52 protein-coding genes and 1 pseudogene (1 of these 53 cut by a window edge) are annotated in these 57109 nt (G+C 61.4%); 34 read left to right on the top strand and 19 right to left on the bottom strand.

Annotation, left to right across the window (positions count from 1 at the left end):
- The 11 genes from AC4IHP_RS10305 to AC4IHP_RS10255 all read left to right on the top strand — a co-directional run.
- On the top strand, positions 1-1487 hold the 3' portion of the coding sequence (locus tag AC4IHP_RS10305; RefSeq protein ID WP_490831634.1) for an MMPL family transporter. It extends 844 nt beyond the left edge of the window; only the last 1487 of its 2331 coding nucleotides appear in the window; its start codon lies off the left edge, out of view; it ends in the stop codon at positions 1485-1487.
- Positions 1484-2647 carry a cation:proton antiporter gene (locus AC4IHP_RS10300; RefSeq protein WP_490831633.1) on the top strand — a complete coding sequence of 388 codons (1164 nt, stop codon included), beginning with the start codon at positions 1484-1486 and terminating at the stop codon, positions 2645-2647. Before AC4IHP_RS10305 ends, AC4IHP_RS10300 begins: the two co-directional genes overlap by 4 nt.
- Entirely contained in the window at positions 2634-3881 is a 1248-nt protein-coding gene (locus AC4IHP_RS10295; protein ID WP_490831632.1) for an NAD(P)/FAD-dependent oxidoreductase, read from the top strand. Before AC4IHP_RS10300 ends, AC4IHP_RS10295 begins: the two co-directional genes overlap by 14 nt.
- Complete coding sequence (locus AC4IHP_RS10290) at positions 3878-4603, top strand: class I SAM-dependent methyltransferase (protein ID WP_490831631.1); 726 nt, start codon at positions 3878-3880, stop codon at positions 4601-4603. The genes AC4IHP_RS10295 and AC4IHP_RS10290 overlap by 4 nt, the downstream gene beginning before the upstream one ends.
- Positions 4603-5214, top strand: a complete 612-nt coding sequence (locus AC4IHP_RS10285) for a hypothetical protein (protein ID WP_490831630.1) — start codon at positions 4603-4605, stop codon at positions 5212-5214. Before AC4IHP_RS10290 ends, AC4IHP_RS10285 begins: the two co-directional genes overlap by 1 nt.
- Complete coding sequence (locus tag AC4IHP_RS10280; protein ID WP_490831629.1) at positions 5211-6407, top strand: beta-ketoacyl-[acyl-carrier-protein] synthase family protein; 1197 nt, start codon at positions 5211-5213, stop codon at positions 6405-6407. The genes AC4IHP_RS10285 and AC4IHP_RS10280 overlap by 4 nt, the downstream gene beginning before the upstream one ends.
- A complete protein-coding gene (locus tag AC4IHP_RS10275) occupies positions 6404-6868 on the top strand; it encodes a hotdog family protein (protein WP_490831628.1) in 465 nt (154 codons plus the stop codon). The genes AC4IHP_RS10280 and AC4IHP_RS10275 overlap by 4 nt, the downstream gene beginning before the upstream one ends.
- The gene (gene fabG / locus AC4IHP_RS10270; RefSeq protein WP_490831627.1) at positions 6861-7589 is read left to right on the top strand and encodes a 3-oxoacyl-ACP reductase FabG; all 729 of its coding nucleotides are present in this window, start codon (positions 6861-6863) and stop codon (positions 7587-7589) included. The genes AC4IHP_RS10275 and fabG overlap by 8 nt, the downstream gene beginning before the upstream one ends.
- Entirely contained in the window at positions 7589-8815 is a 1227-nt protein-coding gene (locus AC4IHP_RS10265; protein WP_490831626.1) for a beta-ketoacyl-ACP synthase, read from the top strand. Before fabG ends, AC4IHP_RS10265 begins: the two co-directional genes overlap by 1 nt.
- Positions 8816-8844: 29 nt before the next feature.
- Entirely contained in the window at positions 8845-9288 is a 444-nt protein-coding gene (locus tag AC4IHP_RS10260) for an excinuclease (RefSeq protein ID WP_490831625.1), read from the top strand.
- A 135-nt stretch (positions 9289-9423) separates the two neighbouring features.
- Positions 9424-9861 (top strand): excinuclease, encoded by a 438-nt coding sequence (locus AC4IHP_RS10255; protein WP_490831624.1) that lies wholly within the window; start codon positions 9424-9426, stop codon positions 9859-9861.
- Positions 9862-9887: 26 nt separating this feature from the next.
- Here AC4IHP_RS10255 and AC4IHP_RS10250 read toward each other — a convergent pair whose 3' ends face one another.
- The gene (locus AC4IHP_RS10250; RefSeq protein ID WP_490831623.1) at positions 9888-10790 is read right to left on the bottom strand and encodes a LysR family transcriptional regulator; all 903 of its coding nucleotides are present in this window, start codon (positions 10788-10790) and stop codon (positions 9888-9890) included.
- A gap of 151 nt (positions 10791-10941) precedes the next feature.
- On the opposite strand from AC4IHP_RS10250, the gene AC4IHP_RS10245 reads away from it, so the two are divergent.
- Positions 10942-12183: an MFS transporter gene (locus tag AC4IHP_RS10245; protein ID WP_490831700.1), complete on the top strand. Its 1242-nt coding sequence runs from the start codon at positions 10942-10944 to the stop codon at positions 12181-12183.
- 176 nt (positions 12184-12359) lie between these two features.
- On the opposite strand, the gene hemE is transcribed toward AC4IHP_RS10245, so the two are convergent.
- The 11 genes from hemE to AC4IHP_RS10190 all read right to left on the bottom strand — a co-directional run bounded on the left by hemE (position 12360) and on the right by AC4IHP_RS10190 (position 28266).
- Positions 12360-13427, bottom strand: a complete 1068-nt coding sequence (gene hemE / locus AC4IHP_RS10240) for a uroporphyrinogen decarboxylase (RefSeq protein ID WP_490831622.1) — start codon at positions 13425-13427, stop codon at positions 12360-12362.
- A gap of 253 nt (positions 13428-13680) precedes the next feature.
- Complete coding sequence (locus AC4IHP_RS10235) at positions 13681-15099, bottom strand: FAD-dependent oxidoreductase (RefSeq protein ID WP_039757038.1); 1419 nt, start codon at positions 15097-15099, stop codon at positions 13681-13683.
- Positions 15100-15214: 115 nt separating this feature from the next.
- Positions 15215-19660: a glutamate synthase large subunit gene (gene gltB / locus AC4IHP_RS10230; protein ID WP_490831621.1), complete on the bottom strand. Its 4446-nt coding sequence runs from the start codon at positions 19658-19660 to the stop codon at positions 15215-15217.
- A 351-nt stretch (positions 19661-20011) separates the two neighbouring features.
- Positions 20012-21616: an AAA family ATPase gene (locus AC4IHP_RS10225; protein ID WP_490831620.1), complete on the bottom strand. Its 1605-nt coding sequence runs from the start codon at positions 21614-21616 to the stop codon at positions 20012-20014.
- A gap of 10 nt (positions 21617-21626) precedes the next feature.
- Positions 21627-22727 carry a 3-dehydroquinate synthase gene (gene aroB / locus AC4IHP_RS10220; RefSeq protein WP_490831619.1) on the bottom strand — a complete coding sequence of 367 codons (1101 nt, stop codon included), beginning with the start codon at positions 22725-22727 and terminating at the stop codon, positions 21627-21629.
- A gap of 152 nt (positions 22728-22879) precedes the next feature.
- A complete protein-coding gene (gene aroK, locus AC4IHP_RS10215) occupies positions 22880-23398 on the bottom strand; it encodes a shikimate kinase AroK (RefSeq protein ID WP_024011270.1) in 519 nt (172 codons plus the stop codon).
- A gap of 4 nt (positions 23399-23402) precedes the next feature.
- Positions 23403-25481: a type IV pilus secretin PilQ gene (locus AC4IHP_RS10210; RefSeq protein WP_490831618.1), complete on the bottom strand. Its 2079-nt coding sequence runs from the start codon at positions 25479-25481 to the stop codon at positions 23403-23405.
- A gap of 13 nt (positions 25482-25494) precedes the next feature.
- The gene (locus AC4IHP_RS10205; RefSeq protein ID WP_490831617.1) at positions 25495-26019 is read right to left on the bottom strand and encodes a pilus assembly protein PilP; all 525 of its coding nucleotides are present in this window, start codon (positions 26017-26019) and stop codon (positions 25495-25497) included.
- Entirely contained in the window at positions 26016-26639 is a 624-nt protein-coding gene (gene pilO, locus AC4IHP_RS10200) for a type 4a pilus biogenesis protein PilO (protein ID WP_490831616.1), read from the bottom strand. Before pilO ends, AC4IHP_RS10205 begins: the two co-directional genes overlap by 4 nt.
- Positions 26636-27202 (bottom strand): PilN domain-containing protein, encoded by a 567-nt coding sequence (locus tag AC4IHP_RS10195; protein ID WP_423521834.1) that lies wholly within the window; start codon positions 27200-27202, stop codon positions 26636-26638. The genes pilO and AC4IHP_RS10195 overlap by 4 nt, the downstream gene beginning before the upstream one ends.
- Positions 27202-28266 carry a pilus assembly protein PilM gene (locus tag AC4IHP_RS10190; protein WP_490831615.1) on the bottom strand — a complete coding sequence of 355 codons (1065 nt, stop codon included), beginning with the start codon at positions 28264-28266 and terminating at the stop codon, positions 27202-27204. The genes AC4IHP_RS10195 and AC4IHP_RS10190 overlap by 1 nt, the downstream gene beginning before the upstream one ends.
- A gap of 219 nt (positions 28267-28485) precedes the next feature.
- On the opposite strand from AC4IHP_RS10190, the gene AC4IHP_RS10185 reads away from it, so the two are divergent.
- Positions 28486-30930, top strand: coding sequence for a penicillin-binding protein 1A (locus AC4IHP_RS10185; RefSeq protein ID WP_490831699.1), 2445 nt, complete (start codon positions 28486-28488; stop codon positions 30928-30930).
- A gap of 128 nt (positions 30931-31058) precedes the next feature.
- Here AC4IHP_RS10185 and AC4IHP_RS10180 read toward each other — a convergent pair whose 3' ends face one another.
- From AC4IHP_RS10180 to rpmE, 3 genes are all read right to left on the bottom strand, one after another.
- The gene (locus AC4IHP_RS10180) at positions 31059-32327 is read right to left on the bottom strand and encodes a malic enzyme-like NAD(P)-binding protein (protein ID WP_016772053.1); all 1269 of its coding nucleotides are present in this window, start codon (positions 32325-32327) and stop codon (positions 31059-31061) included.
- Positions 32328-32511: 184 nt separating this feature from the next.
- The gene (locus tag AC4IHP_RS10175) at positions 32512-33294 is read right to left on the bottom strand and encodes a thermonuclease family protein (protein ID WP_490831698.1); all 783 of its coding nucleotides are present in this window, start codon (positions 33292-33294) and stop codon (positions 32512-32514) included.
- 41 nt (positions 33295-33335) lie between these two features.
- Positions 33336-33557 carry a 50S ribosomal protein L31 gene (rpmE, locus tag AC4IHP_RS10170; protein WP_016772055.1) on the bottom strand — a complete coding sequence of 74 codons (222 nt, stop codon included), beginning with the start codon at positions 33555-33557 and terminating at the stop codon, positions 33336-33338.
- A gap of 284 nt (positions 33558-33841) precedes the next feature.
- On the opposite strand from rpmE, the gene AC4IHP_RS10165 reads away from it, so the two are divergent.
- Positions 33842-36061 carry a primosomal protein N' gene (locus tag AC4IHP_RS10165; protein ID WP_490831614.1) on the top strand — a complete coding sequence of 740 codons (2220 nt, stop codon included), beginning with the start codon at positions 33842-33844 and terminating at the stop codon, positions 36059-36061.
- A 118-nt stretch (positions 36062-36179) separates the two neighbouring features.
- On the opposite strand, the gene AC4IHP_RS10160 is transcribed toward AC4IHP_RS10165, so the two are convergent.
- Complete coding sequence (locus AC4IHP_RS10160) at positions 36180-36302, bottom strand: hypothetical protein (RefSeq protein ID WP_016772057.1); 123 nt, start codon at positions 36300-36302, stop codon at positions 36180-36182.
- Between AC4IHP_RS10160 and argS the strand changes: the two genes are divergently transcribed.
- The 9 genes from argS (at position 36301) to AC4IHP_RS10115 (ending at position 46700) form a co-directional block, all read left to right on the top strand.
- Complete coding sequence (gene argS / locus AC4IHP_RS10155) at positions 36301-38037, top strand: arginine--tRNA ligase (protein ID WP_490831613.1); 1737 nt, start codon at positions 36301-36303, stop codon at positions 38035-38037. The genes AC4IHP_RS10160 and argS overlap by 2 nt on opposite strands.
- Position 38038: 1 nt before the next feature.
- A complete protein-coding gene (locus AC4IHP_RS10150) occupies positions 38039-38749 on the top strand; it encodes an SPOR domain-containing protein (RefSeq protein WP_016772059.1) in 711 nt (236 codons plus the stop codon).
- A gap of 220 nt (positions 38750-38969) precedes the next feature.
- Positions 38970-39500: an ATP-dependent protease subunit HslV gene (hslV, locus tag AC4IHP_RS10145; protein WP_007968352.1), complete on the top strand. Its 531-nt coding sequence runs from the start codon at positions 38970-38972 to the stop codon at positions 39498-39500.
- 55 nt (positions 39501-39555) lie between these two features.
- Positions 39556-40893: an ATP-dependent protease ATPase subunit HslU gene (hslU, locus tag AC4IHP_RS10140; RefSeq protein ID WP_016772060.1), complete on the top strand. Its 1338-nt coding sequence runs from the start codon at positions 39556-39558 to the stop codon at positions 40891-40893.
- Positions 40894-40970: 77 nt separating this feature from the next.
- Positions 40971-41342, top strand: coding sequence for a gamma-butyrobetaine hydroxylase family protein (locus AC4IHP_RS10135; protein WP_490831612.1), 372 nt, complete (start codon positions 40971-40973; stop codon positions 41340-41342).
- Positions 41343-41599: 257 nt separating this feature from the next.
- Positions 41600-43279, top strand: a complete 1680-nt coding sequence (phaC, locus tag AC4IHP_RS10130; protein WP_122611076.1) for a class II poly(R)-hydroxyalkanoic acid synthase — start codon at positions 41600-41602, stop codon at positions 43277-43279.
- Between the two features lie 94 nt (positions 43280-43373).
- Complete coding sequence (gene phaZ, locus AC4IHP_RS10125) at positions 43374-44228, top strand: poly(3-hydroxyalkanoate) depolymerase (RefSeq protein ID WP_016772063.1); 855 nt, start codon at positions 43374-43376, stop codon at positions 44226-44228.
- Between the two features lie 138 nt (positions 44229-44366).
- Complete coding sequence (gene phaC, locus AC4IHP_RS10120) at positions 44367-46049, top strand: class II poly(R)-hydroxyalkanoic acid synthase (protein ID WP_490831611.1); 1683 nt, start codon at positions 44367-44369, stop codon at positions 46047-46049.
- Positions 46050-46079: 30 nt separating this feature from the next.
- The gene (locus AC4IHP_RS10115) at positions 46080-46700 is read left to right on the top strand and encodes a TetR/AcrR family transcriptional regulator (protein ID WP_024011259.1); all 621 of its coding nucleotides are present in this window, start codon (positions 46080-46082) and stop codon (positions 46698-46700) included.
- A gap of 145 nt (positions 46701-46845) precedes the next feature.
- Here the strand turns inward: AC4IHP_RS10115 and AC4IHP_RS10110 are convergent, their stop codons facing one another.
- The 3 genes from AC4IHP_RS10110 to AC4IHP_RS10100 form a co-directional block, all read right to left on the bottom strand.
- The gene (locus AC4IHP_RS10110; protein ID WP_490831610.1) at positions 46846-47751 is read right to left on the bottom strand and encodes a phasin family protein; all 906 of its coding nucleotides are present in this window, start codon (positions 47749-47751) and stop codon (positions 46846-46848) included.
- 10 nt (positions 47752-47761) lie between these two features.
- On the bottom strand, positions 47762-48184 hold the full coding sequence (locus AC4IHP_RS10105) for a phasin family protein (protein ID WP_076565216.1): 423 nt from the start codon (positions 48182-48184) through the stop codon (positions 47762-47764).
- Between the two features lie 230 nt (positions 48185-48414).
- Positions 48415-48690, bottom strand: coding sequence for a polyhydroxyalkanoic acid system family protein (locus tag AC4IHP_RS10100; RefSeq protein WP_056787308.1), 276 nt, complete (start codon positions 48688-48690; stop codon positions 48415-48417).
- Between the two features lie 154 nt (positions 48691-48844).
- Here AC4IHP_RS10100 and ubiE point away from each other — a divergent pair, with 154 nt between their 5' ends.
- The 11 genes and pseudogenes from ubiE to AC4IHP_RS10045 all read left to right on the top strand — a co-directional run bounded on the left by ubiE (position 48845) and on the right by AC4IHP_RS10045 (position 57076).
- Positions 48845-49615 (top strand): bifunctional demethylmenaquinone methyltransferase/2-methoxy-6-polyprenyl-1,4-benzoquinol methylase UbiE, encoded by a 771-nt coding sequence (gene ubiE / locus AC4IHP_RS10095; protein WP_016772069.1) that lies wholly within the window; start codon positions 48845-48847, stop codon positions 49613-49615.
- Positions 49615-50238: a ubiquinone biosynthesis accessory factor UbiJ gene (locus AC4IHP_RS10090; protein WP_490831609.1), complete on the top strand. Its 624-nt coding sequence runs from the start codon at positions 49615-49617 to the stop codon at positions 50236-50238. Before ubiE ends, AC4IHP_RS10090 begins: the two co-directional genes overlap by 1 nt.
- The gene (gene ubiB / locus AC4IHP_RS10085) at positions 50235-51839 is read left to right on the top strand and encodes a ubiquinone biosynthesis regulatory protein kinase UbiB (RefSeq protein WP_460123147.1); all 1605 of its coding nucleotides are present in this window, start codon (positions 50235-50237) and stop codon (positions 51837-51839) included. The genes AC4IHP_RS10090 and ubiB overlap by 4 nt, the downstream gene beginning before the upstream one ends.
- 120 nt (positions 51840-51959) lie before the next feature.
- Positions 51960-52361: a phosphoribosyl-AMP cyclohydrolase gene (gene hisI / locus AC4IHP_RS10080; protein ID WP_007909357.1), complete on the top strand. Its 402-nt coding sequence runs from the start codon at positions 51960-51962 to the stop codon at positions 52359-52361.
- Positions 52354-52686, top strand: coding sequence for a phosphoribosyl-ATP diphosphatase (locus tag AC4IHP_RS10075; RefSeq protein WP_007909355.1), 333 nt, complete (start codon positions 52354-52356; stop codon positions 52684-52686). Before hisI ends, AC4IHP_RS10075 begins: the two co-directional genes overlap by 8 nt.
- Positions 52687-52711: 25 nt before the next feature.
- Entirely contained in the window at positions 52712-52993 is a 282-nt protein-coding gene (locus AC4IHP_RS10070) for a twin-arginine translocase TatA/TatE family subunit (RefSeq protein ID WP_016772073.1), read from the top strand.
- 10 nt (positions 52994-53003) lie between these two features.
- Positions 53004-53462, top strand: a complete 459-nt coding sequence (gene tatB, locus AC4IHP_RS10065; protein ID WP_490831608.1) for a Sec-independent protein translocase protein TatB — start codon at positions 53004-53006, stop codon at positions 53460-53462.
- Positions 53459-54250 carry a twin-arginine translocase subunit TatC gene (gene tatC / locus AC4IHP_RS10060; protein WP_016772075.1) on the top strand — a complete coding sequence of 264 codons (792 nt, stop codon included), beginning with the start codon at positions 53459-53461 and terminating at the stop codon, positions 54248-54250. The genes tatB and tatC overlap by 4 nt, the downstream gene beginning before the upstream one ends.
- Positions 54247-54954, top strand: a complete 708-nt coding sequence (locus AC4IHP_RS10055) for a 16S rRNA (uracil(1498)-N(3))-methyltransferase (RefSeq protein ID WP_490831607.1) — start codon at positions 54247-54249, stop codon at positions 54952-54954. Before tatC ends, AC4IHP_RS10055 begins: the two co-directional genes overlap by 4 nt.
- A gap of 205 nt (positions 54955-55159) precedes the next feature.
- Positions 55160-56221, top strand: a pseudogene (locus AC4IHP_RS10050) (methyl-accepting chemotaxis protein); the annotation flags it as partial.
- Positions 56204-57076 (top strand): methyl-accepting chemotaxis protein, encoded by an 873-nt coding sequence (locus AC4IHP_RS10045; RefSeq protein ID WP_372339873.1) that lies wholly within the window; start codon positions 56204-56206, stop codon positions 57074-57076. The pseudogene AC4IHP_RS10050 and the gene AC4IHP_RS10045, both read left to right, overlap by 18 nt.
- Positions 57077-57109 lie beyond the last annotated feature (33 nt).

Raw genomic sequence — 57109 nt, 5'->3', positions numbered from 1 at the left:
TTCCGGTGCTGGTGGGCATGCTGTTCGGCGCGGTGGCCTGTGTGGCACTGTTCGGCCACATGCATGTGATGACGCTGGTGCTCGGCTCAAGCCTGATCGGCGTCGCCGTGGATTACCCACTGCACTATCTGTCCAAAAGCTGGAGCCTCAAGCCCTGGCGCAGCTGGCCGGCCCTGCGCCTGACCTTGCCGGGGCTGACCCTGAGCCTGATCACCAGCGTTATCGGCTACCTGGCGCTGGCCTGGACACCGTTCCCGGCGCTGACGCAGATCGCCGTGTTCTCCGCTGCCGGCTTGCTCGGTGCGTATCTATCTGCGGTCTGCCTGCTGCCGGCACTGCTGAGCAATGTCGAACTGCGCCCGGCGCAATGGCCGCTGCGTCTGGCAGAACGCCTGATTCATCTGCGCGAGGCGCTGCTCGGTCGCATGCGCACGCCCATGCTGCTGGCCGTGCTGATCGCCTTCTGCGTCGGCGGCCTGATGCAGCTGCAGAGCAAAAATGACATCCGCCAATGGGTCGGCGCGCCGCAGCATCTGACCGACGAAGCGCAGACCATCGCGCGCATCACCGGGTATCAACCGACCAGCCAGTTCTTCCTCGTCCGTGCGGCCAATCAGGAGCAACTGCTCGAGCGCCAGGCGGCGCTGAGCGAGCGACTGCAACAACTGGTCAACCTCGACAAACTGCAAGGTTTTCTGGCCCTCGATCAACTGGTCAGCGCGCCGAGCCAGCAACAGCAAGTGCGCGAGTCACTGAACAAGCTGCCGTCGTTCTGGCAACCGCTGCTCGATCTCAGCGTGCCGGTGACGGCGTTGCAAAACGAATTGCAGCAATTGCAGACCCTGCCCGCCGAAGACATCGACGCCGCGCTGGCTGGCCCGCTCGGTGAGCCGTATCGCACGCTATGGCTTGGCTCGACTGAAGACGGCGTTGCAGCAATCACCAGCCTGCAGGGCTTGAACAATCCGTCATTGCTGCGCGTGCAGGCACTGGACTTGCCGGGAGTGGTGCTGGTTGATCGCCTCGGTGATCTGAACAGGGTGTTTGCCGCCACACAGGTCAGCGCCGCCGAACTGAAACTGGCCTCCTGCGCGCTGATCGTGCTGGTGTTGATCTTGCCTTTCGGCCTGACTGGCGCGTTGCGTATCGTCGCCCTGCCACTGCTGGCGGCGCTGTGCAGTCTGGCCAGCCTCGGCTGGCTCGGTCAGCCGCTGACCCTGTTCAGCCTGTTCGGCCTGCTGCTGGTGACGGCGATCAGCGTCGATTACGCAATTCTCATGCGTGAACAGGTCGGCGGCGCGGCGGTGAGCCTGCTCGGTACCTTGCTCGCCGCCGTGACGACGTGGCTGTCGTTCGGTCTGCTGGCGGTTTCGAGCACGCCGGCGGTGAGCAACTTCGGCCTGTCGGTCAGTCTCGGTCTGGCGTTCAGCTTCATGCTCGCGCCGTGGGCCGGGCGCCATGAACCGGCTGCGGAGACAAGCGCATGATGGTCTTCGGCTTCTGGTTGCTGGCCTTGGCGCTGTTTGCGCTGGCGACCCGGGTCGGCCGGCATTTCGGCCTGATTCCGATCGTCAGTCAGTTGCTGCTGGCGAGCTTCGGTTTGCCGTTGCTGATGTATTTCTGGATCGAACCGGGCTGGCAGCTCAGCGGCGCACAACTGATCGCTCCGCACTGGCTGAAAAACCTCTACAGCCTGAGCTTCGCCTTGCTGCTCGGGCACATCCTCAGCGATGTCATCGATCTGCGTCTGGATCGCCAGAGCGTAAAAATCGCTGTGCCGAGTTTCGCTGTGCCGTTCGCTTGCGGGCTGGCGGTCGCGTATTGGTTGCTGCCGTCGCAGCCGTGGCTCAACGCACTGGCCATCGGACTGGTCTTCGCGATTACGGCGATCCCGGTGTTGTACCTGTACCTGCGTCACATCGATTACCCACCCGCCGCCACACGGCGTCTGGTGCAGACCGCAATTATCATCGACCTGACCTGCTGGACGCTGTTCGGCCTCGCCCAGGGCAGCCTGCACCTGAGCAGCCTGTTGCTGCCCGTGGCCATGGCCGGCGTGCCGCTGCTTTTGCACCTGCTGCGCGTTCGTCGCCCACTGACTTACAGCCTCGGCTTCTTCGCCCTGCTGGTCATGGCCGAACATTACACACTCAACGCGCTGATTTTCGGCATCGGCTATCTGCTGTGCATGGCGCTGCTGAAGGTGCCGTTGGTGCTGCCGTTGCCGGCGCGCTGGATGAGCCGCTTGCAAACGTGGATCGCAATCCCGCTGTTCCTCACGTTCGGCATCGTCCAGATCGACGTGCACAGCGCCCTCGCCAGCCTCGACGCCGGGCAATGGGCGGCGCTGCTGCTGTTGCCGATTGCCAGTAAACTGCTCGGTAACTGGCTCGGCCTCGGTTGGGCTGGCGCCTCGTTCGCTGGCGCCAGTCGCTGGCGCGAAAGCGTGCTGTTGAACATTCGCGGCCTCAGCGAAATCGTCTTTCTCAATCTGTTGTTGCAACAACAGCTCATCACCCCGGCGCTGTATTTCGCGCTGATGCTGATGGGCCTGATCGCGACGCTGCTGCCGGCCCTGACCGGCCTGCATCGCGCGCCTCTGAATCTGAACAATCCCTTGCCCCGGAGCTCACGTGCCAATCGTTGAAATGGAATCCCGTCAGGTCGTGATCATCGGTGCCGGCCCGTCCGGCGCTATCGCCGCCGCCCTGCTCAAGCGCAAGGGTCACGATGTGCTGGTGCTCGAGCGCCAGCACTTCCCGCGCTTCTCCATTGGCGAAAGCCTGCTCAGCCACTGCCTGGATTTCGTCGAAGAAGCCGGCATGCTCGACGCCGTCAACGCCGCCGGGTTCCAGCGCAAGACCGGCGCGGCGTTTGCCTGGGGCGAGCGCTACAGCGCTTTCGATTTTGGCGACACCTTCACCGCCGGCAAGCCGACCACATTCCAGGTGCAGCGCGCCGATTTCGACAAGTTGCTGGCCGATCAAGCGGCATTGCAAGGTGCGGAAATCCGCTATGGCGATGCGATCGTCAGCGTCGATTTCGATCAGGCGAAACCACTCCTTGATGTGCGCCGCGAAGATGGCAGCGAGTACCGCGTCGAAGCCGATTTCGTCCTCGATGCCAGCGGCTATGGCCGCGTGTTGTCGCGCCTGCTCGACCTCGAAGCGCCTTCGAATTTCCCGGTGCGTCAGGCCGTGTTCACCCACGTTGAAGATCACATCGACAATCCGGCGTTCGACCGCGAAAAAATCCTCGTCACTACACATCCCGAGCATCGCGATGTGTGGTTCTGGACCATCCCGTTCAGCAACGGCCGCTGCTCGGTGGGCGTGGTGGCGGCTGAGGAACATTTCTCAGGACGCGACAGCGACCTCGATGCCTGCCTGCGCAGTTTTATCGCCGAGACGCCAAGCCTCGCCGGGGTTCTCGATAACGCGGTCTGGGACACCCCGGCGCGCACCCTCGGCGGCTACGCGGCCAATGTGAAAACCCTGCACGGCCCGGGCTTCGCGCTGCTGGGCAACGCCGCAGAATTCCTCGACCCGGTGTTCTCCTCCGGCGTGACCATTGCCATGCGTTCGGCGAGCATGGCTGCCGGCGTGCTGCATCGTCAGTTGCAGGGGGAAGCGGTCGACTGGCAACGTGAATTTGCCGAGCCGTTGAAACGCGGTGTCGACACCTTCCGCTGCTATGTCGAAGGCTGGTACGCCGGCACCTTCCAGGACGTGATTTTCTATGAGGACAGCCAGGCGGAAATTCGCCGGATGATCTGCTCGATCCTCGCCGGTTACGCTTGGGACGAGCGCAACCCGTTCGTCAGTGAAGCGCGGCGCCGGCTGAAGATGATTTCCCAACTCTGCGCGCAGAACGCCTCATGAATTACTTGAGCGACAGTTACGTCGAGGAAACCCGCTTCGGCCTCTGGTTCCTGCGCAGCCACACCTGGCAGCACCATGTGCTGCGGGTGGCGATCAACGATCTGCGTGGATTATTCAGTGAGCCGCTGCCGGAACACCCGGTGCTGCTGGACGCCGGTTGCGGTCAGGGCAAGTCGTTCGGCCACCTGCACCAGACCTTTGCCCCGCAGCGCCTGATCGGCGTCGACGCCGACCCGCACAGCTTGCAACTCAGTGCCGAAGAGGCCACGCGCCTGGACATGCCAGTCGAGTTGATCGGCAGCGATTGCGCCACGCTCAACGTCGCCGATGCCAGCGTCGATCTGCTGTTCTGTCACCAGACTTTCCATCATCTGGTCGAGCAGGAAAAGGCCTTGGCCGAGTTCTATCGCGTGCTCAAGCCGGGCGGCTATCTGCTGTTCGCCGAGTCCACCGAGGCTTACATTGATACCTGGGTGATTCGCTGGCTGTTCCGCCATCCGATGCAAGTGCAGAAGAGCGCCGCCGGCTATCTGCAGATGATCCGCGAGCAGGGTTTCGAGTTTGCCGAGCGCAATGTTTCCTACCCCTATCTGTGGTGGAGCCGGTCGAAGGATTTTGGTTTGCTGGAACGGTTGAGGTTGAGCAAACCCAAGCCATTCGGTGAGCGCGAAGAGACGCTGGTGAATGTCGTCGCGCGCAAGCCATTGCAGGAAACCGTCTGATGTACGGCTATCGATCTGAACACCTGAAACCCTGTGGGAGCGAGCCTGCTCGCGAAAGCGGTGTATCAGTCAGCAAAGGTGGCGAATGTCAGATTGCATTCGCGAACAGGCTCGCTCCCACAGGGATTGCTGCGTGGCTGGTGATCGTTTTGTCAGCCTTGCTGCTCAGCGCCTGCGCCAGCCAGCCGCCACTACCAGCGGCCAACCCGACGCTGCCCCTGCCGCTACAACTGCACATCGAGCGCGAGCAGGCCGGGCAGCGTCAGGACTGGCTGCTGGTGATCCAGCGCGAAGGCGCCGGCACGCGCTGGTCGATGATGGATCCGCTGGGCATTCCCCAGGCCCGCCAGCAACTGATCAACGGGCACTGGCAGGCCGACGGTCTGCTGCCGCCCAATCCCGAGGCACGGGAGCTGTTCGGCGCATTGCTGTTCGCTTTGACGCCTTCCGCCGAGCTGCTGCGCAACTATCCCGACGCCCGGCAAACAACCGATCAGCGCTCACTGCCGGCACGCTGGAACGTCCGCTATTCACAACCGTTGAGCTTCCAATTGAATCTGCCCCAAGGCCCGCACTATCGCGTTTCCCAGTTAGGTGAATCGACGCCATGACCGCTTACCTGAATGCCCTCGGCGTGATCTGCGCCCTGGGCCGCGACAAGTCTGAAGTCGCGCGCAATCTGTTTGCCGGCGACTGTTCGGGCATGCGCCGCGAGTCTGGCTGGGTCGCTGAACGTGAGCTGCCTGTCGCCGGCGTGCACGGTGAATTGGCGGCGATCCCGGCCGAATTGATCGAGCACAGCAGTCGCAACAACCAACTGCTGCTGGAAGCCGCGCTGCAGATTCGTGACGACATCAACCGCGCGATCCAGACCTATGGCCGTGAGCGCATTGGCGTGGTGCTAGGCACCAGCACCTCGGGCATCGACGAGGCCAGCCGGGGTCTGGCGCATTACATCCGCGAGCAGCAGTTTCCCCGCGAATACGACTATCGCCAGCAGGAACTCGGTGCCCCGGCGAATTTCCTCGCTGAGTGGCTGCAACTGAGCGGCCCGGCCTACGTGATTTCCACCGCCTGCACCTCCAGCGCCCGCGCGCTGATGAGCGCTCAGCGCCTGCTCGATCTGGGCCTGTGCGACGCGGTGCTGTGCGGCGGCGTCGACAGTCTGTGCAAGCTCACGTTGAACGGTTTTTCTTCGCTGGAAGCCGTTTCAGATGAACGCTGCAATCCGTTTTCCGCCAACCGCGACGGCATCAATATCGGCGAAGCAGCGGTGCTGTTCGTGATGAGCAAACAGCGCGACGAAGGCCCGGGAATCGCCTTGCTGGGTGCGGGCGCCAGCTCGGATGCGCACCATATTTCCGCGCCGGAGCCGAGCGGTCGCGGCGCCCTGCAAGCGATGCAAAAAGCCCTTGGCCGCGCTCATCTGCATGCCGGGCAAATCAACTACCTGAACCTGCACGGCACCGCCACTGCGCACAACGACGCCATGGAAAGCCTGGCGGTCGCGGCGCTGTTTCCCGAAGGCGTCGCCTGCTCGTCAACCAAGCCGCTGACCGGTCACACCCTCGGCGCGGCCGGCGCGCTGGAAGCGGCGTTCTGCTGGCTGAGCCTGAGTGCCGAAAACCCTGAACAGGCGTTGCCGCCGCACATCTGGGATGGCCAGGCCGATCCCGCGCTGCCGCCGCTCAACTGGGTGACCGCGAACGAACGCCTGACGTCCATTGCACCGCGCTACCTGATGAGCAACTCGTTTGCCTTCGGCGGCAACAACGTCAGCCTGATAATCGGAGACGCCCCATGAGCCACTGGCCGCTCGCCGAACTGCTGCCGCACGCCGGCGACATGATTCTGATCGACGCCATCGAGCGCTTCGATGACGAGCAGATCTTCACCCGCCTGACGGTCAAGCCGGACGGCCTGTTCAACCTGCCCGACGGCAGCCTGCCGGCGTGGGTCGGCGTCGAACTGATGGCGCAGAGTGTCGCCGCTTTCGCCGGTTGTCACGCGCGGCAAAAAGGCAATCCGGTGGAGCTGGGCTTTCTCCTCGGCACGCGCAAATTCGAGTGCAATGTCCAAGCCTTTGCGCCCGGCAGCGAGCTGAGCATCCATGGCCTGCGCTCACTGGAAGACGACAACGGCATGGGCGTATTCGAATGCCATATCCACGGCGACGGCGTACATGCCAGCGCGCGGCTGAACGTGTTCCGTCCGCCGCAAGCCAACCAATATCTGCAACAGACGAAGGAGTCGCACGATGACTGAATCCGTACTGGTCACCGGCTCCAGCCGTGGCATCGGCCGCGCCATTGCCTTGCGTCTGGCGCAGGCCGGGCATGACATCGTCCTGCATTGCCGCAGCGGCATGACTGAAGCCCAAGCGGTGCAGGCCGAAATCGAAGCACTGGGGCGCCGCGCACGCATCCTGCAATTCGATGTCGCCGACCGCGAAGTCTGCAAAAGCATTCTCGAAGCCGACGTCGAAAACCACGGCGCCTACTACGGCGTGGTACTCAACGCCGGGCTGACCCGCGACGGCGCGTTTCCGGCGCTGAGCGATGACGATTGGGACGTGGTCCTGCGCACCAACCTCGACGGTTTCTACAACGTTCTGCACCCGGTGATGATGCCGATGATCCGTCGTCGCGCCGCCGGACGCATCGTCTGCATCACCTCGGTCTCGGGCCTGATCGGCAACCGTGGCCAGGTCAATTACAGTGCCTCCAAGGCCGGCGTGATCGGCGCAGCGAAGGCATTGGCGATCGAGCTGGGCAAGCGCAAAATCACCGTTAACTGCGTCGCCCCTGGCCTGATCGACACGGCCATGCTCGACGAAAACGTGCCGGTGGAGGAACTGATGAAAATGATCCCCGCGCAGCGCATGGGCACCCCTGAAGAAGTGGCCGCTGCGGTGAATTTCCTGATGTCGGCGGAAGCCTCGTACATCACCCGCCAGGTCCTGGCGGTCAACGGAGGCCTGTGCTGATGAAGCGCGTTGTCGTCACCGGCATGGCCGGCATCACCTCGCTGGGCAGCGACTGGCCGACCATTGCCGGCAATTTCGCAGCCAATCGCAGCGGCATTCGCCGCATGGACGAGTGGGATCGATTCACTGAGCTGAACACGCGTCTGGCCGGGCCCATCGATGATTTTCTCGTCCCGTCGCACTGGACCCGCAAGCAGTTGCGCAGCATGGGCCGGGTTTCGCGACTGGCGGTCGGCGCAGCAGAAAAGGCTCTGGCCGATGCTGGCCTGCTCGGTGACGAATCGATCAAGGACGGGCGCATGGGCGTCGCCTGTGGCTCGTCCACTGGCAGCACTGACGAAATCAAAGCCTTCGGCAACATGCTGCTCAACTCGGTGGCCGAGGGGCTGAACGCCAATTCCTACGTGCGGATGATGCCGCACACCACCGCCGCCAATATCAGCATTTTCTTCGGCCTCACCGGGCGCCTGATCCCCACCTCCAGCGCCTGCACCAGCGGCAGCCAGGGCATCGGCTATGCCTACGAGGCAATCAAGTTCGGCCGCCTGCCATTGATGCTCGCCGGCGGCGCCGAAGAACTGTGCCCGACCGAAGCCATGGTGTTCGACGCGCTCTACGCCACCAGCCTGAAAAACGATGCCCCACAGACCAGTCCACGCCCCTACGACAAGGGCCGCGACGGCCTGGTGATCGGTGAAGGTAGCGGCATGCTGGTGCTTGAAGAGCTGGAGCATGCCCTCGCCCGTGGCGCGCACATTCACGCGGAAATCGTTGGTTTCGGCAGCAACGCCGACGGCCAGCACACCACGCGCCCGGAACAGGTCACGATGCGCCGCGCCATGGAGCTGGCCCTGGAAGATGCCGGACTCACCCCGGACGCCATCGGCTATGTGAACGGCCACGGCACCGCGACCGAACAGGGCGACATCGCCGAAACGCTGGCCACCAGCAGCCTGTTCGGCGAACACATGCCGATCAGCTCGCAGAAGAGTTTCCTCGGCCACACCCTCGGCGCCTGCGGTGCGCTGGAGTCGTGGTTCAGCATCGAGATGATGAATCGCGATCAGTACGTGCACACCTTCAACCTCGACGAGGTCGACCCGCACTGCGGCAAGCTCGATTACCTGCGCGGCGAATTCCGCCACATGCGGCACGACTATGTGATGAACAACAATTTCGCTTTCGGCGGCGTCAACACTTCGTTGATCTTCCGCCGCTGGGCATAACCGAATCAATCCAGGTCAAGGAGACCTTCATGCACTTCAAGAAACTCGCCGCTGCCACCCTGCTGCTCTGCACCTTGCCGGCGGTCAGCCAGGCCCGCGATACGGCGGTCTACCTGCCATTGGACAAAGCCGTCGCCGAAGCCACCCGCTCGGGCAAGATCGACGGCAGCGTGAAATTCTATCTGGCCGGCAACACCCCGGCCGGCAAAGTCACCGTGGTCAGCCCCGGCGCCGTGACCAACAAGAAAACCAACGCCTTCAACAAGTCCGACGAAGTTGCCTGCGAGTGGGTCGCCCAATCGGCAATCATCAGCCTCCACCAGGCGGCGAAAAACGCCGGCGCCAATGCCGTGACCAACATCGTCAGCTTCTACAAGAGCAACGAGCGCAAGGACGCGCAAACCTACGAATGCCACGCCGGCGCGATCATGGCGGGCGTTGCGTTGAAGGGCGATCTGGCGAAGGTTCAGTAAACGCCAGAAATGACAAAGGGCGCCGTTTGGTGCCCTTTTTTTTTGCGGTGATTGAACAGCATCTACACTCGCTGATGCAGGTCGCAGCACCGTAACCTGCCCTCGCAGTCTCTTTCACCGTCAAAGGAGATGACCATGCAAGTGAAAGCCCTGATCGCCGCAGCGCTTTTCGCGCTACTGCCCAGTGCCAGCCATGCCACCAACCTCATGTACATGCCTTTCGAAACCGTGCTGTCGGACGCGATTCGCGCCGGTCGGCTGGATGGCAGTGTGAAGTTCTACCTGATCGGCAACGGGCCGCAGGGCACTCAGCAGTTGCTGCGCCGAGGGGTGGTCAGTGATTTGAAAACCAACGGCTTCAACAAGAGCGATCAGGCTTCCTGTGAATGGGTGTTGCAGTCGAATCTGATCAAATTGCAGGCTGATGCCAAGCGCGTCGGGGCGAATGCGGTTGTGAATATCGTCAGTTACTACGACGAGCATGTGCGCAAGGATTTGAATACCTACGAGTGCCGGGCAGGAGTTTTTGTTACCCGGGTGGCTTTGAAGGGGGATTTGGTGCGGTTGCCCTGAAATCTGTGATGTTTGGGCCGACGCCTTCACACCGTCAACGGTTCAACCTTGCGGGTAAGCAGTTCGACAAACGCCTTGGCCATCGGCGATTTCTGATCTTTGCGCTGCACCAGCCACACCGCTGAGATCGCTTCGGGATCGAGCAGGGGTCGATAGACCACGCCGTCGATGCGCATGCGTTGGTAGGACGCCGGCAGCACTGACACACCCAAGCCCGCCGCCACCAAACCGATGATGGTCATCGCCTCACCAGCCTCTTGGGCAAAGTGCGGGCTGAAGCCGGCGTCACGGGCCAGACTGAGCAGTTGTGCATAGAGTCCGCTGCCATAGCTGCGTGGGAAAAATACGAACGGTTCCAGCGCCAGCGCCGAGAGAAAAAGGCCTTCATCGCTACCTTGGGCCATTGGATGCTTGGAACTGAGCACCGCCACTAACGGCTCGCGCATCAACTCCACAACACTCAGTGAATCTGGCAATCCGAGCGGGCGCATGATGCCGACTTCGATCGACTCGTCCACCAAGGCATCGGCGACCATGGTGCTGCTCATTTCGCGCAGGTTCAGATGCACCGCCGGAAAGCGCTGACGAAAGGAAAAAATCGCCTGCGGAATCGTCGAGTTGAACGGTGCCGACGAGGTGAAGCCAATCTTCAACTCACCCAGCTCACCAAGTTGCGCACGGCGGGCGACATCCGCAGCCTTGTCGACCTGCGCCAGTACCAGCCGCGCCTCTTGCAGAAACAACCTGCCCGCTTCGCTCAACTCGACCCGACGATTGGTGCGCTCGAACAGGCGTGCGCCGAGCTGCTGTTCCAGCGCCTGGATTTGTTGGCTCAGTGGTGGCTGGGAGATGCCCAGCACCTGTGCGGCCCGGCCAAAATGCAGTTCTTCGGCGACGGCAATGAAGTAACGCAGATGACGCAATTCCATAGAATTCCCATTAGGTCGCTGAAGCTATCAAACAGGTCGAACAATATATTGGATAGAAACATTAGCCAGCTATATGATTTTTTCATTGCCTGCCCGGCTGTGCTTTCCGAGGTCTGAAGTGAAAACTGCTGTCGCGCCCCTTGCCCACGAAATCCCGCCCTCTGCCGGCGACGATGCCCTCGCCGAGCTGCAAGAGATCTACATCGAAAAAGGCACACCGGCGTTCATGCGCACGGTACTGGCGCTGTTCTGTGGCGGCTTTGCGACGTTTGCCCTGCTCTACTGCGTACAACCGATGATGCCGCTGCTGTCCCACGAATACGGGATCAACGCGGCGCAGAGCAGTCTGATCCTCTCGGTGGCGACCGGCATGTTGGCCTTTGGTCTGCTGATCACCGGGCCAATTTCCGACCGCATCGGGCGTAAACCGGTGATGGTCGCGGCATTGTTCGCTGCCGCGTTGTGCACCATCGCCAGTTCGATGATGCCGAGCTGGCACGGCGTATTGATCATGCGCGCGCTGATCGGCCTGTCATTGAGCGGCCTGGCCGCGGTGGCGATGACCTATCTGAGCGAAGAAATCCATCCACAACACATTGGGTTGGCGATGGGTTTGTACATCGGCGGCAACGCAATCGGCGGGATGAGCGGACGCTTGATTACTGGCGTGCTGATCGACTTCGTCAGCTGGCACACGGCGATGCTGGTGATTGGCGGTCTGGCGCTGATCGCGGCGGCGGTGTTCTGGAAGATCCTCCCGGAGTCGCGCAACTTCCGCGCCCGCTCGCTGCACCCGCGCAGCCTGCTCGACGGCTTCACCATGCACTTTCGCGACGCCGGCCTGCCGCTGCTGTTTCTTGAAGCGTTTGTGCTGATGGGCGCGTTTGTCACGTTGTTCAACTACATCGGCTACCGCTTGCTGGCTGCGCCGTACAACCTCGATCAGGTATTTGTCGGATTGCTCTCGGTGGTCTACCTGTCGGGGATCTACAGCTCGGCGAAGATCGGTTCGCTGGCGGACAAACTGGGGCGGCGCAAAGTGCTCTGGGCGACCATTGCGCTGATGTTCGCCGGACTGGCACTGACCATGTTCACTTCGTTGTTGCTGGTGATCGTCGGCATGCTGGTGTTCACTTTCGGCTTCTTCGCCGCGCATTCGGTGGCGAGCAGTTGGATCGGCCGGCGCGCGCTAACTGCCAAGGGCCAGGCGTCGTCGCTGTATCTGTTCAGTTACTACGCCGGGTCGAGCATTGCCGGGACGGCGGGCGGGGTGTTCTGGCATCTGGGTGGGTGGAATGGCATCGGCCTGTTCATTGGTGCGTTGTTGCTGATTGCCCTGCTGGTGGCGTTAAAGCTGGCGAAGTTGCCGCCGTTGCAGGGCGTCAAAGCCTGACATAAAACCATGTGGGAGCGAGCCTGCTCGCGAAGGCATTGTGTCAGGCAACATCAGTGTTGAATGACACTCCGCTTTCGCGAGCAGGCTCGCTCCCATAGTTGATTTGGGTACGACATTAGATCGTGCAAAAGAAAACGCCCGGCATTGGCCGGGCGTTTTTTATTGTGCGCTGATCACTCGTGATACTGCGCCGACAGCTCATGCACCGCACGCAGGAACGCGCCGGCATGTTCAGGATCAACCTCAGGCGTGATGCCGTGGCCAAGGTTGAACACGTGGCCGCTGCCCTTGCCGTAGCTGGCCAGAATGCGTCCGACTTCAGTGCGGATCGCTTCCGGTTTGGCGTAGAGCACGGTCGGGTCCATGTTGCCTTGCAACGCGACCTTGTCGCCGACGCGGGCACGGGCGTTGCCGATGTCGCAGGTCCAGTCCAGGCCGAGGGCGTCGGCGCCGGCTTCGGCGATGCTTTCCAGCCACAGGCCGCCGTTCTTGGTGAAGAGAATCACCGGCAATTTGCGCCCGTCGTTCTCGCGAATCAGGCCGCTGACGATTTTCTTCATGTAGGCCAGGGAGAATTCCTGATACGCCGCCGCCGACAGGTTGCCGCCCCAGGTATCGAAGATCTGCACCGCTTGTGCACCGGCCATGATCTGGCCGTTGAGGTAGGAGGTCACCGACTGCGCCAGCTTGTCGAGCAGCAGGTGCATGGCTTGCGGGTTGTCGTAGAGCATCGCTTTGGTCTTGCGGAAGTCTTTCGACGAGCCGCCTTCGACCATGTACGTCGCGAGAGTCCACGGGCTGCCGGAGAAGCCGATCAACGGCACGCGGCCGTTGAGTTCGCGGCGGATGGTGCTGACCGCATCCATGACGTAGCCGAGGTCTTTGTGCGGATCAGGGATCGGCAACGCTTCGATGTCAGCGAGGGTGCTGACGACTTTTTTGAAGCGCGGGCCTTCACCGGTCTCGAAGTACAGGCCCTGGCCCATGGCATCGGGAATCGTGAGGATGTCGGAAAACAGAATCGCCGCGTCCAGTTGCGGGTAGCGGTCGAGCGGTTGCAGGGTGACTTCGCAGGCGAATTCCGGATTCATGCACAGGCTCATGAAGTCGCCGGCATGGGCGCGGCTGGCGCGGTACTCCGGCAGGTAGCGACCGGCCTGGCGCATCATCCACACAGGGGTGACGTCAACGGGTTGCTTGAGCAGGGCGCGGAGGAAACGGTCGTTCTTCAGGGCAGTCATGTCGGCATCCGGAAAAAAAGTGCGGGCATTTTCTCAGAGCGCGAGGCAAAAGGCACGGATGTGGGTCAGCCTTTTGTCTATCGGGTCAATTTGTCGCGCTGGAACACGATTTTCCGCAACACCCCAAAACAACTGTGGGAGCGAGCCTGCTCGCGAAGAGGCCGGCACATCCAACATTGAAGTTGGCTGACAGACCGCGTTCGCGAGCAGGCTCGCTCCCACAGGGGCATTGCGTTTGGCTCAGGCGCCGGGGTTAGACACCCAGGTAATCAAGGATCCCTTCAGCCGCATTGCGCCCTTCGAAGATCGCCGTCACCACCAGGTCGGAACCGCGCACCATGTCGCCGCCGGCGAAGATTTTCGGGTTGCTGGTCTGGTGCTTGTACTGACCTTGCTCGGGCGCAACAACGCGGCCCTGGCTGTCGGTCTGGATCTCGAACTGTTCGAACCACGGTGCCGGGCTCGGGCGGAAGCCGAAGGCGATGACCACGGCGTCGGCCGGGATGATCTCTTCGGAACCCGGGATCGGCTCGGGGCTACGACGGCCACGGGCGTCCGGTTCGCCGAGACGGGTCTCGACCACTTTCACGCCTTCGACCTTGTCTTCACCAACGATAGCGATCGGCTGGCGGTTGTAGAGGAATTTGACGCCTTCTTCCTTGGCGTTCTTCACCTCTTTGCGCGAGCCGGGCATGTTCGCTTCGTCACGACGATAGGCACAGGTCACCGACTTGGCGCCCTGGCGGATCGAGGTGCGGTTGCAGTCCATCGCCGTGTCGCCGCCGCCGAGTACCACGACCTTCTTGCCCTTCATGTCGACGAAATCTTCCGGCGACTTTTCGAAGCCCAGGTTGCGGTTGACGTTGGCGATCAGGAAATCCAGCGCGTCGTAGACGCCCGGCAGGTCCTCACCGGCAAAGCCGCCCTTCATGTAGGTGTAGGTGCCCATGCCCATGAACACCGCATCGTACTCGGCGAGCAGTTGTTCCATGGTCACGTCTTTGCCGACTTCGGTGTTCAGACGGAACTCGATGCCCATGCCGGTGAAGACTTCGCGACGATTGCTCAGCACGGTCTTTTCCAGCTTGAACTCGGGGATGCCGAAGGTCAGCAGGCCACCGATTTCCGGGTTCTTGTCGAACACCACCGGGGTTACGCCGCCACGCACCAGCACGTCGGCACAACCCAGACCCGCCGGGCCTGCGCCGATGATCGCGACACGTTTGCCGGTCGGCTTGACCTTGGACATGTCCGGGCGCCAGCCCATGGCGAACGCGGTGTCGGTGATGTACTTCTCGACCGAACCGATGGTCACCGCGCCGAAACCGTCGTTGAGGGTGCAGGCACCCTCGCACAGACGATCCTGCGGGCACACCCGGCCGCAGACTTCCGGCAGGGTGTTGGTCTGGTGCGACAGCTCGGCGGCCTGAAGAATGTTGCCCTCGGCCACCAGCTTCAGCCAGTTTGGAATGAAGTTGTGCACCGGGCACTTCCATTCGCAATACGGGTTGCCGCAACCCAGGCAGCGGTGGGCCTGATCGGCCGACTGCTGGGGTTTGAACGGTTCGTAGATTTCAACGAACTCTTTCTTGCGTTGACGCAACAGTTTCTTCTTCGGATCCTTGCGCCCGACATCGATGAATTGAAAGTCGTTACTGAGACGTTCGGCCATCTTCAAAACCTCGTACACGACAGCTTCAAGCTACAAGCTTCAAGCTGCAAGAAAATCAAATTAATCCGCCTCACCGCGCAAGCTTCTAGCTTGTCGCTTGAAGCTTGCAGCTGCTTCACTGTGGGCTTGCCCGCGTACTGGAGAGCAGAGATTTCAGACTCGCTGCCTTCGGTTTGACCAACCAGAAACGACGCACGTAATCGTCGAGGTTCTCGGCGAGTTCACGACCCCACTCGCTGTCGGTTTCGGCGACGTACTCGTTCAGCACGTTCTGCAGATGGCTGCGATAGGCTTCCATGGCCTCGCCGCTGATCCGCTGGATCTCCACCAGTTCGTGATTGACCCGGTCAACGAAGGTGTTGTCCTGATCAAGCACGTAGGCGAAACCACCGGTCATGCCAGAGCCGAAGTTGTAACCGGTCTTGCCCAGCACGCAGACGAAACCACCGGTCATGTACTCGCAGCAGTGATCGCCAGTGCCTTCCACGACGGTGTGGGCACCGGAGTTACGCACGGCGAAACGCTCGCCTGCGGTGCCGGCGGCGAACAACTTGCCGCCAGTGGCGCCGTACAGGCAGGTGTTGCCGATAATGGCGCTTTCCTGAGTTTTATAAACGCTGCCCTTCGGCGGCACGATGGTCAGCTTGCCACCGGTCATGCCTTTGCCGACGTAGTCGTTGGCGTCGCCTTCCAGGTACATGTTCAGACCGCCGGCGTTCCACACACCGAAGCTCTGACCGGCAGTGCCCTTGAAGCGGAAGGTGATCGGCGCTTTGGCCATGCCTTGGTTGCCGTGCTTGCGCGCGATTTCGCCGGAGATCCGGGCGCCGATCGAACGGTCGCAGTTGCAGATGTCCAGCTCGAACTCGGCACCGCTGAGGTCGTTGATTGCCGACGAGGCCAGCTCGACCATCTTCTCCGCCAGCAGACCTTTGTCGAACGGCGGGTTACGCTCAACGCCGCAGAACTGCGGTTTGTCTGCCGGGATGTGATCGCTACCCAGCAGCGGCGTCAGGTCCAGGTGATGTTGCTTGGCGGTCTGGCCTTCGAGGATTTCCAGCAGATCGGTGCGACCGATCAGCTCTTCGAGGGAGCGCACACCGAGTTTGGCCAGCCACTCGCGGGTTTCTTCGGCGACGTAGGTGAAGAAATTCACCACCATGTCGACGGTGCCGATGTAGTGATCCTTGCGCAGTTTCTCGTTCTGCGTCGCGACGCCAGTGGCGCAGTTGTTCAGGTGGCAGATGCGCAGGTATTTGCAGCCCAGTGCGATCATCGGTGCGGTACCGAAGCCGAAGCTCTCAGCACCGAGAATGGCTGCCTTGATCACGTCGAGGCCGGTTTTCAGGCCGCCGTCGGTCTGCACCCGGACTTTGCCGCGCAGGTCGTTGCCGCGCAGGGTCTGGTGGGTTTCAGCCAGGCCGAGTTCCCACGGCGCGCCGGCGTACTTGATCGAGGTCAGCGGCGAAGCACCGGTGCCACCGTCGTAGCCGGAGATAGTGATCAAGTCCGCATAGGCCTTGGCCACACCGGCGGCGATGGTGCCGACGCCCGCTTCAGCTACGAGTTTCACCGAAACCAGCGCCTGCGGGTTGACCTGCTTCAAGTCAAAAATCAACTGTGACAAGTCTTCGATCGAGTAGATGTCGTGGTGCGGCGGTGGCGAAATCAGGGTCACGCCCGGCACTGCGTAACGCAGCTTGGCGATCAGCCCGTTGACCTTGCCGCCCGGCAGTTGCCCGCCCTCGCCCGGCTTGGCGCCCTGCGCGACCTTGATCTGCAGCACTTCGGCGTTGACCAGGTATTCCGGGGTTACACCGAAACGGCCGGTGGCAACCTGCTTGATTTTCGAGCTCTTGATCGTGCCGTAACGCGCCGGATCTTCACCACCTTCGCCGGAGTTGGAACGCGCGCCGAGGCGGTTCATGGCTTCGGCCAAGGCTTCGTGAGCTTCCGGCGACAGTGCGCCCAGCGAGATACCGGCGGAATCGAATCGCTTGAGCACCGACTCCAGCGGCTCGACTTCACTGATGTCCAGCGGCGTGTCGAGGGTCTTGACCTTGAACAGGTCGCGAATCATCGACACCGGACGGTTGTCCACCAGCGAGGTGTATTCCTTGAACTTGGCGTAGTCGCCCTGCTGCACAGCGGCTTGCAGGGTGTTGACCACGTCCGGGTTGTACGCGTGATATTCGCCACCGTGGACGAACTTCAGCAGACCGCCCTGCTGGATCGGCTTGCGCGGGCTCCAGGCTTCGACGGCGAGGGCTTTCTGCTCGGCTTCGATGTCGACGAAGCGCGCGCCCTTGATCCGGCTCGGCACGCCACGGAAGCTCAGCTCGCAGACTTCTTCGGACAGACCAATGGCCTCGAAGAGCTGCGCACCACGGTACGAAGCGATGGTCGAGATACCCATCTTCGACAGGATCTTCAGCAGGCCTTTGGTGATGCCTTTGCGGTAGTTCTTGAACACCTCATAGAGGTCGCCCAGCACTTCACCGGTACGGATCAGGTCACCCAGCACTTCGTAGGCCAGGAACGGATAGACCGCCGAGGCGCCGAAACCGATCAGCACCGCGAAGTGATGCGGGTCACGGGCGGTCGCGGTTTCAACGAGGATGTTGGAATCGCAACGCAGGCCTTTCTCGGTCAGGCGGTGGTGCACGGCACCGGTCGCCAGCGAAGCGTGGATCGGCAGCTTGCCCGGGGCGATATGACGGTCGCTGAGGACGATCTGGGTACGCCCGGCGCGCACAGCTTCTTCAGCCTGATCGGCAACGTTGCGGATCGCCGCTTCGAGGCCGAGGCTTTCGTCGTAGTTGAGGTCGATGATCGCCCGTTCGAAACCCGGACGGTCGAGGTTCATCAGCGAGCGCCACTTGGCCGGCGAGATCACCGGCGAGCTGAGGATCACGCGCGAGGCGTGTTCCGGCGACTCCTGGAAAATGTTGCGCTCGGCACCGAGGCAGATTTCCAGCGACATCACGATCGCTTCCCGCAGCGGGTCGATCGGCGGGTTGGTCACCTGCGCGAACTGCTGACGGAAATAGTCGTACGGCGTGCGCACACGTTGCGAGAGCACGGCCATCGGCGTGTCATCGCCCATCGAGCCCACGGCTTCGTAGCCTTGCTCGCCGAGCGGACGCAGGACCTGATCGCGCTCTTCGAACGTGACCTGATACATCTTCATGTACTGCTTGAGCTGATCGACGTCGTAGAAAGCCGAACCGTGGTCGTTGTCTTCCATGGTCGCCTGAATGCGCAGGGCATTCTTGCGCAGCCATTGCTTATACGGATGACGGGACTTCAAACGGTTGTCGATCGCATCGGTGTCGAGGATCTGCCCGGTTTCGGTATCCACGGCGAAGATCTGCCCCGGGCCGACACGGCCCTTGGCGAGCACGTCTTCAGGCTGGTAGTTCCACACGCCGATTTCCGAGGCGAGGGTAATGAAACCGTTCTTGGTGGTCACCCAGCGCGCCGGGCGCAGACCGTTACGGTCGAGCAGGCACACCGCGTAGCGACCATCGGTCATCACCACGCCGGCCGGGCCGTCCCATGGCTCCATGTGCATCGAGTTGTACTCGTAGAATGCACGCAGATCCGGGTCCATGGTTTCGACGTTCTGCCACGCAGGCGGAATGATCATCCGCACGCCACGGAACAGGTCGATACCACCGGTGACCATCAGTTCGAGCATGTTGTCCATGCTCGAGGAGTCGGAACCGACACGGTTGACCAGCGGGCCGAGCTCTTCCAGATCCATCAGATCGTTGGTGAACTTGGTCCGACGGGCCTGCGCCCAGTTGCGGTTACCGGTGATGGTGTTGATTTCGCCGTTGTGGGCGAGGAAGCGGAACGGCTGTGCCAGCGGCCATTTCGGCAGGGTGTTGGTGGAGAAACGCTGGTGGAACACGCAGATCGCGGTTTGCAGGCGCTCGTCACTCAGGTCTGGATAGAACGCGGCCAGATCGGCCGGCATCATCAGGCCTTTATAGATGATGGTCTTGTGCGAAAAGCTGCAGATGTAGTGGTCGGTGTCAGCGGCGTTGGCCACCGACGAGCGGCGACGGGCGCTGAACAGCTTCACCGCCATGTCCTGATCGCTCAGGCCTTCGCCGCCAATGTAGACCTGTTCGATCTGCGGCAGGCGCTCAAGGGCGAGACGGCCGAGGACGCTGGTGTCGATCGGCACCTTGCGCCAGCCGATCAGTTGCAGGCCTTCGGCAAGGATCTCGCGGTTCATGTTCTCGCGAGCGGCTTCGGCCTTGGCCGGATCCTGATTGAAGAACACCATGCCCACTGCATATTGCTTGGGCATTTCGACGCCGAAGCTTTCCTGGGCAATGGCTCGCAGGAAGGCGTCGGGTTTTTGAATCAGCAGACCGCAACCGTCACCGGTCTTGCCGTCGGCATTAATCCCACCGCGGTGGGTCATGCAGGTCAGGGCCTCGATGGCCGTTTGCAAAAGGGTATGACTGGGCTCGCCCTGCATATGAGCTATCAGGCCGAAACCGCAGTTATCCTTGAATTCATCTGGTTGGTACAGACCTGCTTTCATAGACACTTTCTCACCAGGCTGCCTCTATTCGAGGCAAATTTCTTTTCAATTCAACCACTTGCGTTCCGCGCCGAACGTACGCCGGCTTAGCGGGGGCAAAAGGGTGGTCATTGTACACAGCGACACAGAGGCTCACAAATTTGACGACGAACTGTCGCAAATTCATGTCGCATTTGTGAAAGGTTTAAAGCGATCTGCTGTGCTAGTCAAAACTTTTTTAAATTCTGACCGCAACGACTCAAAAACTACTGTGACGCAGACACCACAAGGCACGCGGCCCTTTCAGGCGGCGCGCACTCGTGGAGATTTTGAGGTGCCGGGAGAGGCGGCCTGGGTAAGGCCGCCGAATCTTCAGCGAGTTGTTGCCAGTTCCTGTTGGACGCTGGCGACAGTGCGAGGCCAAGGTTTACCAGCCTGAACCTTCGCTGGCAAGGCCTTGATGGCAGAAACGGCCGCATCACGATTGGCAAAGTTGCCGTAGGTGATCACGTAAAGCGGCTTGCCATTGAGGACTTTCTTGAAATAACGGTACTCGCCGCCCTGCTCCTTGACGAAGTTCTGAGCGGTGGTTTCCGAGCTGGTGCCAAGGATCTGCACGACATAGTTGCTGGTCGGCTGACCGGCGTACCAGCTGCCACCGGCGGCTTTGGCCACCGTGACTGGCTTGTCGGCAGGCTTGGCAGCGGTCGCCGGTTTGGCCGGGGTCGGAGCCGGTTTCGCGGCTGGCGCTGGCGTGGCCGGAGCAGGCTTGGCCGTGGCGATCTGTGTCGGTGCCGGGGTTGGCGCCGGTTTGGCGGCAGGGGTAGGAACCGGTGTCGGCGCAGGACCGGCCGGAACGCCTGCAGGCGGCGCGGAGGTGGTTACGGTTGGCGGGGTGTCGCTGGAGCCTTCCAGCGGCACGCCGTCGTCGCCTTCGGTGATGCCACCGGCGGCCTCGGCCAGCGGGCCACGCATGACGGGCTGCGAGTTGCCGACCAACGGCAACGGCATCGGCTGGGTGTTGCCGGCGAATTCGACGGACGGGTTGGCGCCATTCGCGGCGCCCTGACCCAATGGCAATTGCGCCTGTTCATTGGCCGGAGCACCGGTGGTCGGTGCCTTGCTGCGACCCGGCATCAGCCAGGCGGCAGCAACCGCGACCACAACGACGGCGGAAATCGCCAATACGTGTTTCTTCGGCATGTTGAACCCCATACTTGGACGCTTGACCGCGGAGCGGCTGGCAATCATTACTTCGATCAGAGCATCGCGAGCGACCTGGTTGATGTTGCCCGGCCAGCCCTCGGAGCTTTCGTGAATATCAGAGATCTGATCTGCGGTGAAAAGTTCGACACCCCGGCCCGCGCCTTCCAGCCGCTGGTCGAGATATTCGCGGGTCTCTTCTTCGGTGTACGGCTGCAATTCGATGACGTGGAAACGCTCTTCTTCGAGCTGCAACGCCTCGAGCTGAGCGATCAGCGACGACTCGCCGAACAGGAATACATGCGGACGACCTTCCGGCGTGCCGGCGCCCAGCGCCATCAACGCTTCCAGCGCCGACTCGTCGAGCTGCTCGGCGTCGTCTACCAGCAGATAGACTTCCTGCCCGGTCAGCCCCAGTTGCACCACCTGCTCGAGAATCGCGCCGACTTCGGCCTGCGCGACATCCAGCGCTTGCGCCACCTGGCGCAGCACGCCGGCCGCATCACCGGCGCCACGGGCGGAAACCACCACGCTCTGCACCGATTGTTTATTGGTGCTGGCGACCAGCGCCTGTCGCAGCAGGGTCTTGCCGCTGCCTTGCGGACCGGTGACCACCAGCAGCAGCTGGCTGTAACGCGCCAGATGATGCAATTGACCCAGCACCGGTTTGCGCTGGGCCGGGAAGAATTTGAAGCCCGGCACCCGTGGCGCAAACGGGTCGTGACTTAACTGGAAATGGCCGAGAAACGCCTCGTCGGCATGCAAACTAGTCATCGGAATCGTTTTAACCTTTAAGCTGAGCCAGGGCGCGGTAGTCCGCTCCCAGCGTGGCCTGTAGAACCTCTTTCGGATAATCGTCGGTCACTACCGCTTCGCCCATCCGGCGCAGCAGCACCAGGCGCAGACGACCGTCGATCACTTTTTTATCAATTGCCATGTGTTGGAGAAAATCGGCTTCGGTGATTTCTGTCGGAGGAATGACCGGCAAGCCGGCACGCTGGAACAGACGAATGCCGCGATCACGCTCCTGCTCACTGATCCAGCCCAGGCGCGCAGACATTTCCAATGCCATCACCGTACCCGCCGCCACCGCCTCGCCATGCAGCCAGACACCATAGCCCATGTGGGTTTCGATGGCGTGGCCGAAGGTGTGGCCGAGGTTGAGCGTGGCGCGTACGCCGGTTTCCTTTTCATCGGCACCGACCACCGCAGCCTTGGCCGCGCAGGAACGCTCGATCGCATAGGTCAGCGCTGATTGATCCAGCGCGCGCAGGGCGTCGACGTTTTCCTCGAGCCAAGTCAGGAACGGCTCGTCGCAGATCAGGCCGTACTTGATAACTTCCGCCAGACCCGCCGACAACTCGCGCTGTGGCAGTGTCTTCAGCGATGCGGTGTCGATCAGCACTACGTTCGGCTGATAGAACGCGCCGACCATGTTCTTGCCCAGCGGATGGTTGATGCCGGTCTTGCCGCCGACCGACGAATCGACCTGCGACAGCAGCGTGGTAGGAATCTGGATGAAATCGACACCGCGCTGATAGCAGGCGGCAGCGAAACCGGCCATGTCGCCGATCACACCGCCGCCCAAAGCGATCACTGTGGTGCGGCGGTCGTGACGCGCGGTCAGCAGACCGTCGAAAATCAGTTGCAGGGTTTCCCAGTTTTTGAAGGCTTCGCCGTCGGGCAATACCACCGAGATCACCGAAAACTGCGCAAGGCTGCGGGTCAGACGTTCGAGATAGAGCGGCGCGACGGTTTCGTTGGAGATGATTGCCACCTGCCGCCCGTGGATATGCGGCGCCAGCAGTTCCGGCTGATCCAACAGACCTTCGCCAATATGAATCGGGTAGCTGCGCTCGCCTAGATCGACCTTGAGTGTCTGCATGTGTCCCCACAGTGAAGATGGAAGCAGGCATCCTGCCCTGAAATTATTGGTGTTCTGCGGCCTGTAGCGGTATGACGCCGCTCGCCCGGCATCCGTTACACCCTCGGCGGGCGCTGACAGGACGCCGAGGATAGCGCATTTCGGACGATGCTTTAACGGGGCGGCAACTGCGCGAGGCGGTCGAGAATGTCGAGCACCACCATGCGTGGCGGCCGCTCGTCGGTTTCCACCACCAGATCGGCAATTTCCCGATAAAGCGGGTCACGGATCTCGAGCAGGTCGCGCAGGGTTTTCGCCGGATCGGCGGTACGCAGCAGCGGCCGATTGCGATCACGGGAGGTGCGGCCGACCTGCTGCTCGACGGAGGCGTGCAGATATACCACGCGCCCGCCTTCATGCAGGGCCTTGCGATTGGCATCACGCATCACCGCACCGCCGCCGGTCGCCAGCACCACGCCATCGAACGCGCACAGCTCGGCGATCATCGCCTGCTCACGGTCACGAAAGCCGGGCTCGCCTTCCTTGTCGAAGATCCATGGGATATTGGCACCCGTGCGCAGCTCAATTTCCTTGTCGGAATCCTTGAACGGCAGGCGCAGCTCTTTGGCCAGCAATCGGCCGATGGTGCTTTTGCCAGCACCCATCGGTCCTACAAGTATCAAATTTCGCACAGAATCAACGACTCACAGCAATCGCCTGGTTATTCATGATACGCGGAGTGAGAAATACCAGCAGCTCGGATTTTTTCTCCGAAACCACATCACGCCGGAAAAGGCGGCCAAGATACGGCACATCGCCAAGAAATGGCACCTTATCTACGACCTTGCTTTGAGTATTTGAAAAAACACCGCCGATTACGATGGTCTCGCCGTCATTTACCAGCACTTTGGCGTTGACCTCGTTTTTCTTGATCGGCGGCACATCCTGCACTTTGTTCAGGTAATCCGGCTCATCCTTGGTGACCTTGACCTCCATGATGATGCGGTTGTCCGGGGTGATCTGCGGGGTGACTTCCAGTGACAGCGAGGCCTCCTTGAACGACACCGACGTGGCGCCGCTGGAGCTGGCCTCCTGATACGGAATCTCGGTGCCTTTGAGGATTTTTGCGGTTTCCTTGTCCGAGGTGACCACCTTCGGCTGCGAGACAATTTCGCCGTTGCCGGTCTTTTCCATCGCCGTCAGTTCCAGATCCAGCAACACGTTGTCGGTGATGAATGCGATGCCGATCCCCGAGGTGTTGTTGACCGTGCCCATGTCGACGAACGGCGAGTTGGTGCCGGTGCTGCCCGGCGTACCGATGGTGCTCGACGAACCGTTGACCCCGGAGGCATTCCAGTTGCCCTTGTTCTGCACCGAACCGCCCCAGCGCACGCCCAGGCTCTTGTCGTAATCGACGTTGGCCTCAACGATGCGCGCCTCGATCATCACCTGGCGCACCGGAATATCCAGCTGCGCGACGATCCGCCGGAGTTCGTCGAGGCGATCCTGGGTCTGGTAGGCAATGATGTTGTTGGTCCGTTCATCGACGGTAATCGAACCGCGCTCGTCGACCTTGGCCTCGGCACTGGTCACCGACTGGAACAGCTTGGCGATGTCCGCCGCTTTCGCGTAATTGACTTGCAGCAGCTCACGACGCAGGGGCGCCAGCTCGGCGATCTGCTTCTGGGACTCCAGCTCCTGACGCTCGCGAGCGGCAATTTCATCGGCCGGCGCGACCAGCAGCACATTGCCGATCTTGCGCTTGTCCAAACCTTTGGTTTTCAGCACTAGATCCAGCGCCTGATCCCACGGCACGTTCTGCAGGCGCAACGTGATGCCGCCCTGCACCGTGTCGCTTGCCACGAGGTTGAGATTGGTGAAGTCCGCGATCAGTTGCAGCACCGAGCGCACGTCGATGTCCTGAAAATTCAGCGAGAGCTTGTCGCCGACATAGGCCTGACGGTCGGCGTTGCGCTTTTGCAGGTCGTCGATGCTCATGGGCCGAACGCTCACGGTGAGCTTGTTGTCGGTCTGGAACGTGGAGTAATCGAAGGTGCCGTTGGGCTCGACGCTGATCACCGTACGATCACCGGTGACCGCTGCGTTGACGAACTGCACCGGCGTGGCGAAGTCCTTGACGTCGAGGCGCACGCGCAGTTTTTCCGGCAGTTGCGTGCGGGCGAAACTGAGGATGATCTTGCCATCGTGCTCCTGAATATCCGGGGCGATGGTCGGATCAGAGAGGTCGATGACTACGTTGCCCTCGCCCTCGGTGCCGCGCTGGAAATCGACGCCGCGAATCGCCCGGCTTCGTTGCGCGGCTGGTCTGGCAGGTGCCGCAGCGGCCGTGGCCGCACGCGGTGCGACGGCGGCCGGGCGCGGCGCAGTAGTGGAGGCACCCTGGCCGACCACCACAAACAGATTATTGCCCTCGACCCGTGTGCTGTACGGCGCCAGCTGCGTCAGGCTGACGATCAGCCGGGTTCGATCCTTGGCTTCGGCCACCGTTGCCGTGCGCGCGTTGCCGCTGCCCAGATCAAGATTTCTGTTGGCCAACTGGCTGGTCACGCCCGGTAGATCCAGTGCAATGCGTGCCGGTGACTCGGTTGTGTAGCCCTTGGGCTGTGGTGGCGGGCCGTCAAAGGAGAGCTTCAGTTCGACGCGGTCACCCGGCAGCGCGGCAACATCCAGCGCTTTCAGACTGGCCGCCATTACCATCGGTGACACCAGCGCTATCCATAGCGAAAAACCGAGGGTGGAGAAAATCCTGTTCATTGTTCGACTTCCACTATGAGTGCTCTTTCAAAGGAATGGTGCGCGGCCGCTCCAGCCAGGCGCCAGCGCCGTCGGGCACGATTTCCACGACATCGACCTGGGTGGCGCTGATGGCGACGATTCGGCCGTCGTTGCGGCCCAGGTAGTCGCCGACCTTCAGGCGATGCACCCCGCCCGCGCCGCGCAACAGCGCAAACGAGCCCGAGGCATTGGCAATCGTGCCGACCATTTCGAACTGCTCGATATTGAACCCTTCAAGGTATTGCTTGACCCGGCTGGGGTCGGGTTTGACGTTGCGCGAGCCGTGCTTCTGCCCGGCCAGATCAACCCGTGCCTGCCGCGAAAACGGACTGCGCAGGTTGGCGGCGCTGTAAGTGAATGTGGGGTAAGACCGGAATGTCGGCGTTGGTTCAATCTTGCCCGCCGGGCGCAGGCGCACTTCGTTGAGGTAAGCGTCGAGGTCGCTGAAGTCATCGCCGCCACCGCAGCCGCCCAAGGCCAGCAGCATCGGCAGGACCAGATAACGAATCGGGGTCATTTCTCCAGCCCCTTGTCGTTATAGCGGTACGTCTTGGCAAGGATGCTCATGCGCAGCTTCGGCCCGCCTTCGGGGTTGGCCGGCGCCAGTTCGAAATCGTGCAGGGTGACGATGCGCGGAAGACCGGCAACACCGCTGACGAAGGTCGCAAGGTCGTGATAGGCGCCGGTTACGGTGATCTGGATCGGCAGCTCGATGTAGAACGGCTGGGTCACTTCCGGCAGCAGCTTGATTTCTTCGAATTCCAGACCGCTGCCCAAGCCTGTGCGGGTGATGTCTTCAAGCAGGCCCGGGACTTCGGTGTCGCTGGGCAATTGCCGCAGCAACACGCCGAAGGTGTTTTCCATTTGCTTCATTTGCTGGGTATAGAGCTCAAGGTTCGCCGACAGCCGCGCCTTGCTGGCGAACTGTTCCTTGAGCGTGGTTTCCTCCTCGCGCCTGAGGTCGAGCTGATTTTCCATATCGCTGATGAAGAAGTAATAGCCAAGCGCGAGGATCAACACCATCACCAGCGCACCGCACAGAGTCTTTACTGCCGGCGGCCAGGAGCCGATGTTACTGGTGTCGAGGTCGTTGAAATCGATATTGCGCAGGCTTTGCAGCCACTCGGAGCCTTTCATTGCTCGTCCTCCACAACCTTGGGCTGGGTCTGACGAACGGTCAGCTGGAAGACGTTGGCCTGTTCGACCTGATCAGCGCTGGTGGCCTTGACCTCATTCAGGCTCGGCGCGTCGAACCAGTCGGACGCATCAAGATTGCGCATCAGCTCGGAGACCCGGTTGTTCGACTCTGCCGCACCACTGATGGACAGGGTCTTGCCGGCCATTTTCACATCGGTGAAATACACGCCGTCCGGCAACGTACGCGCCAGTTGATCGAAGATCCGCCCGCTGATCTGCCGGTTGCCTTGCAGGTCCTGGATGATGCGCATGCGCTCGACCAGTTGCTGGCGGCGCGCCTTGAGCTCACTGATCTGCTTGATGCGTTCGTCGACCACGGCGATCTGTTTGCCGATGTAGTCATTGCGTGCCATCTGCCGCTCGATCGCTGCGCTGATGATCTGATCGGCAATCAGCACCGCGCCGATCGAACCGGCCAGCACGCCGATAAGCACCAGCAGAAAGCGTTTGCGCCGTTCTTCGCGACGCTCCTCGCGCCAGGGGAGAAGGTTGATCCGCGCCATCAGTCGAAACTCCTGAGCGCGAGCCCACAGGCGATCATCAACGCTGGCGCGTCACTGGCCAGCGCCCCGGCGTTGACCTTGCTGCCCAAAGCCATGTCGGCAAACGGGTTGGCCACCTGCGTCGGCGTGCTCAGGCGCTGTTCGATCAGACGATCGAGCCCGGGCACCGAAGCCGTGCCGCCGGCCAGCAGGATGTGATCGACCGCGTTGTACTGGCCGGAGGCGAAGAAGAACTGCAGCGAACGTGAAACCTGCTGCACCAGCGCCTCGCGAAATGGTTGCAAGACCTCGCTGACGTAATCGTCAGGCAGCCCGCCCTGCTTTTTCGCCAGGCCCGCCTGCTCGACAGTAAGGCCATAGCGGCGCTGGATCTCTTCGGTGAGCTGGCGTCCGCCAAACAGTTGCTCGCGGGTGTAGATGATCTTGCCGTTGTGCAGGACGCTGAGGGTGGTCATGGTCGCGCCGATGTCGACCACTGCGACGGTCAGGCGCTCCTGGGAGGCCGCCAGATGCGTCGCCAGCAGGCCAAACGAACGCTCCAGCGCGTAGGCCTCGACATCCACCACCCGCGCGGTCAGGCCGGCGAGCGCCAGCGCCGCTTCACGCACCTCGACGTTTTCCTTGCGACAGGCGGCAAGCAGCACGTTGACCCGTTCCGGGTTGCGCGGCGACACACCCTGGACTTCAAAGTCGATGGCGACTTCGTCCAGCGGATAGGGAATGTATTGGTCGGCCTCGATCTTGAGCTGGTTTTCCAGTTCGTCGTCGGAAAGCCCCGCGTCCATTTCGATGACCTTGGTGATCACCGCCGAACCGGCCACCGCCACCGCCACGCTTTTGACCCCGGTGCGCGCTTTGACCAGCAACCGGCTCAGCGCCTGACCGACGCCCTCAAGCTCGGCGATGTTCTTTTCGACCACGGCGTTCGCCGGCAACGGCTCCACCGCATAGGCCTCGACCCGGTAGCGCTCGCCCTGACGGCTCAGTTCCAGCAGCTTCACCGACGTGGAGCTGATGTCGATCCCCAGTAACGCATTGGTCTTTTTATTGAAGAGTCCCAGCACTACCAATTCCCTATGACTTTCCGTGAGTTACGGACTCTGTAATACGCATTGCGTTCCTTCACCCCCGTCTTGACAGAAGCGCCAATGACGCCTCCGACGGAAAAGTGCTTATAATGCCCAGCGATTTTTTCCGCTTTTTACTGCCCGCGCGGGTGGCTCTGTGTGTAACCGCAGCCCCGTGCCAAATTCATTCTTTGCCCTGGATGTCCAAAAGCCTTGATTCGTCTGCTGAAATTTTTCGGTTGGTCCATCGTCGCCGTTTTCTGCGGACTGCTCTTAGGTCTCAGCGGCGCCTTTCTTTACCTTAGTCCGGGTTTGCCGTCTGTGGAGGCGCTGAGAAGCATTCAGTTGCAGATTCCTCTGCGCGTCTACAGCAGCGACAACAAGTTGATCGCAGAATTTGGCGAAATGCGCCGTACACCGATCCGTTTCGCCGACATTCCGCCCAATTTCATCAATGCGTTACTAAGTGCTGAAGACGACAATTTTGCCAATCACTATGGCGTCGACCCGAGCAGCCTGATGCGCGCGGCGACCCAATTGGTCAAAAGCGGACACATTCAGTCCGGCGGCAGCACCATCACCATGCAGGTGGCGAAGAACTTCTTCCTCACCAGTGAGCGCAGCTTTTCGCGTAAAACCACAGAAATTCTCCTCGCCCTGCAGATCGAGCGGCAGCTGACCAAGGACGAGATCCTTGAGCTGTACGTCAACAAGATCTATCTGGGCAACCGCGCCTACGGCATCGAGGCGGCGGCGCAGGTGTATTACGGCAAATCGATCCGTGACGTCAGCCTGGCGCAAATGGCGATGATCGCCGGCCTGCCGAAAGCGCCGTCGCGCTTCAACCCGCTGGCCAACCCGGCGCGCAGCAAAGAGCGCCGCGACTGGATCCTCGGGCGCATGTACAAGCTGGGCAAGATCAGCGAGGCCGACTACACAGCGGCGATCAACGAGCCGCTGAACGCCAGCTACCACGTGCCGACACCGGAAGTGAACGCACCGTACATCGCCGAAATGGCCCGCGCTGAAATGGTCGGTCGTTATGGCAGCGACGCCTACACCGAAGGTTTCCGCGTCACTACCACAGTGCCGAGCAATCTGCAGGAAATGGCCAACACCGCGCTGCACGAAGGTTTGATGACCTACGATCAGCGCCACGGCTACCGTGGCCCCGAGTCGCGCCTGCCGGGCAAGACCCGCGAAGCCTGGGCCACCGAGCTGACCAAACAGCGCACCATCAGCAGCCTGGAACCTGCGATCGTCACCCAAGTCGATAAAACCGGCCTGCAAGTGTTGACCCGCACCGGTGAAGAGCACGTTGCCTGGGATACGATGAAATGGGCGCGACCGTTCCTCAACACCAACAGCATGGGCGCCAACCCGCGCCAGCCGTCGGATGTGGCGCAGGTCGGTGATCTGATTCGCGTGCAGCGCCAGACAGACAATTCGCTGAAATTCAGCCAGATTCCGCAGGCTCAGGGCGCGCTGGTGTCGCTCGATCCGCAGAACGGTGCGATCCGTTCGCTGGTCGGCGGTTTCGCCTTCGAGCAGAGCAACTACAACCGCGCGATGCAGGCCAAGCGTCAGCCTGGCTCGAGCTTCAAGCCGTTCGTTTATAGCGCCGCACTGGATAACGGTTACACCGCCGCCACCCTGGTCAACGATGCGCCGATCGTGTTCGTCGACGAGTACCTGGACAAGGTTTGGCGACCGAAGAACGACACCAACACCTTCCTCGGCCCGATCCGCCTGCGTGAAGCGCTGTACAAGTCGCGCAACCTGGTATCGATCCGTTTGCTGCAGGCCATGGGCGTGGGCAAGACCATCGACTACATCACCCGCTTCGGCTTCAACAAGCAGGACCTGCCGCCGAACCTGTCGCTGGCACTCGGTACCGCGACGCTGACGCCGATGGAAATCGCCACCGGCTGGAGCACCTTCGCCAACGGCGGCTACAAGATCACCCCGTACATCATCGACAAGATCGAAAGTCGTAACGGCGACACGCTGTTCGTCGCCAATCCGCCGACCGTGCCACAGGGTGGTTCGGCGACCGACGGTATCGCTGCGCCGCCCACCGAGTCGTTTACGGTCAACGCCACTCCGGTTGCCGGTGAAGCGCCGGGCAACCCGGCAGTACCGCAAGCGCCGGCCGTGGCCGAGCGGATTGTCGATGGGCGTACCACCTACATCCTCAACAGCATGCTGCAGGACGTAATCAAACTCGGCACCGGCCGGCGCGCACTGGCCATGGGCCGCAGCGATATCGCCGGGAAAACCGGTACCACCAACGAATCGAAAGATGCCTGGTTCTCCGGCTACAACGCCGACTACGTGACCACGGTATGGACCGGTTTCGACCAGCCGGAAAGCCTCGGCCGCCGTGAGTTCGGCGGCACCGTGGCGCTGCCGATCTGGATGAATTACATGTCCGCCGCGCTGAAAGACAAGCCGCCGCATGTGCAGCCTGAGCCGGAAGGCTTGCTCAGCCTGCGGGTGGATCCGGTCAGTGGCCGCGCCGCGACGCCGAGCACGCCGGGCGCGTATTTCGAACTGTTCAAGGCTGAAGACACGCCGCCTTCGGTGAACGAGCTGGGCAACGGCGCAGTGCCAGGCAGCCCGCTGCCGGCAGACGAGCAGGCGCCGATCGATCTGTTCTAGGGGAGCAGCTGCAAGCGCCAAGCTACAAGCGGCAAGCAAAAGCGCGAACGATGCACGCTTGTAGCTTGCAGCTTGCAGCCCATAAAAAAACCCAGCACCAGGCTGGGTTTTTTTATGGACGGCTGCTTTCAACCGTTGAACACGTCATCCACGCTTTTCAGCGGGTAGTTCTTCGGATACGGCAGGGTGGCCACGCCGGTCTCGATCGCGGCCTTGGCCACGGCGTCGGAGATCAGAGTGATCAGGCGCTTGTCCATTGGCTTCGGAATGATGTACTCACGGCCGAATTCCAGCGGAGCACCGCCGTAGGCATCGCACACGTCCTGTGGAACAGGCAGTTTGGCCAGTTCGCGCAGGGCGTTGGCTGCGGCGACTTTCATTTCTTCGTTGATGCGTTTGGCGCGAACGTCCAGGGCACCACGGAAGATGAACGGGAAGCCCAGTACGTTGTTGACCTGGTTCGGGTAGTCCGAACGGCCGGTGGCCATGATCACGTCGCTACGGGTGGCGTGCGCCAGTTCCGGGGAGATTTCCGGATCCGGGTTGGAGCAGGCGAACACGATCGGGTTGGCCGCCATGGACAGCAGGCCTTCGGCGCTCAGCAGGTTCGGACCGGACAGACCGACGAACACGTCAGCGCCTGCCAGTGCGTCAGCCAGGGTGCGCTTCTCGGTAGCGTGGGCGAACACGGCTTTGTACTGGTTCAGGTCATCACGGCCGGAGTGGATCACGCCGGTACGGTCAACCATGAAGATGTTTTCGATGCGAGCGCCCATGCTCACCAGCAATTTCATGCAGGAGATGGCGGCAGCACCGGCACCGAGGCAGACGATTTTCGCTTCCGGCAGGGTTTTGCCAGCGATTTCCAGGGCGTTGATCATGCCGGCAGCGGTCACGATCGCGGTGCCGTGCTGGTCATCGTGGAACACCGGAATATCGCACTGCTCGATCAGAGCGCGTTCGATCTCAAAGCACTCTGGCGCCTTGATGTCTTCCAGGTTGATGCCACCGAAGGTGATGGAGATGCGCTTGACGGTGTCGATGAAGGCTTGCGGGCTTTCCGAATCGACTTCGATGTCGAATACGTCGATGCCGGCGAAGCGCTTGAACAGCACGCCTTTGCCTTCCATCACAGGTTTGGAAGCCAGTGGGCCGAGGTTGCCCAGGCCGAGAATCGCGGTGCCGTCGGAAATGACTGCCACCAGGTTGCCCTTGCCGGTGTATTTGTAGGCCAGTTCAGGATCGCGAGCGATCTCGCGCACTGGTTCAGCTACGCCGGGGCTGTAGGCCAGCGACAGGTCGCGGGCGGTAGCAGTGGCCTTGGTGAGCTCGACACTCAGCTTCCCCGGACGAGGATTGGCGTGGTATTCGAGAGCGGCAGTTTTCAGATCAGACATTTTGGCATTCCGCTTTTTTACTGTTGGACAGACTGGTCAGCGAGGATACGCGCCTCGCAAAGTCCCCACAAGACTGGGCAGTCACCGCTGTCAAGCGCCCTGCCCTACGACTTTGGGCCAAGAGCCACGGCGCACAAGGGCTGGACTGTTCACAATCAACCGTAAAAATGTCTACAATTTTTCTTCAGCGCGGCACGTGCAGCATCGAAGGATCGGTCAACGGCAGCAACCAGCGCGGCTGACCTTTTTGCAAACCCGCGCGCCGGGAGCGGTCTACCACCCAACCGCGCGCCTCGATCTGCTTGCCTTTCAACGCTTGCAAGCCAGCGTTGTCAAATTCTCCGAGTAGATTGGGTGCAACCCGCAATACAAGCGCGTCCTGCAACTCGATCCAGATTCCGCCGCGATTGCGCTGCACCTTGCTCACCCGACCGCTGACTACGGCGAAGCCCGAACGCTGGATCTGCTGCGCGTTCTGTACCGGCGATTGCCGCCAGACACCAAGCCCGGCCTGTCGCGCACTGCGTTCGGCGGCCTGCTGGCAGGCGACAAGATCGACGTTCGGCGCCACGGCGACCTGAAAACCCAGGCCAGCGGCAAGCATCTGCGCTTCGAGATTGGCACCGCTGACGCTGTAGACATGCGCCAGCGTACGCCCGTAATGGTCTTTCGCCTGCTTGCCAGGCCGCAGACCGACCCGGCCGCCGCTGTCATCGACCAGCGCCTGCAGGTGTTTACGCGCCGCAACGGCGAACGGTTCGGCGCTGCGACCCTGCTTGCCCAGTTCCGGCGTATTGAGGCCGATCATGCGCACGCTGCGGCCATCGCTCAGGCGCAGCGTGTCGCCATCGACCACCCGCTGCACGGAAACGCTGGCCAGCCCTGCGGGTGCCGGACAAAAGGCCTGGGCGGCGGACAGCCAAATCGCAGACACAAAAAAGGCGCCCGCAAGGGACGCCTTTTTCATCAGTCTGGAGAAGTCGAAGCGACCTTCCAAAATGATCAGCCTCAGGCTTTTTTGCCGACGCCGAAAGTAGCGAAACGGTCTGCGAACTTCTGCACACGGCCGCCGGTGTCCAGAGTCTTCTGCTTACCGGTGTAGAACGGGTGGCATTCGTTGCAAACGTCGATCGCCAGGGCTTTGCCGTAGGTCGAACGAGTTTCGAACTTGTTACCGCAGCTGCAGGTAACAGCGATTTCCGGGTAGTTCGGATGGATTTCGGCTTTCATGGTGTCTTCCTCAGGCTAGCGTGCCGCCACCCAACACTATTGTTGAATACCGCACGTAATTAGGCCGCGGATTCTACCAGACCTTTTCAATCACGCAAGCTGTCACCGAGACCGACCGTCTGCTAGGCTCCCGGCCTTGAACGCACTTCCCTGTGGGAGCGAGCCTGCTCGCCAAGGCGCCACGGCAGTCGACACATGTGTTGCCTGACCCACCGCCTTCGCGAGCAGGCTCGCTCCCACAGGTCATGCATATCCGATCATTTTGCGTATCGAGATCCCCCCGCGTGCCCGACGCCATTCTGCGCCTTGCCCTGCCTTCGCCTCTGCGCCGCCTGTTCGATTACCGGGCGCCGGCCGGGGTGCGGCGCGAGCAATTGCAGCCGGGCATGCGCCTGCGGGTGCCGTTCGGCCGGCGCGAGATGATCGGGATTCTGATCGAGATCACCGACACCAGCGAAGTGCCAGCGGAAAAACTCAAACCGGCGCTGGCCCTGCTCGACACGACATCGCCGCTGCCGCCAGCGCTGTTCAAGCTGTGCCTGTGGACGGCGCAGTACTACCAGCACAGCCTCGGCGACACCTTGAACTGGGCCCTGCCGGTGCTGCTGCGCCAGGGCGAGCTGGCCGAGGCCAGACAGGAGCGCTTTTGGTCGATTGCCCCGGGCGCCAGCGTCGACGACCCTCGGGTCGCCCGTGCGCCACGCCAGCGCGAGGCGCTGACCACGCTGGCCCAGCATCCCCACGGCGTGGCGCATCAGTTGCTGAGCAAACTGATGCTGAGCAAGGACAGTCTCGATCTGCTGCTGGCCAAGGGGCTGGTGCAGGTCGAAATCCGCCGCCACGCCCCCGGCGTTCGCCATGAACACTGGCTGGCGCAACCGGAGCTGCCGCTCAACAGCGAACAGCGTGCGGCGTATGAAGCGATTCGCGCTGGCTTCGACAGCTATCACGCCTTCCTGTTGGCCGGCGTCACCGGTAGCGGCAAGACCGAAGTCTATCTGCAGCTGATCCGCGAAACCCTTGAGGCCGGCAAACAGGCCCTGGTGCTGATCCCGGAGATCAACCTCGGCCCGCAGACCCTGGCGCGCTTCGAACAGCGTTTCAACGCGCGCATCGCCCTGCTGCACTCGGCAGTGAATGATCGCGAACGCCTGGACGCGTGGCTTGCCGCCCGTGATGGCGAGGCCGACATTATTATCGGCACCCGTTCGGCGCTGTTCACGCCGATGAAAAATCCCGGGCTGATCATCATCGACGAAGAACACGACGGCTCCTATAAACAGCAGGAAGGCTTGCGCTACCACGCCCGCGATCTGGCGCTGGTGCGCGCGCGGCAGGAAAATATCCCGATCGTCCTCGGTTCCGCCACACCGTCGCTGGAGAGCCTGCACAACGCTTACACCGGGCGCTACGGCCTGCTGCGCCTGAACGAACGCGCCGGCGGCGCCAAGCAACCGCGCTTTCTGCGTCTGGATGTGAAAAGCCGTCCGCTCGACAGTGGTATTTCCGGGCCGATGCAGCAAGCCATCGGCCAGACCCTCGCCAACGGCCAGCAAGTGCTGGTGTTCCTCAACCGTCGCGGCTTTGCCCCGACCCTGCTCTGTCACGATTGCGGCTGGATGTCCGAGTGCTCGCGTTGCGATGCGCGCATGACCGTGCACCAGCGTTACGGTGAATTGCGCTGCCACCATTGCGGCAACGTCGAGCGCACGCCGCGCCAGTGTCCGAAGTGCAGCAAGGTCGATCTGCGCCCGGTCGGTGCCGGTACTGAACGCGCCGAAGAACGCTTGGCGATTCTGTTTCCGGATTACCCGGTGCTGCGTGTCGATCGTGACAGCACTTCGCGCAAGGACGCGATGAATCAGCTGTTCGCGACAATCCAGAAAGGCCAGCCGTGCATTCTGGTCGGCACGCAGATGTTGGCCAAGGGGCACCATTTCCCACGGGTGACGCTGGTGTCGATTCTGGATGCCGACGGCGGCCTGTTCTCCGGCGACTTCCGCGCCAGCGAGCGCATGGCGCAGTTGATCGTGCAGGTCGCCGGGCGCGCCGGACGGGCTGAGGAACCGGGCAGGGTGATCATCCAGACACACCTCGCCGACCACCCTTTATTGGTGCAACTGACCGAGCAGGGTTACTTCGCCTTCGCCGAACAAGCCTTGAGCGAGCGCCGCGCGGCCGGGTTGCCGCCGTTCGCCCATCTGGCGCTGTTGCGCGCCGAGGCGCACAAGCCGGGGCAGGCCGAAGGTTTTCTCGATGAAGCGTGCAGCGAGGCCGAACGCCTGCTGGCTGAATTGAATCTGAGCGGCATCGAGTTGCTCGGGCCGGTGCCGGCGCCGATGGAGCGCCGTGCCGGGCGTTATCGCGCGCAACTGTTGTTGCAGGCGACTGCGCGGGCACCGTTGCACCGCTTGCTGGCCAGCTGGATGCTGGTGCTGGAGCAGATGCCGGGCGGGCGGGCGGTGCGCTGGTCGCTGGATGTTGATCCGGTGGATCTGTATTGAGCTGAAGATCGCTTTCGCGAGCAGGCTCGCTCCCACAGTGGATCAGCGCCGTACATACGTTGTGGGTCCTGCGCAAAACCTTGTGGGAGCGAGCCTGCTCGCGAAAGCGGACTTTTTGTCACCACATATCCACATCCTGCCTGCTAAGGTTGGCAAGCCCGTCTTCGCAACGGATAATGCCCAGTTTTTCCACCCGCGCATCGATGCGCCCGCCGCGCTTGCGGTCGAAAGAGAAGACCATGAAAGACACCATTCGCCAGCTGATCCAGCAAGCCCTCACCCAACTCGTCAACGAAGGTGTGTTGCCTGAAGGCCTGACGCCGGCGATCCAGGTGGAGAACGCCCGCGACAAGACCCACGGCGACTTCGCCAGCAACATCGCCATGATGCTGGCCAAGCCTGCCGGCATGAAGCCACGCGATCTGGCGGAGAAAATCATCGCCGCCCTGCCCGCTGACGAAAACGTCACCAAGGCCGAAATCGCCGGCCCGGGCTTCATCAATTTCTTCCAGAACACCCAGGCCCTGGCCTCGCGCCTCGACGCCGCACTGGCCGACGCCCATGTCGGCGTGCGCAAGGCCGGCCCGGCGCAGCGAACCGTGGTCGACCTGTCGGCACCGAACCTGGCCAAAGAGATGCACGTCGGCCACTTGCGTTCGACCATCATCGGTGACGGTGTAGCCCGCGTGCTTGAGTTCCTCGGCGACCAAGTGATCCGCCAGAACCACGTCGGCGACTGGGGCACTCAGTTCGGCATGCTGATGGCTTATTTGCAGGAAAACCCGATCACCAGCGACGAGCTGTCCGATCTGGAAAACTTCTACCGTGCGGCCAAGCAGCGTTTCGACGAGTCCGAAGAGTTCGCCGACCGCGCCCGTGGCCTGGTGGTCAAGTTGCAGGCTGGCGATGCCGAATGCCTGGCGCTGTGGACCCGCTTCAAGGACATCTCGCTGTCGCACTGCCAGAAGATTTACGAACTGCTCAACGTCAAACTGACCATGGCCGACGTCATGGGCGAAAGCGCCTACAACGACGATCTGATCAACGTGGTCAACGATCTCAAGGCTGCGGGCATGCTGGTCGAGAGCAACGGCGCCCAATGCGTGTTCCTCGACGAGTTCAAGAACGCCGATGGCGACCCGCTGCCGGTGATCATCGTCAAGGCTGACGGCGGCTACCTGTACGCCACCACTGACCTCGCCGCCGTGCGTTACCGCAGCGGCAAGCTCAAGGCTGATCGCGCGCTGTATTTCGTCGACCAGCGTCAGGCCCTGCACTTCCAGCAGGTCTTCGCGGTGGCGCGCAAGGCCGGTTTCGTCACCCATCCGATGGAAATGGAACACATGGGTTTCGGCACCATGAACGGCGCCGATGGCCGTCCGTTCAAGACCCGTGATGGCGGCACCGTGAAGCTGATCGATCTGCTCACCGAAGCCCAGGAACGCGCCTACAACCTGGTGAAAGAGAAGAACCCGACCCTGGCCGAAGACGAGTTGCGCAACATCGCCAAGGTCGTCGGCATCGGCGCGGTGAAATACGCCGACCTGTCCAAGCATCGCACCAGCGACTACAGCTTCAACTTCGACCTGATGCTCAACTTTGAAGGCAACACCGCGCCGTATCTGCTGTACGCCTACACCCGCGTGGCCGGTGTGTTCCGTAAACTGGGCAAGGACTTCAGCGAAGTCGACGGCCAGATCGTCCTCGAAGCGGCGCACGAGCAAGAGCTGGCGGCGAAACTGGCGCAGTTCGGCGAAGTGCTGAACAACGTGGCTGAAAAAGGCACGCCGCACATTCTCTGCACCTACCTGTACGACGTCGCCGGCCTGTTTTCCAGTTTCTACGAAAACTGCCCGATCCTCGCCGCCGACACCCCGGCGCAGATGCAGAGTCGTCTGCGTCTGGCCGCACTGACCGGTCGCACCCTCAAGCAAGGCCTGGAGCTGTTGGGTCTGGAAACTCTGGAGCGTATGTAAGTTGGCTGCCAAGAAAAAACCTGCACCCAAGCGCGGCGCCAGCCGCTATCAGGCCCCGGCGAAGCAACCGATTCCGGGCTGGCTGTGGATGGCCATCGGCCTGACCGTCGGCGCCTTCATCGTGTTTCTGATGAAACTGGAACCGGGCAAGGGCAGCGACACGGTCAAGCGCGAGAAGGTCGAACAGCAGCAGAAAGCGTCGAAGATCGCTGAGGCGAACAAGACCCCGCCGAGCCCGACGCAACCGGTGAAACCGAAGTACGACTTCTACACCTTGCTGCCGGAATCGGAAGTGATCGTGCCGCCGGACGCGGTACCGGAGAAGACCCTGCCGACGCCGCAAGTGCCGGCCATCCCGACCACGCCGGTGACCCCGGCCGAAGCTGCGAAGATCGACACGGCGCGGGCGCAGGCGGCCCTGGCCGGGATTACGCCGCCGCCAGCACCACCGGTGAGCAAGGCCGCGCCAGTGACCAAGTTCTTCTTGCAGGCCGGTTCGTTCCGCAAGGAAACCGATGCTGACAAGGTACGTGCGCAGATCATTCTGCTCGGCCAAGCCGTGGCGGTGGAGTCCGGCACGGTCAAGGATGAAACCTGGTATCGCGTGCTGGTCGGCCCGTTCAGCAACCGTGAACAACTGACCACTGCGCAGAAACAACTGGCTGGTGCGGGCTTCAGCAACCTGCTGTTACAACAACGCCAAAGCCGCTGATTCCCTCCCACACGGGCGCCACAAATCCCCTGTAGGAGCTGCCGAAGGCTGCGATCTTTTGATTTTGTTTCAGATCAAGATCAAAAGATCGCAGCCTTCGGCAGCTCCTACAGGGGGTCGCCGTTCGTCCCTCCGCACCCTCCCCGGTTGAAATCCCCTCCAGCACCCCCATATGAATGGGCATAAGGCATTTTCGCCCCGCTGCGTGGAGACTCTTCCCTTGACCACCATCGTTTCAGTCCGCCGCCACGGCAAAGTCGTCATGGGCGGCGACGGCCAGGTTTCTCTCGGCAACACCGTGATGAAAGGCAACGCCAAAAAGGTCCGTCGCCTGTACCACGGCCAGGTCATCGCCGGTTTCGCCGGTGCCACCGCCGACGCCTTCACCCTGTTCGAACGTTTCGAAGGCCAGCTCGAAAAACATCAGGGCCACCTGATCCGCGCCGCCGTCGAACTCGCCAAAGAATGGCGCACCGACCGCTCCCTGAGCCGCCTCGAAGCGATGCTCGCGGTCGCCAACAAGGACGCCTCGCTGATCATCACCGGCAACGGTGACGTGGTCGAACCCGAAGATGGCCTGATCGCCATGGGTTCCGGCGGCGCCTACGCGCAAGCCGCCGCCAGCGCCCTCCTGAAAAAGACCGACCTGTCGGCGCGCGAGATCGTCGAAACCGCTCTCGGCATCGCTGGCGACATCTGTGTATTCACCAACCACACCCAGACCATTGAGGAGCAGGATCTCGCTGAATAAGCCTGTTGCGGCCCATGTGCCACGGCTTGTTTCTGCTTGAGGACCGTCAATTACTATGTCCATGACTCCCCGCGAAATCGTCCACGAACTCAACCGCCATATCATCGGCCAGGACGATGCCAAGCGCGCCGTCGCGATTGCCCTGCGCAACCGCTGGCGCCGCATGCAGCTGCCTGAAGAGCTGCGCGTTGAGGTGACCCCGAAGAACATCCTGATGATCGGCCCGACCGGTGTCGGTAAAACCGAGATCGCCCGTCGCCTGGCGAAACTGGCCAATGCGCCGTTCATCAAGGTCGAAGCGACCAAATTCACCGAGGTCGGCTACGTCGGCCGCGACGTCGAGTCGATCATCCGTGATCTGGCCGATGCCGCGATCAAGATGCTCCGCGAACAGGAAATGACCCGCGTACGCCACCGCGCCGAAGACGCTGCCGAGGACCGCATCCTCGACGCGTTGCTGCCGCCGGCACGCATGGGCTTCAGCAACGAAGAAGCGCCGAGCTCCGATTCCAATACTCGTCAGCTGTTCCGCAAGCGCCTGCGCGAAGGTCAGCTGGACGACAAGGAAATCGAGATCGAAGTCGCCGAAGTCTCCGGCATCGAGATTGCCACGCCGCCGGGCATGGAAGAGATGACCAACCAGTTGCAATCGCTGTTTGCCAACATGGGCAAGGGCAAGAAGAAGTCGCGCAAGCTCAAGGTCAAGGAAGCACTGAAACTGGTGCGTGATGAAGAAGCCGGGCGTCTGGTCAACGAAGAAGAGCTGAAGGCCAAGGCGCTGGAAGCGGTCGAGCAGCACGGCATCGTCTTCATCGACGAAATCGACAAGGTCGCCAAGCGCGGCAATGTCGGCGGCGCCGATGTCTCCCGTGAAGGCGTACAGCGCGACCTGCTGCCGCTGATCGAAGGCTGCACCGTCAACACCAAGCTGGGCATGGTCAAGACCGACCACATCCTGTTCATCGCATCCGGCGCCTTCCACCTGAGCAAGCCGAGCGATCTGGTGCCGGAGCTGCAAGGCCGTCTGCCGATCCGCGTAGAACTCAAGGCGCTGAGCCCGGAAGACTTCGAGCGCATCCTCAGCGAACCGCATGCTTCGCTCACCGAGCAATATTGCGCGCTGCTGAAGACCGAAGGCCTGAACATCCAGTTCCAGCCCGAGGGCATCAAGCGTCTGGCGGAGATCGCCTGGCAGGTCAACGAGAAAACCGAGAACATCGGCGCCCGTCGCCTGCACACTCTGCTTGAGCGCCTGCTCGAAGAGGTGTCGTTCAGCGCCGGCGACCTGGCCAGCGCCCACGATGACAAGGCGATTCTGATCGACGCCGACTACGTCAACAGCCACCTCGGCGAATTGGCGCAGAACGAAGATCTGTCCCGTTACATTCTGTAGAGCGGCAAGCTACAAGCTACAAGCGGCAAGCTGAGTTAAGCTTGCAACTTGTAGCTTGCAGCTAAAGGCTGTTTTTCATGATTCCCACCGACATCAAACTGCACAAAGCCTCGAAAACCCTGACGCTCACTTACGCGTCCGGCGAGGAGTTCACCCTGCCCGCCGAGTTTCTGCGCGTGCACTCTCCCTCCGCCGAGGTCCAGGGCCACGGCAAACCGATCCTGCAATTCGGCAAGCTCAACGTGGGTCTGAGCAAGCTGGAACCCGCCGGTCACTACGCACTGAAACTGACCTTCGACGACGGTCATGACAGCGGCCTGTTCACCTGGCAATACCTCTACGAACTCGGCAAGCGCCAGAACGAACTCTGGGACGATTATCTTGCCGAGCTGCGCGCTGCCGGAAAATCCCGCGATCCGAACGAGTCGTTCGTCAAGCTGATGCTCTAGGCCGTGGCTCTTGCTCTTTAGAGGGCATTTTCTAACTTCATCTGTTTGAATGCTCCGCTCACGCAGCCCAGGATGGGCCGCTTGCGAAAAAAATTAAACTCGGGTAACCAATGGAGCTGGCAAGTTCCCTGCAGTGCTCTACGACTGTAAAGCAGCCATGCAGAATCAACGGTCACCCGAGCAGTAGTACCCGGCATTGGCTGTGGAAGCGACAGCGTGAAACCGGGTACTCGTCTCAGGACAATGGAGCGTCGTAGATGAGTGACAAGAATAACGATGACCTGAAGTACCAAGCCTCGGAAAACACTCTGGGACTTAACCCCGTCGTCGGGCTGCGCGGAAAGGATCTGCTGGCCTCTGCTCGAATGGTGCTGAAACAGGCCATCAGACAACCGATTCACAGCGTCAGGCACGTGACCCATTTCGGCCTCGAGCTGAAGAATGTGCTGCTGGGTAAATCGGCTCTGCAACCGGCCGGCGACGATCGTCGTTTTGCCGATCCGGCGTGGAGCCAGAACCCGCTGTACAAACGTTATCTGCAAACCTATCTGGCCTGGCGCAAGGAACTGCATGCCTGGATCGACGACAGCAGCCTGTCCCCCAAAGACATCGCTCGCGGCCATTTCGTCATCAACCTGATGACCGAAGCCATGGCGCCGACCAATACGGCGGCCAATCCGGCTGCGGTCAAACGCTTCTTCGAAACCGGCGGCAAAAGCCTGCTCGACGGCCTCTCGCATCTGGCCAAGGATCTGGTGCACAACGGCGGCATGCCGAGCCAGGTCAACATGGGCGCGTTCGAGGTTGGCAAGAGCCTGGGCGTCACCGAAGGCGCGGTGGTGTTCCGCAACGACGTGCTGGAGCTGATCCAGTACCGGCCGATCACCGAGCAGGTCCACGAACGCCCGCTGCTGGTAGTGCCGCCGCAGATCAACAAGTTCTACGTTTTCGATTTGAGCCCGGACAAGAGCCTGGCGCGCTTCTGCCTGCGCAACAATGTGCCGACCTTCATCATCAGTTGGCGCAACCCGACCAAGGCCCAGCGCGAATGGGGTCTGTCGACCTACATCGAAGCACTGAAAGAAGCCGTCGACGTGGTCACCGCTATTACCGGCAGCAAAGATGTGAACATGCTCGGCGCCTGCTCCGGCGGCATCACCTGCACCGCCCTGCTCGGCCACTACGCCGCGCTCGGCCAAAACAAGGTCAACGCCCTCACCTTGCTGGTCAGCGTGCTCGACACCACCCTGGACAGCGACGTCGCCCTGTTCGTCGATGAGCAGACTCTGGAGACCGCCAAGCGCCACTCCTACCAGGCTGGCGTGCTCGAAGGCAAAGACATGGCCAAGGTCTTCGCCTGGATGCGCCCCAACGACCTGATCTGGAACTACTGGGTCAACAACTACCTGCTCGGCAACGAGCCGCCGGTGTTCGACATCCTGTTCTGGAACAACGACACCACTCGCCTGCCCGCTGCGTTCCACGGCGACCTGATCGAGATGTTCAAAAACAATCCACTGATCCGCCCCAATGCACTGGAAGTGTGCGGCACGCCGATCGACCTCAAGCAGGTCACCGCCGACATTTTCTCGCTGGCCGGCACCAATGATCACATCACACCCTGGAAGTCCTGCTACAAGTCGGCGCAACTGTTCGGCGGCAAAGTCGAATTCGTGCTGTCGAGCAGCGGCCATATCCAGAGCATCCTCAACCCGCCGGGCAACCCGAAATCGCGTTACATGACCAGCGAAGAGATGGCGGCGACTGCCGATGACTGGCAGGAAAACTCGACCAAGCACACCGATTCCTGGTGGCTGTACTGGCAGGCATGGCTGGCCGAGCGCTCGGGCAACCTGAAAAAGGCCCCGACGAAACTGGGCAACAAAGCGTACCCGGCAGGCGAGGCTTCGCCGGGCACTTATGTACATGAGAGATAGCGGCAAGTTTCAAGCTGCGAGCGACAAGCTGAGCGGGTTCTGCTTGAAGCTTGCGGCTTGCAGCTGCTCCCAACTGACCCGAAGGGTTTGACCCATGCCGCAACCGTTCATATTCCGCACCGTCGACCTGGATGGCCAGACCCTCCGCACGGCGGTGCGTCCCGGCAAGCCTCATTTGACGCCTCTGCTGATTTTCAACGGCATCGGCGCCAACCTGGAGCTGGTGTTTCCGTTTGTCGCGGCGCTCGACCCGGATCTGGAAGTGATCGCCTTCGACGTGCCCGGTGTCGGCGGCTCGTCGACGCCGAACCGGCCGTATCGCTTCCCCGGCCTGGCCAAACTGACGGCGCGGATGCTCGACTATCTCGACTACGGTCAGGTCAATGTGATCGGCGTCTCGTGGGGCGGCGCCCTGGCGCAGCAGTTCGCCTACGACTACCCCGAGCGCTGCAAGAAACTGGTACTGGCGGCCACTGCGGCCGGTGCGGTGATGGTGCCGGGCAAACCGAAAGTGCTGTGGATGATGGCCAGCCCGCGCCGCTACATTCAGCCATCCCATGTGATTCGCATCGCGCCGATGATCTACGGCGGCTCGTTCCGCCGCGACCCGACGCTGGCTGCCAGCCATGCGGCGAAAGTGCGCTCGGCGGGCAAGCTCGGTTACTACTGGCAGCTGTTCGCAGGCCTCGGCTGGACCAGCATCCACTGGCTGCACAAGATCCATCAGCCGACGCTGGTGCTGGCCGGCGATGACGACCCACTGATTCCGCTGATCAACATGCGCATGCTCGCTTGGCGCATTCCCAACGCGCAGCTGCACATCATCGATGACGGCCATCTGTTCCTGATTACCCGCGCCGAAGCGGTGGCGCCGATCATCATGAAGTTTCTCGAAGAGGAGCGTCTGCGCGCAGTCATGCACCCGCATCCGACCCCGCTCGGCGGCTGATCGCGGCGGCAGGCTTTATGCAGGATTATTCAATCAAGCGCGCGGCAGGACGCCGCGCAGGCAGCAACCGGTAACAGCGTCTATGGTGTTCTGGTTCGGTGAGTGTGTTTTTGCCCTGAGACGAAGGAGTGTTGAGTCATGCGCGAAAAACCAGCGACGGGCGTGGTGCCCAGCCCCGCCGTGTTTATCAACGCCCAGAGTGCGATCGCCGGTCTGCGTGGCAGGGATCTGCTGTCGACACTGCGCAGCGTCGCCGCCCACGGCTTGCGCAATCCGTTGCACAGCGCAAAGCATGCGCTGAAGCTTGGCGGACAGTTGGGCCGCGTGCTGCTCGGCGAAACCCTGCACCCGACCAACCCGCACGACAGCCGCTTCGCCGATCCGGCGTGGAGCCTCAACCCGTTCTACCGGCGCAGCCTGCAGGCGTATCTGGCCTGGCAGAAGCAGGTCAAGAGCTGGATCGATGAGGGCGACATGAGCCCTGAAGATCGCGCCCGTGCGCACTTCGCTTTCACTCTGCTCAATGACGCCGTAGCGCCATCCAACACGCTGCTCAATCCGCTGGCGGTCAAGGAGCTGTTCAATTCCGGCGGGCAGAGTCTGGTGCGTGGCCTGAGCCATTTGTTTGATGATCTGCTGCACAACGACGGCCTGCCCCGGCAAGTGACCAAGCAGGCGTTCGAGGTCGGCAAAACCGTAGCGACCACCACTGGGGCTGTGGTGTTTCGCAATGAAATGTTCGAGTTGATCCAGTACAAATCGATGAGCGAAAAGCAGTACGCCAAGCCGCTGCTGGTGGTGCCGCCGCAAATCAACAAGTACTACATTTTCGATCTGAGCCCGCAGAACAGCTTCGTCCAGTACGCCCTGAAAAACAGCCTGCAGACCTTCATGATCAGTTGGCGCAATCCTGATGTGCGCCATCGCGAGTGGGGCTTGTCGAGTTACGTCGAAGCGGTCGAAGAAGCGATGAATATCTGCCGGGCGATTACCGGCGCGCGTGAAGTGAACCTGATGGGCGCCTGCGCCGGCGGCCTGACCATCGCCGCCCTGCAAGGGCATTTGCAGGCCAAACGGCAACTGCGCCGGGTCGCCAGCGCGACGTACCTGGTCAGCCTGCTCGACAGCCAGATCGAAACCCCGGCCACGCTGTTCGCCGATGAGCAAACACTGGAAGCGGCCAAGCGGCGCTCGTACCAGCGGGGCGTACTCGACGGTCGCGACATGGCCAAGGTCTTCGCCTGGATGCGCCCCAACGATTTGATCTGGAGTTACTTCGTCAACAACTACCTGCTGGGCAAGGAGCCGCCAGCCTTCGACATCCTCTACTGGAACAACGACAACACACGCCTGCCGGCGGCGCTGCACGGCGATCTGCTGGATTTCTTCAAGCACAACCCGCTGACCCACGCTGGCGGCCTCGAAGTCTGCGGCACGCCGATCGACCTGCAGAAGGTCAACGTCGACAGCTTCAGCGTCGCCGGCATGAACGACCACATCACGCCATGGGACGCGGTGTATCGCTCGACCCTGCTGCTCGGTGGCGAGCGACGTTTCGTGCTGTCCAACAGCGGCCACGTGCAGAGCATCCTCAACCCGCCGAGCAACCCGAAAGCTGCCTACGTCGAAAACGCCAAACTGAGCAGTGACCCGCGCGCTTGGTACTACGATGCCAGACACGTCGACGGCAGCTGGTGGCCGCAGTGGCTGGAATGGGTCGCGCAGCGCTCCGGCGCCCTTAACGAGACCCGCACAACACTGGGTAACCCGAACTATCCACCGATGGAAGCGGCACCCGGCACCTATGTGCATGTGCGCTGACGCTCAACCGAAATTTTCTAAGAAGACTGGATGAAAACCCGCGACCGGATTCTCGAATGTGCGCTGCAACTGTTCAACGAAAAGGGTGAGCCGAACGTTTCCACCATGGAGGTGGCCAACGAAATGGGGATCAGCCCGGGCAATCTCTACTACCACTTCCACGGCAAGGAACCGCTGATTCTCGGTCTGTTCGAACGCTTCCAGCACGAACTCGCACCCCTGCTCGACCCGCCGCCGGACGTGGAGCTGGCGCCGGAGGATTACTGGTTGTTCTTGCATTTGATCGTCGAGCGCCTGGCGCAATACCGGTTCCTGTTCCAGGACCTGTCGAACCTCGCCGGGCGCCTGCCGAAGCTGGCCAAGGGGATTCGCAATCTGCTCAATGCGCTGAAGCGCACGCTGGCGTCGCTGCTGGCACGACTGAAGGCTTCGGGGCAACTGGTCAGCGATACCCAGGCATTGGGACAACTGGTCGAGCAGGTGACCATGACGTTGCTGTTCTCGCTGGATTACCAGCGGATTCTTGATCGTGAGGGCGAGGTTCGCTTGGTGGTTTATCAGATCATGATGCTGGTGGCGCCGCATTTGTTACCGCCAGTGAAGGTGGCGACAGAGCGGATGGCTCTGCAATACCTTGAGGATCACGACTGATCCAAAATCAAAAGATCGCAGCCTTCGGCAGCTCCTACATTTGAAATGCGTTCCCCTGTAGGAGCTGCCGAAGGCTGCGATCTTTTAATCTTCAAAAAAAAAGCCCGACCTTCACAGGCCGGGCGTTTTTGATTTGCCCTGAAAATCAGGACTGACTGGATGGCGTCGACGGTGTCGATGCCGCAGTCGGGGTAGCGGCTGCCGTAGGTGCCGCAGCGGAGTTTGCCGCGTTGGCCGGAGCTGTTGGAGCCGTTGATGGCGCGGCGGCCGGTTTCGGCGCAGCGGCTTTCGGCGCGGCCGGTTTTTTCACTGCCGGCTTTTTCGCCGCAGCCGGTTTGGCCGCAGGCTTCGCAGCAGGTTTGGCGGCAGCGGTTTTCGCCGCTGGCTTGGCCGCTGGTTTCGCTGCAGTTTTGGTTGCAGGTTTTGCTGCTGACTTGGCCGCCGGTTTCGCAGCGGCTTTGGCGGCAACCGGTTTGGCTGCCGCTTTGGCCGCAGGCTTGGCGGCTGCAGTTTTTGCCGCAGCTTTCGCAGCAGGTTTTGCTGGCGCTTTGGTCAGTGGCTTGGCTGCGGTTTTCGCCGCAGGTTTGGCCGCTGCAGTTTTAGTGGCAGGCTTCGCCGCAGCGGTTTTCGCCGCTACGGGCTGAGCTTTCAGACCGGTGAGTTTTTCGATCTGCTTGGTCAGCGTGTCGACCTTAGCGTTGAGTGCCTTGACCTCGTTGCGGCTCGGTACACCCAGGCGCGAAATCGCGCTGTTCAGACGCTTGTCGAACGCGCCTTCCAGCTCATCCCACTTGCCCATGGCGCGGTCTTTCACGCCGCTGATGCGCGACTTGGCCGAAGAGGTCGAGTCCTCGACTTTCTTGCCGACGGCAGTCTTGGTGAGCTTCTCAGCTTTCTCGCCGTCTTTGACCAATGCATCGAAGAGTTTGCTGCCGTCAGTGTCGATCTTCGAGTACACGCCTAAACCAGCCAGCCAGATTTTGCGGGAGTAGGACTCGACCTTCCCGACCCACGAGCTGCTTTCTTTATCGGTGTTCTTTTTGCCAGCCATCCCGTTCTCCTTAAGATTTTCGCGCGACGCGTTCGAGCAATGCCGTCAGCTCATCGAGCTTAGCAGAGAGTGCCTCAACGTCATGTTTAGACGGAATGCCGATCCGATTCAAGGCGCTGGCCACACGGTTGTCGAAGGCCTTCTCGACCTTGTCGAGCTGAACTTCAACGCGACCCTTGAACGAGCTGACCTGAGTGGCCGCGTCATCGATCTCGGCGTTGGCCGCATGGAGTTTTTCACTGACGGCTTTTTTGCCTTTCTTTTCAACAGTTTGACCGGCGGCGACGAGCTCTTGAAAGTACTCGCTGCCCTCCTGGCCGACCTTGGTGTAGGCGCCCAGGCCTGCCAGCCAGATCTTGCGGGCATAGGATTTGACGTCGCTCAGAGTGGAAGTCGGAGCGTCGATTTTTTTCTTCAAAATGACTTTGGCCATGGTGCACCTCACGCGCAGAAGGTTTGAGGAACTGCCGGACGAGTGTCGGGCTCAGGCACAAAGTAGGCAGAAAAATTAGAAAGGGCACCCTAACCAGCGGGAGCAACTCTAAACAAATGTGGGAGCGAGCCTGCTCGCGAAAGCGGTTTGTCAGACACTGATAATTTGACTGAAAGGCCGCTTTCGCGAGCAGGCTCGCTCCCACAGGGGATTGGATTTCAACCTGAAAATCAGGCCAGGGCTTTGTCGAGGGCTTTCTCGATCTCGGCTTTGATCATGCCGCTCATGGCCGACATCATCAGGCCCAGTTCGACGTCGACCCGGATCGAGTCGTCCGCCACATGCACTTCGCCTTTCACGCCGGAGCGCTTGAGGTTCAGGGTATCGCCCGACCATTGCGGCTCCAGGCCGTATTGTTCATTGAGCTTTTTGGCCAGTTTGTCGGCCTTCTCGCGGGCGGCTTCCTTGCCCAGGGTGTGGGCGCGCTCAACACTGATTTTGGCCATGGAATGACTCCTGATGATTGAATGGCTTACGTTGAATCTTGACCGCATCTGCGGCAAATCGTCCCGAAGGTTGCCCATCTTACCTTTAGCCATTCCAAGACAAAGCATGGCTTGGGGATTAGAATGTCGCGCATTCTCTTTTGGTGACAGCGATATGACTGATCAGCGCAAAGGCAGCGATGCCGAACCCACCACTCACTTCGGCTTCAAAAACGTTCCGGAAAGCCAGAAAGCGGAAAAAGTCGCTGAGGTTTTCCATTCCGTAGCCGCAAAATACGACCTGATGAACGACCTTCTGTCGGGCGGCATGCACCGTCTGTGGAAGCGTTTCGCGATCGAGCTTTCCGGCGTGCGCAGCGGCAACCGCGTGCTCGACATCGCCGGTGGCACCGGCGACCTGACCCGCAAGTTCTCGAACCTCGTCGGCCCGACCGGCCAGGTCGTGCTGGCCGACATCAACGAATCGATGCTCAAGGTCGGCCGTGATCGTCTGCTTGATCTCGGCGTTGCCGGCAACGTCGAATTCGTCCAGGCCGACGCGGAAAAACTGCCGTTCCCGGACAACCATTTCGACTGCGTGACCATCGCTTTCGGTCTGCGCAACGTCACGCACAAGGAAGACGCGTTGCGTTCGATGCTGCGCGTACTCAAGCCCGGCGGACGCCTGCTGGTGCTGGAGTTCTCCAAGCCGACCAACGCGCTGATGTCGAAAGCCTACGACGCCTACTCGTTCGCCTTCATGCCGCTGATGGGCAAGCTGATCACCAACGATTCGGAAAGCTATCGCTACCTGGCCGAATCGATCCGCATGCACCCGAATCAGGAAACCCTGAAGTCGATGATGGTCGAGGCCGGTTTCGACCGCGTGACCTATCACAACATGACCGCAGGCATCGTCGCCCTGCACCGCGGCATCAAGCCCTGATGTTGCTCACCGGGCTGCTCGCCAGCGTCGAACTCGGTCTTAACCGGGTGCTGCGTCTCGACAGCACGGCGCTGCCGCGCCTGGCGCATTTGACCGGCAAGGTGATTGCCGTCGACTGCCGCAGCCCGGCGCTGCAATTGTTCATACTGCCCAGTGACGAAGGCCTGATGCTGGCTTCGCAGTGGGCAGCGGATGTCGATTGCACGTTGCGCGCACCGGCCTCGAGCCTGGTGAAACTGGCCCTGAGCAAAGACAAGGCTGCGGTGCTGCACGCACCCGAAGTCGAGCTCGATGGCGACAGCGGCGTGTTGCTGGAACTGGCCGGCGTGCTGCAAGACCTCGAGCTGGACTGGGAGTATGAGCTCTCGCGCTGGCTCGGCCCGGTCGCCACGCAACTGCTCGGTGGCCATCTGCGCAGCCGCGCGCGCTGGTATCAACAAGGATTTGCCAGCCTCAACCAGAATCTTGCCGAATACCTCGCCGAAGAATCGCGCACCCTCGTCGGGCAACGCGAAGCCGAAGCGCGATTCAGCGAACTGGACCGGATCAAACTCGATCTGGAACGACTCGAGGCGCGTTTCGAGCGCCTTTCCCGATCCCTCGACCCAAGCGATAACGCATGAAGCTGCTTGCCGTCCGCCGTCTGTTGCGCATCCAGCGCGTCGTGATCCGCTACCGCCTCGATGACCTGCTGTTCGATCTGCCGCTGCCCTGGTTTCTCCTGGCCGTGCGCTTTTTGCTGCCGTGGCGCTGGCTGCCGCGCAAGCCGCTGGAACTCAACCGTGGCGCGCGCTTGCGCCTGGCGTTGCAGGATCTGGGGCCGATCTTCATCAAGTTCGGGCAGATTCTTTCGACCCGCCGCGACCTGCTGCCGGAAGACATCGCCGATGAGCTGATGCTGCTGCAGGACCGCGTGCCACCGTTCGATTCGCAGGTGTCGATCAAGCTGATCGAAGAACAGCTGGGCAAGAAAATCAGCGAAGTGTTCAGCCGTTTCGACGTCGCCCCGCTGGCCTCGGCCTCGGTGGCGCAAGTGCATGCGGCGCAGCTGAAAAGCGGCGAAGAAGTCGTGGTCAAGGTCATTCGCCCGGGTCTGAAGCCGGTCATCGCGCAGGATCTGGCGTGGCTGTTCATCCTTGCTCGCGCCGCCGAAAAATTCTCCGCTGATGCGCGCCTGCTGCACCCGGTGGACGTGGTGCAGGATTACGAAAAGACCATTTACGACGAACTCGATCTGTTGCGCGAGGCGGCCAACGCCAGCCAGTTGCGCCGCAACTTCGAGGGCTCGCAACTGCTTTATGTACCGCAAGTCTATTGGGACTGGTGCCGGCCGAAAGTGCTGGTGATGGAGCGCATCTACGGCATTCAGGTCACCGATCTGGCGACCCTTGCCGACCAGCGCACCGACATGAAAATGCTCGCCGAACGCGGCGTGGAGATTTTCTTCACTCAGGTGTTCCGCGACAGTTTCTTCCACGCCGACATGCACCCGGGCAACATCTTTGTCAGCACGGTCAATCCGTGGAGCCCGCAGTACATCGCGATCGACTGCGGCATCGTCGGCAGCCTGACCCCGGAAGACCAGGATTATCTGGCGCGCAACCTGTTCGCCTTCTTCAAGCGTGACTACCGCCGGGTCGCGCAGTTGCACATCGATTCGGGCTGGGTGCCGGCGGAAACCAAACTCAACGAATTCGAAGCGGCGATCCGTACGGTGTGCGAACCGATCTTCGAAAAACCGTTAAAAGATATTTCATTTGGCCAGGTGCTGATGCGCCTGTTCCAGACCGCTCGCCGTTTCAACATGGAAGTGCAGCCGCAGCTTGTTCTGCTGCAAAAGACTCTGCTGAATATCGAAGGCCTCGGCCGTCAGCTGTATCCGGATCTGGATCTGTGGAACACCGCGCAGCCGTTTCTCGAACGCTGGATGCGCGAACGCGTCAGCCCGAAAGCCCTGCTGGGCAACGTGCAGAGCCAGCTGGAGCAGATTCCGCACTTGTCGAACATGGCCCGCGATCTGCTCGAACGCATGTCGCAACCCCATGCCAAAGACCCACCGCCGCCGTGGCGCAAACGCAAGGACGACTGGTTCCTGCGCCTGCTCGGCTGCGCTCATCTGGCCGGCGGCGCGATCCTCGCAGCGGGTGGTCCGTTGACCGATTGGTCGCACTGGCCCGCCGGAATCATGATCGCGGTCGGTTTGTATCTGGTCGTTCGCCGATAGCACGAATCAGCTGCAAGTTATAAGCTGCCCGCTGCAAGCTTGACGACACAGCAACACCGCAACCTGCTTTTACTTGCAGCTTGAAGCTTGAAACTCGAAGCTGCTTTTCAGGAACTGAAGATGAAAAACTGGCTGGACGAGATCAAGTGGGACGCTGATGGCCTGGTGCCGGCGATTGCCCAGGATCACAAGACCGGGCGCGTATTGATGATGGCCTGGATGAACCGCGAAGCGCTGGAACTGACCGCTGCGGAAAATCGTGCAATCTACTGGTCACGTTCCCGTGGCAAGCTGTGGCGCAAGGGCGAAGAGTCCGGCCATGTGCAGACCCTGCATGAAATGCGTCTGGACTGTGACGCCGACGTGATCATCCTGATGGTTGAACAGATCGGCGACATCGCCTGCCATACCGGCCGTCAAAGCTGCTTTTACCGGGTCTTCGAAAACGGCGACTGGAAAACGGTCGACCCGGTTCTGAAAGACCCGCACGCTATCTATTCCGCAGGACACAAACATGAGTGACACACTCACCCGTCTGGCCGAAGTGCTCGAAGAGCGCAAAGGCGCAGCCGCCGACAGTTCGTATGTCGCCAGCCTGTATCACAAGGGGCTGAACAAGATTCTGGAGAAAGTCGGCGAAGAGTCGGTCGAAACCATTATTGCCGCCAAGGATGCCGCCATCAGCGGCGATTGCAGTGATGTGATCTACGAGACCGCCGACCTGTGGTTCCACAGCATGGTCATGCTCGCCCAACTGGGGCAGCATCCGCAGGCCGTGCTGGATGAACTGGACCGTCGCTTCGGCCTGTCCGGACACGTCGAGAAAGCCTCGCGTCCGTCCGCCTGAACAACTTTTAGAGAGGAATCGCCACATGGGCATTTTTGACTGGAAACACTGGGTCGTCATTCTGATTGTCGTGGTGCTGGTGTTCGGTACCAAGAAACTGAAAAACCTCGGCACCGACGTTGGCGAATCGATCAAGGGCTTCCGCAAAGCCATGAACGACGACGAAAAACCGGCCGAGCCGAGCGTGACCCCGCCGGCCCAGCCAGTGCCGCCGGTGCAGCCGCAAACCACCGCTCAGGCCAACCCGCCGCACACCATCGACGTGCAGGCGCAGAAAGTCGAAGAGCCGATCCGCAAAGACGTGTGAGCACTGACTAATGTTTGGTATCAGCTTCTCTGAACTGCTGCTCGTCGGCCTCGTAGCCCTGCTGGTGCTCGGCCCCGAGCGTCTGCCGGGCGCTGCGCGCACCGCCGGTCTGTGGGTCGGCCGTCTGAAGCGCAGCTTCAACGCGATCAAACAGGAAGTTGAACGTGAGATCGGTGCCGACGAGATCCGTCGGCAACTGCACAACGAACATATTCTGTCGCTGGAGCAAGAGGCGCGGAAGATTTTCAATCCGAACCAGCAGGAGCCGACGCCGCCTGAGCATGTGGGCGAGCAGACGATTCACAGCGCTGCCGCTCCGACTGCACCTGCACCTGCACCTGCACCAGCTGTAACACCGCCAGGACCGGCGCCGGTTACTGCGAACACATCGGTTGAACACGTAGCGCCCTCCGCCGCGCCGGCTACACCAGCGCCTCAAGACCCTACACTGCCGCCGCGAGCCCCATGAGCGATCTCCCCGAAAACGACCAGCACATGCCGCTGGTATCGCACCTCACCGAGTTGCGCACCCGTCTGCTGCGTTGCGTGGCGGCGATCTTCATTATCTTTGCCGGGCTGTTCGCGTTTACCCAGCAGATCTACACCTTCGTCTCGACGCCGCTGCGCCAGTACCTGCCGGTCGGCGCGACGATGATCGCCACCGACGTGTCGTCGCCGTTCCTGACGCCGCTGAAGCTGACCATGATGGTTTCGCTGTTCCTCGCGATTCCAGTGATCCTGCATCAGATCTGGGGCTTTATCGCGCCGGGCCTGTACAAGCATGAAAAACGCGTCGCGGTGCCGCTGCTGATCTCCAGCATCCTGCTGTTCTACATCGGCATGGCGTTCGCCTATTACTTCGTCTTTCCGCTGATCTTCAAGTTCTTCGCCGCCGCTACACCGGCCGGCGTGGAGATGATGACCGACATCGCCAGCTACCTCGATTTCGTCATGACGCTGTTCTTCGCCTTCGGCGTGGCGTTCGAGATTCCGGTGGCGGTAGTGCTGCTGGTGTGGATCGGCGTAGTCGACGTCAAATACCTGAAGAAGATCCGCCCGTACGTGATCATCGGCTGCTTCGTGGTCGGCATGATCCTCACTCCGCCGGACATCTTCTCGCAGACCCTGCTGGCCGTGCCGATGTGGATGCTGTTCGAAATCGGCATCCTCTTCGGCGCGCTGGTCAGCAAGCGCGAACGCCCGGACGAAACACCAGCCGACGACCACAACGACCAGCCGCCAGCGACCCAGGCATGAACCTGCTGCTGCTCGAAGAGGCCGATTTCATTGCGGCGGACCGCGTGATCCTGCGTGATCGCCGTCTGACCCACATGCAGGAAGTGCATCGCTCGGAAGTCGGCGACAGCCTGCGCGTCGGGCGCATCAACGGGTTGATGGGTTCGGCCCAGTTGCTGCGTCTGGAAGCGGGCGAAGCGGAGCTGCGTGTCAGCCTCGACCAGCCACCGCCGGCCAAGTTGCCGCTGACTCTAGTGCTGGCATTGCCCCGGCCGAAAATGCTCCGCCGAGTGTTCCAGACTGTCGCGACCATGGGTGTGGCCAAGGTGATTCTGGTCAACAGCTATCGCGTCGAAAAAAGCTTCTGGCAGACGCCATTTCTGGAGCCGGAAGCGATTCGTGAGCAGTTGATCCTCGGGCTCGAACAGGCTCGCGATACGGTATTGCCGGAAATCGTCATCGAGAAGCGCTTCAAGCCTTTCGTTGAAGATCGACTGCCAGCGATCAGCGAGGGCACCCTCGGCCTGGTCGGCCATCCTGGCAACTTCCCGCCCTGCCCTCGTGCGCTGAACGAGCCAGTGACGCTGGCCATCGGCCCCGAGGGTGGCTGGATTCCTTACGAAATCGATCTGCTGGCCAAATCCGGCCTGCAACCGGTGCAACTGGGCGAGCGCATCCTGCGCGTCGAAACCGCCGTCACCGCCCTGCTCGCACGCCTTTTCTAACCCGACACAGGTTCCGTGTAGGAGCTGCCGAAGGCTGCGATCTTTTGATTTTGTTTTAGAAGCAAGATCAAAGGATCGCAGCCTCGTTGCACTCGTCAGCTCCTACAGGCTCCTACGGGCGCGGACAAGTGGCGTTACAGATTGCCATCACCCAGCCGATACATCCCCTATAAGTCCAATTTAGTGGTCCGAAGGGAGTGGTCGCATGTACCGTTGGTTAGCCGAGAGTCTTGGAAACGTCAGCGTCAAACGCAAGCTGGGCATCGGTTTCGGCCTGGTGCTATTGCTGACGCTGTTGATCACTTTCACCGGCTGGACCGGCATGAGCGGCATCATCAGCCGTGGCGACAAGCTCGGCTTCATTTCCAGCCTCAACGAGTTGACCAAGGACCTGCGCCTGGCGCGCATGGACTACGACATGCGCCGTGGCGAACAGGGCCCGGGCGCGGTCAATGGATACCTCAACCAACTCGAAAGCGGCCTGCAATCGGCACGCGGCATGATCGAGCAGCCGTCCGATGTGGCGATGGTCGACCAACAGCTTGCTGCGGTCGCCGAATACAAACGCGCTTTCGGCGAAATGACCCAGGCCACCGTCCAGCGTGAAGATGCGCGCAGCAAGCTTGGCGCCAACGCTGACAATGCTGTGGCCAAGGTCGGCGAAGTCGAAAGTGCGCTGCTGCAAGGCGACAGCGTTGCGCAGTACAACGCTGTCATCGAGCTGAGCAAACTGTTGCAGCAGGCGCGCTATCAGGTGCGCGGTTACACCTACAGCGGCAAGGCCGATGCCGAGCAACCGGCGCTGACCGCCATCGACAACGCGCTGAAAAATCTCGAGAGCCTGCCGACCCGCGTGCCGGAGCAGCACATCGCCAATCTCCAGCAAGCCACGGACTCGCTCAAGGCTTACCGCGCTGCTGTTGCCCAATTCCGTGATTCGCAGGTCAAGAACACTGCTGCACTGGCGAACATGTCGGCTCAGGGTGACATTCTGATCGCGGCCAGCAAGAAGCTCACTGAATCGCAAACCGTGGTGCGCGACACCGACGCCGCCCAAGCCAAGAACATGCTCCTGATCGCCACTGCGCTGGCGCTGGCCTTCGGTCTGATTGCCGCTTGGGCGATCACCCGGCAAATCATCATTCCGCTGACCCAGACCCTGAAAGTCGCCGAACGCGTGGCCGCCGGCGACCTGACCCACAACCTGGTGTCCCTGCGTCGCGACGAACTTGGCCAGTTGCAGCGCTCGATGCAAAGCATGACCCAAGGCCTGCGCGAATTGATCGGCGGCATCAGCGACGGCGTCACGCAGATCGCCAGCGCCGCCGAAGAACTCTCGGCCGTGACCGAGCAGACCAGCGCCGGGGTCAACAATCAGAAGGTCGAGACCGATCAGGTCGCCACCGCCATGAATGAGATGGCCGCCACCGTGCAGGAAGTCGCACGCAACGCTGAAGAAGCTTCGGAAGCCGCCGTCGCCGCCGACCAACAGGCCCGTGAAGGCGACAAGGTCGTCGGCGAAGCCATCGCGCAGATCGAACGTCTGGCGCTCGAGGTCGGCCACTCCACCGAAGCCATGGGCGAGCTCAAGCGTGAAAGCGACAAGATCGGCAGCGTCCTCGATGTGATCAAGTCGGTGGCCCAGCAAACCAACCTGCTGGCTCTCAACGCCGCCATCGAAGCGGCCCGCGCCGGGGAAGCCGGGCGTGGTTTCGCGGTGGTTGCCGATGAAGTGCGCAGCCTGGCCCAGCGCACGCAGAAATCCACGGAAGAGATCGAAGAGCTGATCGTCGGCCTGCAAAACGGTACCCAGCAAGTGGCGACGATCATGGACAACAGCCGCAGCCTCACCGACAGCAGCGTCGAACTGACCCGGCGCGCTGGCGGCTCACTGGAGAGCATCACCCGCACCGTCTCGGCGATTCAGGCGATGAACCAGCAGATCGCCGCCGCTGCCGAGCAGCAGAGCGCCGTGGCCGAAGAGATCAACCGCAGCGTGCTGAACGTGCGCGATGTGTCCGATCAGACCTCGGCGGCGAGTGAAGAGACCGCTGCGTCCAGCGTTGAACTGGCGCGACTGGGCACGCATCTGCAGATGCTGGTAGGCCGTTTCAAAGTCTGAGTTGATGCACAACCTCGGTTCGCCTGTAACCGA

The organism is Pseudomonas sp. UF-293, assembly GCF_058245595.1.
Note: the sequence above shows the minus strand (reverse complement) of the source record. Positions and strands in the feature narration are given on the sequence as shown.

What these genes read in the sequence shown, in the direction of transcription:
- AC4IHP_RS10135 (WP_490831612.1), top strand. Translation starts at nt 40,971, where the DNA reads ATGATTCCCACCGACATCAAACTGCACAAAGCCTCGAAAACCCTGACG.
- AC4IHP_RS10210 (WP_490831618.1), bottom strand. Translation starts at nt 25,481, where the DNA reads ATGAACAGGATTTTCTCCACCCTCGGTTTTTCGCTATGGATAGCGCTG.
- AC4IHP_RS10175 (WP_490831698.1), bottom strand. Translation starts at nt 33,294, where the DNA reads ATGAAAAAGGCGTCCCTTGCGGGCGCCTTTTTTGTGTCTGCGATTTGG.
- AC4IHP_RS10280 (WP_490831629.1), top strand. Translation starts at nt 5,211, where the DNA reads ATGACCGCTTACCTGAATGCCCTCGGCGTGATCTGCGCCCTGGGCCGC.
- ubiB (WP_460123147.1), top strand. Translation starts at nt 50,235, where the DNA reads ATGAAGCTGCTTGCCGTCCGCCGTCTGTTGCGCATCCAGCGCGTCGTG.
- AC4IHP_RS10235 (WP_039757038.1), bottom strand. Translation starts at nt 15,099, where the DNA reads ATGGCCGAACGTCTCAGTAACGACTTTCAATTCATCGATGTCGGGCGC.
- AC4IHP_RS10290 (WP_490831631.1), top strand. Translation starts at nt 3,878, where the DNA reads ATGAATTACTTGAGCGACAGTTACGTCGAGGAAACCCGCTTCGGCCTC.
- hemE (WP_490831622.1), bottom strand. Translation starts at nt 13,427, where the DNA reads ATGACTGCCCTGAAGAACGACCGTTTCCTCCGCGCCCTGCTCAAGCAA.
- AC4IHP_RS10265 (WP_490831626.1), top strand. Translation starts at nt 7,589, where the DNA reads ATGAAGCGCGTTGTCGTCACCGGCATGGCCGGCATCACCTCGCTGGGC.
- AC4IHP_RS10090 (WP_490831609.1), top strand. Translation starts at nt 49,615, where the DNA reads ATGTTGCTCACCGGGCTGCTCGCCAGCGTCGAACTCGGTCTTAACCGG.
- fabG (WP_490831627.1), top strand. Translation starts at nt 6,861, where the DNA reads ATGACTGAATCCGTACTGGTCACCGGCTCCAGCCGTGGCATCGGCCGC.
- AC4IHP_RS10055 (WP_490831607.1), top strand. Translation starts at nt 54,247, where the DNA reads ATGAACCTGCTGCTGCTCGAAGAGGCCGATTTCATTGCGGCGGACCGC.
- tatC (WP_016772075.1), top strand. Translation starts at nt 53,459, where the DNA reads ATGAGCGATCTCCCCGAAAACGACCAGCACATGCCGCTGGTATCGCAC.
- AC4IHP_RS10205 (WP_490831617.1), bottom strand. Translation starts at nt 26,019, where the DNA reads ATGACCCCGATTCGTTATCTGGTCCTGCCGATGCTGCTGGCCTTGGGC.
- hslU (WP_016772060.1), top strand. Translation starts at nt 39,556, where the DNA reads ATGTCCATGACTCCCCGCGAAATCGTCCACGAACTCAACCGCCATATC.
- gltB (WP_490831621.1), bottom strand. Translation starts at nt 19,660, where the DNA reads ATGAAAGCAGGTCTGTACCAACCAGATGAATTCAAGGATAACTGCGGT.
- AC4IHP_RS10255 (WP_490831624.1), top strand. Translation starts at nt 9,424, where the DNA reads ATGCAAGTGAAAGCCCTGATCGCCGCAGCGCTTTTCGCGCTACTGCCC.
- hisI (WP_007909357.1), top strand. Translation starts at nt 51,960, where the DNA reads ATGAAAAACTGGCTGGACGAGATCAAGTGGGACGCTGATGGCCTGGTG.
- AC4IHP_RS10250 (WP_490831623.1), bottom strand. Translation starts at nt 10,790, where the DNA reads ATGGAATTGCGTCATCTGCGTTACTTCATTGCCGTCGCCGAAGAACTG.
- AC4IHP_RS10180 (WP_016772053.1), bottom strand. Translation starts at nt 32,327, where the DNA reads ATGTCTGATCTGAAAACTGCCGCTCTCGAATACCACGCCAATCCTCGT.
- AC4IHP_RS10115 (WP_024011259.1), top strand. Translation starts at nt 46,080, where the DNA reads ATGAAAACCCGCGACCGGATTCTCGAATGTGCGCTGCAACTGTTCAAC.
- AC4IHP_RS10160 (WP_016772057.1), bottom strand. Translation starts at nt 36,302, where the DNA reads ATGGTCTTCTCTTTCGACCGCAAGCGCGGCGGGCGCATCGATGCGCGG.
- rpmE (WP_016772055.1), bottom strand. Translation starts at nt 33,557, where the DNA reads ATGAAAGCCGAAATCCATCCGAACTACCCGGAAATCGCTGTTACCTGC.
- AC4IHP_RS10275 (WP_490831628.1), top strand. Translation starts at nt 6,404, where the DNA reads ATGAGCCACTGGCCGCTCGCCGAACTGCTGCCGCACGCCGGCGACATG.
- phaC (WP_122611076.1), top strand. Translation starts at nt 41,600, where the DNA reads ATGAGTGACAAGAATAACGATGACCTGAAGTACCAAGCCTCGGAAAAC.
- phaZ (WP_016772063.1), top strand. Translation starts at nt 43,374, where the DNA reads ATGCCGCAACCGTTCATATTCCGCACCGTCGACCTGGATGGCCAGACC.
- phaC (WP_490831611.1), top strand. Translation starts at nt 44,367, where the DNA reads ATGCGCGAAAAACCAGCGACGGGCGTGGTGCCCAGCCCCGCCGTGTTT.
- AC4IHP_RS10070 (WP_016772073.1), top strand. Translation starts at nt 52,712, where the DNA reads ATGGGCATTTTTGACTGGAAACACTGGGTCGTCATTCTGATTGTCGTG.
- AC4IHP_RS10300 (WP_490831633.1), top strand. Translation starts at nt 1,484, where the DNA reads ATGATGGTCTTCGGCTTCTGGTTGCTGGCCTTGGCGCTGTTTGCGCTG.
- AC4IHP_RS10045 (WP_372339873.1), top strand. Translation starts at nt 56,204, where the DNA reads ATGCAAAGCATGACCCAAGGCCTGCGCGAATTGATCGGCGGCATCAGC.
- aroB (WP_490831619.1), bottom strand. Translation starts at nt 22,727, where the DNA reads ATGCAGACACTCAAGGTCGATCTAGGCGAGCGCAGCTACCCGATTCAT.
- AC4IHP_RS10100 (WP_056787308.1), bottom strand. Translation starts at nt 48,690, where the DNA reads ATGGCCAAAATCAGTGTTGAGCGCGCCCACACCCTGGGCAAGGAAGCC.
- argS (WP_490831613.1), top strand. Translation starts at nt 36,301, where the DNA reads ATGAAAGACACCATTCGCCAGCTGATCCAGCAAGCCCTCACCCAACTC.
- pilO (WP_490831616.1), bottom strand. Translation starts at nt 26,639, where the DNA reads ATGAAAGGCTCCGAGTGGCTGCAAAGCCTGCGCAATATCGATTTCAAC.
- AC4IHP_RS10075 (WP_007909355.1), top strand. Translation starts at nt 52,354, where the DNA reads ATGAGTGACACACTCACCCGTCTGGCCGAAGTGCTCGAAGAGCGCAAA.
- tatB (WP_490831608.1), top strand. Translation starts at nt 53,004, where the DNA reads ATGTTTGGTATCAGCTTCTCTGAACTGCTGCTCGTCGGCCTCGTAGCC.
- ubiE (WP_016772069.1), top strand. Translation starts at nt 48,845, where the DNA reads ATGACTGATCAGCGCAAAGGCAGCGATGCCGAACCCACCACTCACTTC.
- AC4IHP_RS10110 (WP_490831610.1), bottom strand. Translation starts at nt 47,751, where the DNA reads ATGGCTGGCAAAAAGAACACCGATAAAGAAAGCAGCTCGTGGGTCGGG.
- AC4IHP_RS10225 (WP_490831620.1), bottom strand. Translation starts at nt 21,616, where the DNA reads ATGACTAGTTTGCATGCCGACGAGGCGTTTCTCGGCCATTTCCAGTTA.
- AC4IHP_RS10195 (WP_423521834.1), bottom strand. Translation starts at nt 27,202, where the DNA reads ATGGCGCGGATCAACCTTCTCCCCTGGCGCGAGGAGCGTCGCGAAGAA.
- AC4IHP_RS10285 (WP_490831630.1), top strand. Translation starts at nt 4,603, where the DNA reads ATGTACGGCTATCGATCTGAACACCTGAAACCCTGTGGGAGCGAGCCT.
- AC4IHP_RS10105 (WP_076565216.1), bottom strand. Translation starts at nt 48,184, where the DNA reads ATGGCCAAAGTCATTTTGAAGAAAAAAATCGACGCTCCGACTTCCACT.
- AC4IHP_RS10260 (WP_490831625.1), top strand. Translation starts at nt 8,845, where the DNA reads ATGCACTTCAAGAAACTCGCCGCTGCCACCCTGCTGCTCTGCACCTTG.